Origin of the sequence: Collinsella aerofaciens (assembly GCF_902501475.1) — a bacterium.
Lineage (GTDB): Bacteria > Actinomycetota > Coriobacteriia > Coriobacteriales > Coriobacteriaceae > Collinsella > Collinsella aerofaciens_AL.
In genome coordinates this window covers 1-57,671 of record NZ_CABWIF010000043.1, presented here as the reverse complement: position 1 = coordinate 57,671, position 57,671 = coordinate 1, and the positions used below count along the sequence as shown (strand labels likewise).

The following is a 57,671-nucleotide window of genomic DNA, read 5'->3' as shown; positions in this document are numbered from 1 at the left end:
TTGCGCCGGGATTGCTGGCGTCGCGTGAAGCGGCTTACGGCGGCGACCTGGATGGTTGCGCGGGCGCGCCGCGGTGTTTGGGCGCCCATTGTCTCAAATATTCGTGGAGCTTACGTGCGCATATGGTTTCTAAACGGCGTTCGTCCTGAAAAACGCGCCGCTGGCAGAGAGTCTTGTCGCTTTAGTTTGGTGGTGTGCTACACTGCTACGGGCAAAAGCCACAGGCGTTGCCCTATTGCATAGAACGGGCGAACGATGCCCGATGTCAGTATCAACTTCGATGCCTCTTGGCGGGTTTGGCGGTGATCGATGAATATCGAGAACATGTTTGACAAGCCTGATGTCAAGCAGCTGGTCCACGCATTTAGCCTTTTGGACGACGAGAAGGATATCCAAGCGTTTTTGACCGATATCTGCACGCCGCGCGAGATTTGCGACCTTTCTCAGCGTTTGCAGGTTGCGCGCTATTTGGACGAGGGCGAGCCTTATGTTGAGGTTCAGGCCCGTACCGGCGCTTCGTCCACCACGGTGAGCCGCGTTTCAAAGGCGCTGAACGGCGAGTACGGTGGCTACCGCAAGATCCTCATTAAGTTGGAGGATGGCGAGTAGGCCAGCGACAACATTGAATTACGAAGAACCGTCCCTCCGGGGGCGGTTTTTATATGCCTGCAATCGGCTGGTGCGTTGGGTTCAGGTTGCTTTGTACCAAAAGATGGAACTGCGGTGGCAATGTGTCCGCTTGGGCGGGTAGGATGGATGCATTGATTATTGCGAACGGTTTGAGCGGAGGACCATGCCTGTTCGAATCTATACCACCAATGCCGGCACGGATTTGAGCGATGCCGAGTCGGCGCTGCTTGCCGACCTTATTGCCCGCCACGGGCGTGCCGTGTTGCTGGCGCCAACGTTTGCCGAGCTCGACCTGTGCCGTCATGATGCGGCGGAAGCCGGCGTTTCGCCGGGTATCGACTACAAGACGCCTACATCGTGGCTTCGCTCGCTTTGGGAGCTTTTGGGCGACGGGCGCGGTTTCGTCGACAACCTGCAGCGCCAGATGCTGCTCTCGGACATGGTCACGCGTCTCGACGATGCCGACCTGCAGCCGCTTTCGCGCAGCCAGGGCACGGTGCGCATGCTTGCGCGCATGGCCCGCGATGTGCTGCCGGGTGTGGCAGGGACGGGTGCCGAGCGATGCGGTGGCAACAATTGCCAGCCTGAGCCAAAAAGCGATGCTGAGGCTCGCGTGTTCGAGCTTTTGCGCGCCTACGCGAGCGGCTTGGACCGTCGAGACATGGTCGAGCCCTGCGAGGCGGCTGACCTTATGGCCGAGGTGCTGGCCGACAACCTTCCGGCGTGCGCCCGCGCGGTATGCGTGCGCGGTATCACGTCGTTTACGCACGGCCTACTCGAGCTGCTGTCTGCCGTGGCGAACAATGGGGGAGAGGTCGTCGTGCTGCTTGCCCGCGAGCAGGCGGCGATGCGCGAGGAGCTTGCCACGGCATTTGATGCCCGCGGTGTGCTGTTTGAGATCGCGCCGCTGGGGGACGACGCCGTCGCGTCTGATGTCGCTTGCGGGGCCGCCGCTCAGCCTGCCTTTATTGAGGTCGCCGGCCCCCATGCCCGTGCTCATGTCTATGCGGACGCCATCGATAAGTTGGTGAAAGCGCACAAGGAGTCCAAGGCCGATAAAACTACGGCAACGCCCGCCGACCCCGTGCGCGTGCTCGTTGTTTCTGCCCGGGCATCCCAGTTGTTCGGTGAGCTCTCCTCTCGTCTGGCGGCTCGTCATATCGCTGCCGAGACAGTTGAGTTCACGGCGTTTTCCCAATCCATTGCGGGCAGGCAGTTTGCGGCGCTCGCCGGCCTGATCGAGCGCATGAAGGCCGCCGATGAAGGCACGGTGTCAAAGACCGAGTGGTGGCCCGCGCCGGAGCTTACCGACTGGATCTACAGTCCGCTTTCGGGCGCTGATGCCGTCAATGCCCGTACCTTCGATAAGAATATGCGCCTTTCGCGCAGCAAGACTACCGCGGGCGTTAAGAGCCTGCTGCAGAGCGTTCAGGGCCAGGTGAGGGGCGCGCGCAAGGCGGCGAGCGACGATAACTGGTTTAAGAACGTACCGTGTGTGGTCTCGGACGTGTTCCAGGCGCTGTGGCGTGACAAGCCCGTGACGGCGCTTAAGGCCATGCTTGCCGTTGCCGAGGCGTTGCCCGATCGCTCGCTGGGCAGCTTGGATGGCCAAGCCCGTCGCCAAGCGGAGGTGGCCCTGCTGCGCCACGTCATCGACATCCTTATGAATGGCGCCCGCGCGCTCGACGTGTCGCAGGTCGCGACCGTGCCCGTGCTCGATGGCGTTCGCACCAGGGTGGACAAGCGTAGCACCGCCTACGATTACGAGACCCACGAGGTTGACCGTGCGCCACGTGCCCAGGTTCGTTTTGCTTCGCTTGCCGACGCGGCGGCTCTGCGCCCCGGCAGCTACGATGCCGTGCTGTTTGCCGATGTCGATCTGGACAGCTATCCGCTCTCGCACGAGGAGGGACCGCTGGCTACGCTGACGGCGAGCCTTGGTCGCGAGGGCGTGACGCTTGAGCCCGCGGCCCTGCTGCGCGTGCGCTTTGGTCGCGCGATGCAAGCGTCGCGTGGTCCGGTTACGCTCGCCCGTGTGACCCATGATCGTCAGGCGCGCGAGTGCTATCCGGCGGCCGTGTGGACCGAGTTGCGTGCGCACGCCAAGGCCGCTGACGATGCTAAGGCCGCTGACGACGCTAAGGCCGCTGACACCGACAAGGCCGCTGACGACGCTAAGACCACTGGCAACGCTAAGGTCGCTGGCGCCGACAAGGCGACGTGCGTGGGTGAGGGCGATATCGTAAGGGACTTCGATCCCGCGGCAGGCGAAGGTCTCAAGCGCGAGCGCGTGACCTGTGAAGCCCCTCAGCATCTGAGTGCCGAGGCCGTGCCGTATTTGGTCCTGCGCCGTCGCGATGGCGAGGGCGAGGACGCGCCGCTCGTGCCGCGCCTGACGTCCGCCTCGCAGATCGAGGCCTATTCTACCTGCCCGCTGTGCTGGTTCGTATCGTATCGCGTCAAGCCCCAGTCCATCGATGCGGGCTTTGGCAACATGGAGAAGGGCAACTTTGTCCATGACGTGCTGGAGCACTTACATGCCCGTCTGCCCCAAGAGGGCATGGAGCGCGTGACGCCCGAGAACCTGCCGCGTGCACAGGAGCTGCTACACGAGGTCTTTGACGAGACGTTGGCCGAGCACGCCGGCAAGCGCGGTACTGAGGGTCCGCTCGTGCCGCTTTCCCCGGTGGAGGAACGTCAGGTGGCCGAGATTCTGCCGCAGCTGGAAGGTGTGCTCGCCTACGAGTCCGAGGCGCTCGCGCCCTTCGCGCCGCGCTATCTGGAGTTCGCGTTCAACGAGCTCCAGGTCGAGTATGCCGGTTGGCCGCTCGGTGGGCGCATCGACCGCGTGGACGTGGATGCCGAGAACCGTGCCGTGGTGATCGACTACAAACATCGCTCGGGCGTCGAGGAGTATAAGCTTGCCGACCCCACGGTGTTCGACGAGAAGACGGGTGCGGTGCCCGCTGACGACCCGCGCTGGCTGCCGCCGCATACTCAGACACTCATCTACGCGCAGGCCATGTGTCGGGCGCTGGGCCTAGATACCCGCGCTGCGCTCTACTTTTCGACCAAGGGCGGCAAGCCCGCGCTGCGTGGTGCCGCAAGTGCCGAGTTGCTCGAGGAAGAGCGCGGCGACGGTCGCATTCCGGGCCTTAAGAAGGGCTTCCCGGGCGAGGGCGGCAACATGGACTTCGATGTGCTGCTCGATCGCGTGGAGACCGGCATTGCCGAGCGGCTGCGCGAACTCGAGGCGGGCGTCGTGACGGCGGTCGATCCGACATCGGCGCAAGCCGCGCATGCGCGCTGCTCGTATAACCACGAAGGAACGTTTGTAAGGAGGGACGTGTAGACCATGGATCTTTCGACTTTGATGCCGCAACAGCTGCAAGTCGTCAAAACGCTCGACCGCCCGCTATTTGTCTCGGCGGGTGCCGGCTCGGGCAAGACCTTTACCCTTACGCGCCGCATCGTCTACGCGCTCTCGCCCGAATCCGGTCCGTTTGTCGAGCATCTGGATCAGGTGCTCGCCATTACCTTTACCAAAGACGCCGCGGCTGAGATTCGCGACCGTGTGCGCCGTGCGCTTATCGAAGAGGGTATGGACGAAGAGGCTCTGACGGTCGACGACGCTTGGATCTCGACCATCCACGGCATGTGCTCGCGTATCCTGCGCGCGCATGCGTTGGAGCTGGGCATCGATCCCGAGTTCACGGTGCTTACCGATACCGATGAGCTTATGGATCAGGCTGTCGAGCATGTGCTGGGCCGCGCGACAGCGCCCGATGCCGCTCCCGAGCTCGCGGCTTCGCTCAAAGCACTCTATGCCTGGTATCCCATGGCGGGTGAGGGCGGTCCCTTTGGCAGCGGCACCACCATCAAAGGTCTGGTGCGCAACCTATTGGAGCTATCGAGCCAGCTGCCGGGCGGCATGGACGACGTGTGCGTGGTTCGTGGCTGTGCCGATACCTCGGCCCTGGCAGACGCCTATCGCGCGGCGCTCGGCGCGAGCAAGGCGGCGACCGAAAAGGCGCAGGTGGCGCTCGAGGCCATCGACGCGTTCGAGGCGAGCGGCAAGACCATGGCGGATGTGGCGCGGCTTATGATGGCGTGCAGTATGCCGCGCGCGAGTAAGATGTTCCCAAAGGAGAATGTCGAGCTGCTTAAGGCAGAGGCTGCCGACACGTTCGTCAATATTGTGCTGGCTTGCGGTGACCCGGCACTTGATGCGCTGACGGGGCTTGCCCGTGCCGTAGAGGCGGAATACCGTGCGCTCAAGGCTGACCAGTCCGCACTCGACAATAACGATCTGTTGCGCATGGCATACGAGGCGCTGCGCGATTATCCCGCCATCCGAGCCGCCTACGAGGGCCGCTTTAAGATGGTCATGATCGACGAGTTCCAAGATACCGACCAGATGCAGGTCGATTTGATTCGCTATCTGACGGGCGCGGGGGAGCGCGCGCTGTGCACCGTGGGCGATGCGCAGCAGTCGATTTACCGCTTCCGTGGCGCCGAGGTCGAGGTATTCCGTCGCCAGGAGCGCAAAGTGGGCTCCTCTGCTGCGCCCGAGACGACTGCCGTCTCCGATGCCCCCGCCGGCGAGCTCGTCAAACTCGTGCGCAACTTCCGCAGCCACGACGAGGTGCTGCGCTATGTGGCGCGCGTCTTTGACGGCGATACTGGTGGTTTGATGCAGGGGTTCTTGGATCTTGAGCCGAGTGACGATCGCGAGGACAAGCTCAAGGCAAAGGCTTCGCGCCGCCAGGCGCTTTTCGTTGTCGGTGGCAGCACGCAGGAGCGAACGCAGGCGAAAGCTCGTGCGATTGCGGAGCGGTTCCAAGCGCTCGTCAAAGCGGGGCAGCCCCAAGGCAGCATGGTCCTGCTGCTGGGCCGCATGACCAACGCCGATGTCTATGCGCAGGCCTTCCGCGACCAAGGGCTCGACTGCGTGATCGCAGGCGGCTCGGTCTTTGCCCAGGCAGCCGAGGTGCAGACGGTGCGTGCCCTGGTGTGCGCACTTGCCAATCCGGCCGATACAGCGCAGGGTCTTATGCCGCTGTTGGCCTCGCCGATGTTTGCACTCGGCGCCCAGGAGTTCCTGGCGCTGGCGACCAAGCTCGACGAGCAGACGGGCGAGACGTCGCGCCGCAACATCGATGCGGGCATCATGAGCGATTCCGATGTGCCGGGCTTGCAGGGCTTGCCGCTCGTAACGCGCGCCCGCGAGGTGCTGCGCTACGCACTGCGTCGCGTGGGGCGTGATTCGTTCGCTGCCATTGCGCGTGACGTGGTCAATGCCTCCGGCTGGTTCGTGCGTCTGGCGCAACGCGGCCCCGAGGGCAAGGCCATTGCCGCCAACGTGCTGAAGGCGCTCGATGCCGTGGCCGAGGCAGAGGCCGAGTTCGGCAACTCGCCGCGTTCCATCGCGCTGGCCTTCGACCGCTTCTTGGCGGGCAAGGAGGCCCCGGGTGCCCTCAACGAGGAGGGTGACGGCGCGGTACGCATCATGACCGTGCATGCGTCCAAGGGCCTGGAATATCCGGTCGTGGCGGTTGCGGAGTGCTTTGGCGTGCGTAAGTCCTCGGGTGCGGCACAGATGGGTCGCGTCGAGGGCGGAGCGCAGGTCGTGGCACTGCCGGCACGCTTCGACGGCGTTAAGCTTGCCGACGGTACCTTTGTGAAGGGCGACGACGTCAAAAAGCAGTTTGAGCATGCGTTTAAGGGCAAGGGCACGTCGCTGTGGCTGCCGCCGGAGCTCATGGAGGACGTCTGTGCGACGGGTTCTCCCGCCGAGGCATTTGCTCGCCTGCGCAACGATGACCTGCAGCTTTCGCTCGAGGAGCGGGCCCGCTTGCTCTACGTTGCCATGACGCGTGCGCGCGAGCTGGTGATCTTGGCGATGGACGCCGGCGTGAGCCGCGGCAAGGTGACGGCGCCGACCTTCGATGTCGAGACCGATCTGACCTACGACGTGCTGCGCCGTATTTTGCCGACCGACGCTCTGGACATGCCGCAGCTCGATGCCGACCGCCTGGTGTTCGACAACTCCCAGCCGGGCGACTACGAGCTCATTTCGCTCGCGGACTTTACCTTTGGCGAGCAGGCGTTTGAGGCCAACGCTTCGCTGGATGCCGAGGGCAGGCTTGTTCGCGGCGATGTCGATACAGATACTGCCGACGATTCGGCCAGTACAATCGTCCCCGGTCCTGCCGACCCCGATCCCGATGCCTTTGAGCTCGTGTATCCCCAGGCGGCGGGCGTGCGCATGGGCACCTGCCCGTATCCGGAGCGCGATTCGTACAGCTACTCGTCAATTGCCGCGGCGCTGCATGCCGAGTCCGAGGACCGTGCCGCCGAGGCGCGCGTGCCCATGGACGAGGCCGGCGATGATGCGGAGTCGGATGGTTCCGAGATGACGGATGCAGACGTGGCCGCCGTTGAGCTCGCCGGCAACCCCATGGCGCTGGGCTCGGCCTTCCACGCCGCCTGCCAGTGGCTCATCGAGATGGGTGCCGATGCGCTGCCCGCTGAGCGTGCCGATGCGCTGGCGCGCCTGTGGTGCCTGACGCCGGAGCAGCGCGAACGCTTCGATGTTGCCCTGGACCGCTGGCTCAAGTCGGCTGTTCGTGCCGACCTGCTCGCGTGGCCGTGCGTTCGCGCCGAGGTGCCGTTCTTTTCGCTGGGCTGCGAGGACGAGGACATCGCTCGCTACGGTGCATATGCCGAAGGCGCCATCGATGCACTGGCCACCGACCCGGCCGATCCGTCGCGCGCACTGGTCATCGACTACAAGACGGGTGGCACGCCGGACGAGACGCCGGACCAGCTGCTCGAGAAGCACGCCCTGCAGGCGCGCGTCTACGCCGATGTTCTGCACAAGGCGGGCTTTGAGGCGGTGACCGTCAAGTTCGTCCGCGTGGAGCAGCCGGATCCAACCATCTTCGTCGAACCCGCCGAACCCCAAGTAGTCACCTACAACCTCTAGCCCTCAGATAACTTGCGGTGGAATAGTTCCTGTATTGCGGCCCAGATGGCCCAAGCGGGAACTATTTCACCGCAACTGCAAGAGGAGCCGTGTGGGTTTGGGCTAGGTTCGGGTGTCGTCCGCGCCGTGCGGTAGAATCGTAACCCTAAGATCACGAACCCGCATCGGAGCTCATTACATGGCATTTGTCCATCTGCACAATCACACTGTTTTCTCCATGCTCGACGGCGCAACCCGTATCCAGGATATGGTCAACCGCGCCGTAGAGCTGGGCATGCCCGCCGTGGCCATTACCGACCACGGCTACATGTACGGCGTGCCCGACCTGGCGCTGGCCTGCGACGCCGTCAACCACAATACGCCCGAGTACAAGACGTGGAGCCACGACAAGGCCTTCTTGGAAAAGGACCGCCGCGACGAGCTGGTGGAGCCCGATCCCGAGGAAAACCCGCGCGAGCATGCCCAGTATGTGAAGGACATGGCCATGTGGGACGAGAAGGGCAACATCGACGAGCTCAAGCCGCCCCTGGTCATCAAACCCATCTTTGGCTGCGAGGTCTACTTTACGCCGGACGAGACGCTCGCCCGCGACCACAAGCCCGAGCTCTACCACATGATCCTCCTGGCCAAGGACCAGGAGGGCTACGTCAACCTGATGCAGACGGTTTCCGAGGCCGCCGTGCAGGGCTTTTACTACAAGCCGCGTGTGACGCTCGACAACCTGCGCCGCCATGCCAAGGGCATGATCTGCACCAGCGCCTGCATCGCGGGCATCATCCCCAAGTACATCGACCGCGGTGACATGGAAGGCGCCATCAAGTGGGCCGAGACCTTCCGTGACACCTTCGAGCCCGGCGACTTCTACATCGAGATCCAGGAACACGGCATCACCACCGATAACGGTCTGACCGACGAGCAGATGGACCGCACGCTCATCGACATTGCCAAACAGGTGGGCGTCAAGGTCATCGCTACCAACGACTTCCACTACCTGCGCCGCGAGGACGCGCCCGTGCAGGACGTCATCATGTGCATCGGCATGAACGCCAAGGTTGACGACCCCAACCGCATGCGCATGACCGGCTCGGAGTTTTACATGAAGACCGAGGAGGAGATGCGGGCGATGTTCCCGTATTGCCCCGAGGCCTGCGATAACACGCTCGAGATCGCCGATAAGTGCTACGTCGAGCTGGACTGGGACTCCATCATCCTGCCGCGCTTCCCGTTGCTCGATCCCGGCGAGACGCACGAGAGCCAGTTCCGCCGCGAGTGCGAGAAAGGCCTGCGCCAGCACTACGGTGACGATTGGGCCACGCGCGAGATTGGTGGCGTCAACATCAAAGAGCGCTTTGAGTACGAATACAAGGTCATCTGCGACAAGGGATTTGCCGCCTACTTCTTGATCGTTGCCGAGTACGTGCAATGGGCCAAGGACAACGGCATCGGCGTCGGCCCCGGCCGTGGTTCGGCCGCCGGCGCTATCGTCGCCTACGCCATGAACATCACCGCGTTCGACCCGCTCGAGAACGGCCTGATGTTCGAGAGGTTCCTGTCCCCGCAGCGTACCGAGATGCCCGATATCGATATGGACTTCGACGATGAGCGGCGCCTCGAGGTCGTGGAGCACGTTCGCCAGCTCTACGGCCCCGAGAAGGTCACCCACGTCATCACCTACTCGACCATTAAGGCCAAGCAGGCCATCAACGACGCCGCGCGCGTGCTGGACTATCCGGTCTACATGGGCCAGCGCCTGTCCAAGATGGTCTCGAGCGACCCCAAGGTCAAGCTCAAGCAGGTGCTCGACAAACAACCCGGCAAAGAGGATCTGTTTAACCCCGATTTTGCCGAGGCCTATAAAAAGGACGACGACGCCCGCCGCATCATCGACACGGCGCTTTCGATCGAGGGCCTCACCCGTGGCGAGGGCGTGCACGCGTGCGCCGTTCTGATCTGCCGTGACCCCGTCAACGAGCACGTGCCCACCAAGCTCGACACCAAGGGCGGCGTCGAGATTACCCAGTACGAGGGCCATACCGTTGCCGACATGGGCCTGCTCAAGATGGACTTCTTGGGCCTGCGCACGCTGACGGTTATCTCCAAGGCCAAGGCAAACATCAAAAAGAACTTTGACATCGACATCAAAGAGGAAGAGATTCCCTTTGACGACCCCGAGATCTTTAAGCTCATGGGCTCCGGTCACACCGCCGGCGTCTTCCAGGTCGAGTCCGCCGGCATGACGGCCACGATCAAGAACATGAAGCCCACCGAGTACAAGCACGTCGTGGCATTGATCGCCCTGTACCGCCCGGGCCCGCTGGGCGCCGGCATGGTTTCGTCCTACATCAACCGTATGAACGGCAAGGAGCCGGCCGTCTCCTACGACGACCGTCTGGACGACATCCTGGGCGAAACCTACGGCACCATGGTCTACCAGGAACAGGTTATGCTCATCTCCGTCGAGATGTGCGGCTTCTCCAAGGGCGAATCGGACTCGCGTATCCGTAAGCCCGTGGCTAAGAAAAAGATTAAGCTGCTCACGTCGACGGTGCTCCACTGGGAGGATGGCTCGGACGAGACCACCTACGACCACTGGATGAACGGCGCTATCAAGAACAACTACACGCGCGAGGTCGCCCAGAAGATTTGGGACGATGTTCTCGAGTTCGCATCCTACGCCTTCAACAAGTCGCACTCCGCCGGCTACGCCATTCTGGTTATGCAGACGGCGTGGCTCAAGGCGCACTATCCGCACGAGTACATGGCGGCCGTTCTGACGTCCTATACGGGCAAGACCGACAAGATCGTGCACTACGTCTCGGCGTGCCGTCACGACGGCATTCCCGTGCTTTCGCCAGATGTCAACGAGTCCGGCACCGAGTTCACGGCTACCAAGGAAGGCGTGCGCTTTGGTCTGGCCGGCATCCGCGGCGTGGGTACCGGCGTGGCGCAGGCGATTATCGCAGAGCGCGAGGCGGGCGGTCCGTTTAAGACGCTGCACGACTTTGTCGAGCGCGTGGACTCGAGCCAGGCCAACCGTCGCGTGATCGAATCGCTGATCAAGGCAGGCGCCTTCGACTCCACGGGGTATCCGCGTCGCCAGATGATGCACTTTGTGGACAAGAACAACCCCGAGAACATCATCGATGCCGCGGTAAAGCGCCAGAAGGACCGCGCGAGCGGCCAGACGTCGTTCTTCGATATGTTTGGCGACGTTGAGGGCTCGGGCTTCGAGGTGAGCGTGCCCGATCCGGATGGCCAGGAATGGGACCGCCACCTTAAGTTGAGCCAGGAGAAGGAGGTTCTGGGCATCTATGTCTCGGACCACCCGCTGCGCCCGTTTGAGTATGCACTTAGCAAAGCGCGCGACTTCTCGTTCTCGCAGATCGACACCGGCTACGAGGTGCAAAACCCCACGGGCGGCACCATCAACCAGGAGATTCCCGAGGGCAAGGCGCTGTGGTGGGCCGGCATGGTCTCGAGCGTGTCCAAGCGCGTGACCAAAAACGGCGACCCCATGGGCATCGTGCAGCTCGAAGACATGGAAGGCGAGGCCACGGTTGTGGTGTTCCCCAAGACCTACAAGGAGGCCGAGGGGTATCTGTACGGCGAGGTCGATCCCGAGACCGGCGCGCAGCTGTCCGACGCGTTTGTGCGCATTAAGGGCAAGCTCGAGCGCTCGGACCGCGGCGACCAGATCATCGCGCAGGAGATTGTGCCGCTGGAGCTTAGCGAGGAGAAAAACAAGCCCAAGGTCTTTGAGGTCATGGTGCCCAACAGCCGCTTTAGCCAGGGCAATATGGCGCGCCTGGCCACGGTGCTCACCACCAACCCGGGCGGCGACCGCGTGGAGATCTTTATTGAGCAAGTCGACGGGCGCGTGCTGCGCGCTGAGGTGCCGGCCAAGGTCAATGCACGCTCGATTCCGCTGCTGGCAGAGGCAAAGGCCATCGTCGGCAACCAAGGCCGCGTGACGGTTATCTAAGCTACCCCGGGTGAGATTGGAGGAAGTGATGGCGCAGGGGACGTTTGTGCAGGCGCTTCGCAAAGAGGCGGCGTTAAGCGGCACCTTTATGAAGGGGCGTTCGCTCATGCTCAACGGCGCCGTGCTGTCGATCGAGGACAGCGGCTCGCGCTTCTCCAAAAACGTGACGGTTGAGGGCTCGGTGCGCGGTTCGCGCGGCGACCTGTACAAGACGCACGTGGCGCTCGACATGGACGAGCACGAGGTGATCGACTACGACTGCGATTGCCCCGCCGCCTATCGTTACCCCGGTATGTGCAAGCACGCTATTGCCACGGCTCTGGCGTATTTGGATGCCGGCGGCATTGAGCCTGTTGAGGGGCTGCGCACACCGGTTCGCACGTTTACGGCGCAGCCGAACCAGCCCGCGCGCACCGCGCCCAAAGCGCCGGCCGTCAACCCCAACTTTCCCTTTCCGGCGCCCGTCCCCACGAGCCCCAGCCTCATGACGGCGCTCTCCGATCTTTCGGACGCGCGCATGGATGAGTTGGCGAGCATGCGCCACAAGCTTGCCGGCAGTGTGGATCCCGATGCCCCCAAGGCGGTGTTGGAGCCCTCGCTGGTGCCGTATTACAATCCACTGTTTGCCGACCGCTTTAGCTGGGCGCTCGAGCTTCGCATTCGCTGTGGATCGGTGTCCTACGTGGTCAAGGACATCGACGGCATGGCCGATGCCTACGTGCGCGGCGGCACCTTCTCGTACGGCAAGAAGCTCACGTTTGTCCATACGCCCGAAGCCTTCGAAGACGTGTCGACAAAGCTGCTCAACCTTGTCGTGACGACAGTTGCCTATCTCGATGACATCACAAGCTCGCGTTCGGCGTCGTACGACTTTGCCCGCAGTGGTTTTGTCGCCGAGCGTCAGTTGCCGCTGTCCGAGCATAGCATCGTATATGTGCTGGACCTGTTGCGCGGCCAGACCATCTCCTTTGAGCCCGCCTGGTCGCGGGGGACGACGACGCATCGCACCTATGACGTGGCGGTTGAGATGCCTCCGGAAGGGGAGGACGAGGCTCTGTCTAAGCGCCCACCGCTCCTTGCTGCCAAAATCGCGCCGGCGGCTGGCGGCAGCTACGATCTACGCCTGCCGGCCGATGCATACTGCTTTGCTTCGGGCGACGTTGCCTATCTGGTCGACACCCGCCGTGCGCGCCGCGCCGATGTAGCGTTTGCCCAGCATGCGGCGCCGTTCCTATCGCGCTTACTGCCCTGTCGCACGCCGATCCATATCGCTGTCGACCAGGTGGGGGAGTTCTGTCGTATGGCGCTGCCCATTTTGCGCGACTACACCGACCTTACCGCGCCCGCCGTGCTCGACACCGTGGCGCCCGAGCCGAGCTTTGCCATGGCAATCGGTGTCGACGACGGGCTCGTGACCTGCAAGATTACGGTTTCCTACGGCGACTGGTCGGCAGATCTCTTTAGCCTGGGTGCTCCGGGAAGCCCCTTCGAAGAACAGCGCCCGGGCGTGCCGCCGCGCGACGAGATAGCAGAGTTTCGCGTTATGGACACGGCGGCCCTGTATTTCGACTTTTACGAGGGCGGCCTGGCGTTTGAGGAGCGCGACGACGAGGGCCTGTTCTGCTTGCTGACCGAGGGCCTGTCTGCCCTGTCCGAGCTGGGCGAGGTCATGCTCAGCGACCGCCTACGCCAGATCTCGGTGCGCCCTGCGCCCAAGCTTTCGGTGCGTGCCACCGTCAAGAGCAACCTGCTCGATGTTGAACTGGGCGCGAGCGGTCTTTCGGCGGCAGATCTTGCCATCTACCTCGACTCCTACAAGCGCCATCAAACGTTTGCGCGCCTTACGTCCGGCGACATCATTCGCCTGGACGAGGGCGCTCGAGCCGCGTTTGGCCTCGCCGAGGACCTGGGCGTCGATGCCGTCGACCTGCTCGACGGCGTGTCGCTTTCCGCATCGAGCACCCTGTTCGTCGATAGCATGCTCGCGCGCACGCCCGCGCTCGAGGCCGATCGCGACGCTGCGTTCCGCCGTACCGTCGAGCGTCTGGACACGCTCGGCAAGATGGACTTTACGGTGCCGGTCTCGCTCAAGGCAACGATGCGCGGCTACCAGGTCGACGGCTACCAGTGGCTTGGCTCGCTCGAACACCTGGGCCTTGGCGGCATCTTGGCCGACGATATGGGCCTGGGCAAAACGCTCCAGATGATCGCGCATATCCTGGCGCGCGTGGAGGCGGGGGACACTAAACCCACGCTTGTGGTGTGTCCCGCGTCGCTTGTGTACAACTGGACCGCCGAGCTGGAGCGCTTCGCCCCGTCGCTCGATGTGTGCGCCATTGTGGGCGCCAAGGCGCAGCGCCGCGTGCAGATCGCCGGCGTGGCCGAGCATAACGTGGTCGTGACGTCGTATGACCTTATGCGGCGCGATATCGACGAGTACGTCGAGCAGGACTTTGCCCGCGTGGTGCTCGATGAGGCCCAGTACATTAAAAACCCGCTCACCCAGGTGGCGCGCGCCGCAAAGCGCCTGCCTGCCGGCGTGCGCTTTGCCCTGACGGGCACGCCCATCGAAAACCGCCTATCCGAGCTCTGGAGCATCTTCGACTTTTTGATGCCGGGCTTACTTGGCACGCGCGAGTCGTTTGCCAAGCGCTTCGAAAGCCCAGTCGAGCACGCCGAGGGCGACAGCGCCGCCCGCCTGCAGGCGCTCGTGTCGCCGTTTGTGCTGCGCCGCGTCAAGGAAGACGTGGTGGCAGACCTGCCCGAGAAGATCGAGGACACTGTCATGGCGCAGCTTGCCGGCGAGCAGCGCAAGCTCTACCTGGCAAACCAGGACCGCATCGCCCAGCAGGTGCAGCACCGCGAGGCATCCGAGTTTAAGAAAGACAAGCTCAAGGTGCTTGCCGAGCTCACCAAGTTGCGCCAGATCTGCTGCGACCCGCGTCTGCACTACGAGGATTACAAGGCGGGGAGCGCCAAACTCGATACGTGCATGGAGCTCGTGCACGGCGCACTCGACGGCGGACATCGCATCCTGTTGTTCAGCCAGTTTACGGGTATGCTCGATATTATCGGTAAGCGCCTGGCCAAGGAGGACATCGCCTTCCTTAAGCTCACGGGCGCTTCGTCTAAGGAGAGCCGCGCCAAGATGGTCGCGCAGTTCCAAGCGGGCGAGGTTCCGGTCTTTTTGATTTCGCTCAAGGCGGGCGGCGTGGGCCTTAACCTGACGGCTGCCGACGTGGTCATCCACTACGACCCGTGGTGGAACGTGGCGGCGCAGGACCAAGCAACTGATCGTGCACACCGTATTGGTCAGCAACATACCGTGACCGTGTACAAGCTCATCGCCAAGGACACGATCGAGGAACGCATTATGCAGATGCAGGAGTCCAAACGCGACCTGGTCAACAGCGTGCTCGGCGGCGACGGCATCTCGTCGGCGCTGTTTACCCGCGAAGATGTTCTGGCGCTGCTGGGCGGCGACGGTCGCTAGCCGCGCGCGGGGTGGGACTGCCGGAGTGGGCAGGACGGTCGACGCATTTTGGCCCGACCGCTTGCCTGGTCCGTTATGTGTTCATTTGCAATGCCGTGGATGGTTTGTCTGCCTTTGGGCATAAGAACCATCAAGAACATTGGCACATCAGCAAAGGAGAACATCATGGCGAAATTCTTTAAGGACCCCGACGGCAAGCTCATCGCTGCCCTTGGCGACGACGTTGCGACCCCTGCCGGTTGCACGGAACTGACTGCAAACACTGAGGACGCGGCGCACGAGAAGCACGTGCCTGTTGTCGAGACCGAGCGTGACGGTCACGTGATTCGCGCACGCGTTGGCTCGGTCGAGCACCCCAGCCTGCCCGAGCACTACATTGAGTGGATCGCCCTTGAGGCCGAGGGCCGCTTAGAGGTCCATTACCTTGAGCCCGGCATGAAACCCGCGACGTTTTTCGCGGGCGGCTCCAAGACCGGTACCGTCTATGCCTACTGCAACCTGCACGGGCTGTGGTCCGCGACATTCTAGGAGCGCGCCCCCGCTCGGGGTATCATAGCTAGCATATGCACATGCAAGCGCCGACTGCATTATGCGGCCGGCGCTTTTACTACGATTTCGATGGTTTACGACGGAAAGGGCTGGGCCATGAAGCTCGCGCTTGCACAGATCGATATGCGCCTGGGTGATATTGAGGGCATTTGCGGCCGCATCGAGGACCAGGCTCGTCTGGCCCACGAGCGCGGGGCGCGCGTGCTGTGCGTTCCGGCTCCGCTCTTTATGGGCGCCATGCCCGGTGGCCTGGTGGGCGCTGCCGACTTTGAGCACGACATGCTTGCCGGCTTGACCGGTGTCGCCGAGCGTATCCAAGAGCTTGACATGATCTGCATCGTGCCCGCGGCGGTTTCGTTTGAGGGCCAGCCGCTGCTCGACTACATGATGCTCAAGGACGGTCATGTGGTGCCGGCGCGTTCGAGCATTGCCCTGCAGCGTGGCGAGAACAACGACACGCGTTGGGCGCCGCCGGTGTTCGACGTGGACGGCGTGCGCATCGCCGTGATTTTTGACTTGGACCGCGAACTCGAGATGTTGCCGACCGGTGTTGACCTCATTGCGTATTTCCAATTCAACGCGTTTGACATGACCGACCGCGAGACTGCCGCCATTGCCGCCGTTCGCAGCGGCGCCTACCGCAAGATCGCATCCAAGCGCAGCGTGTGGTTTGCCTGCATGGCGCCGGTCGGTGCCTTTGACGAGTCGGTGTATACCGGCGGTTCGTTTGTGCTCGACGACTGCGGTCGCGTGGTGGCCCAGGCACCGTGTTTTGAGGAGAGCCTGCTGGTTCAGGAGATTCAGCGCGGCGTGATGCTCGATGCCCTGGAAGATCACGAACTGCCCGAGTTCCGTTCCGAGGAGTGGCTGTGGCAGGCGCTGGTGCTCGCCGTGCGCGACAACGCCCGGGCCCACGGTGCGTCGCGTGCTGTGGTGGCACTCGAGGGTGACTTGCCATCGTCCCTGCTGGCGGCGCTGGCCGTCGACGCCCTGGGCCCGCGTAATGTGATTGGCCTGGTGCTGGGGCGCAACCGTATCTTTACGCCGGCGCAGGAAGAGGCCGAGGCTGCCCGCTGTGCCGCCGTCCGCGCCATCGCCGAGCGTCTGCACATTCGCACCGCCGAGCGCGATGCACCGGATGCGGCGCGTGTGCTCGATTGCGACGTGTCGGCGGGCGATGCCGAGCGTCTGCGCTCGCGCACGTTGGGCCTCATGCTGGAGGACACGGCGCTCGAGCTGGGTGCGATGGCGCTGAGCCCGCTGTCCAAAACCGAGTACGCGCTGGCGGCGCCGGCGCTTTGCGGCGGCTACCAGGGCGATTACGCGCCCTTTGGCGATGTGTACCTGTCGACGCTTGAGTTTGTGGCGCGTGTGCGCAACCGCACGTCTGCCGTGGTGCCCCAAGAGCTCGTGACGCTCAACGCGGTGGAAGATTGTATGGAGCGCGTGCTGGCGCAAGCGCTCTCGACGCTCGACGGTCCGGTCGATATGCTCGACCGCGCGGCACAGCTGCTCGGCGGGCTTGAGCCGGGTGAGGTCGATGGCGCGCTCGAGGCGCACGTGGACCGCAATCGATCTTTCGACGACATCCCGATGGCCGCTGGCAAGCCTGAGGCTTGCTCGCTGCTGCTGATGCTCGTTCGACAGGGTGAGGCTGCCCGCCGCATGTTGCCGATGGCGCCGATCGTCTCGGCCCGTTCGTTTGCCGAGCGTGCCTGGCCGTATATGCTCGCGTGGTCCGACCTGGGGCTTAACGGCAAGGAGCGTATGACGGTCGATTCGCTGGCGCGCGCCGAGGTGCGCCGTTTTGCTGACGAGGATACGAGCGAGCGCGTGCGAAACGAGATGATGGGCGTGCTGGGCGAGCTACTGGGTATTTCGCCCGAGCAGATGGAGGAGCTGCGCTCTGAGGATGGCCAGCGTCGTTTGCATGAGGGTATGAAAAAGTTCGAGGGCGAGGTTCAGGACGCCATCGATAAGATGATGGGCGGTCAGGGCGGTCCGCAGGGTGGGCCCCAGGGTGGTCCGATGCCGCATCCGCCGGTGGATCCGAGGCAGTTCCCCTTTTTCTCGCAGAACTAACTATGGGATAGGATTCGCTCCCAGCCCCGATACTTCAACTAAGCATCTCGGCCCCGTTGTGTTATTCTAGAACAGACGTTCGTGAATGATGCGCGGGGCCTTGCCTTGTGCTGTGCTGGTGACGAGGGAAGGTCGGCTTGGTTATCTTGGGCATTGACCCCGGTTTGGCTCATACGGGTTGGGGGATTATCGAGGAGCGGCGTGGCGAGGTTCGCTGCCGTGCCTATGGCTGCATCGAGACCAGTGCCGGAAGTCCGCTCGCGGTGCGCCTGTCGCATATCGCCCGCGACCTCAAGGGTGTCGTGGAGCGTTATCGACCCGATACCGCTGCTATCGAGAGCATTTACTTTGGTGCTAACGTTCGCTCGGCAATTCCTACGGCGCATGCCCGCGGTGCTGCACTCGTCGCGCTTTCGGAATGCGCGCTCGAGATTGGCGAGTACACGCCCATGCAGATCAAACAGGCTGTGGTGGGCACCGGCGCCGCGGACAAGCGGCAGGTTGCCTACATGGTACGCACGCTCACACAGCTCGATCACGACCCGCATCCCGACCATGCCGCCGATGCCCTGGCCTGCGCCATCTGCCATGTAAACCTCAGCCGCACCCGCGCCCTCACCGGTGGCGAGTTCTATCAACAGAGAGGAACCGGATACTGATGATTTCCCAGCTCCACGGAACGCTTGTCGAGGCCACGATGAGCTCTGCTGTCGTCGATGTGTCGGGCGTTGGCTTTGAGCTCGGCATCTCGGGCAGCACTGCGGCCACGTTGCCGACGCCCAGCGGCGAGGTCCGCCTCTACACGCGTATGCAGGTGCGCGAGGACGCCATGACACTTTTCGGTTTTTCCTCTAAGGATGAGCGCACGATGTTCGATCGGCTCGTGTCCGTCTCGGGCGTTGGCCCGCGCTTGGCGCTCGCCGTGCTTTCCACCTATACCGTGGGGCAATTGTATTCGCTGGTGATGGCCGAGGACGACAAGGGCATGGCCAAGGTGCCCGGTGTGGGCAAAAAGACAGCTCAGCGTCTGATCCTGGAGCTCAAGAGCACCTTTGCCAAGGACAAGGGCTTTGTGCCGGTCGATGTGATTCCCGGCCAGGTTGCGATGCCCGTGCCCGCTGCCGCTCCCTCGGCGATCGATGATGCCCGTGCGGCACTCCTTTCCATGGGCTTTAGCCCGCAGGAGACCGATGTTGCCCTGAGCGGGTATGATGGGCAGAATATGCGTGTCGAGGACCTGCTCGGCGCGGCGCTTAAGCGACTCGGAATGGATGCGTGATGTGGGAAGCCGATGACTCTCAGGACCTGTGGGCGACGCCCGGCAACTCGCCGGCGGCATCCATGGCGCACGGCGAGCGCATGGTGGGCTCGGAGCTAACGCCCGAAGACCTCGATGTCGACCGTACCCTGCGCCCTCAGCGCCTGGACGACTACTGCGGTCAGGAACATATCAAGCAGAGCCTTCGAGTGCTGATCGAAGCGGCGCAGAGCCGTGGCGAGACGCTCGACCACGTGATTTTCTCGGGTCCTCCGGGCCTGGGCAAGACCACGCTGGCCACCGTTATCGCCAACGAGCTGGGCGCTCAGATCAAGACCACGAGTGGCCCTGCCATCGCGCGCACGGGCGACCTGGCGGCCATCCTTACTAACTTGCAGCCGGGTGATGTGCTGTTTATCGACGAGATCCACCGCCTCAACCGTTCGGTCGAGGAGGTCCTGTACCCCGCGATGGAGGACTTTGCCCTCGATATCGTGATTGGCAAGGGTCCGGCGGCGCGCTCGATTCGCCTGGATATTCCCAAGTTTACGCTGGTAGCGGCAACGACCCGCTCAGGCATGTTGACCGGCCCGTTGCGCGACCGCTTTGGCATTTCGTATCGCCTGGATTACTACACGGTCGAGGAGCTCGCGCAGATTGTGACGCGCTCGGCGACTATCCTGGGCGTGACGATCGACCATCCCAGTGCACTCGAGATCGGCTCGCGTTCGCGCGGCACGCCACGTCTTGCCAACCGCCTTCTCAAGCGCGTGCGCGATTACGCACAGGTGCGTGGCAGCGGCCCTATCGAGCTCGATATCTGCCGCCAGGCGCTCGAGTTCTTCGAGATCGACGAGCTCGGTCTGGACTGGATGGATATTCGTATCTTGGAGACGCTTGCCAAGACGTTCTCCGGCCGTGCTGTAGGCCTGACGACCCTTGCCAGTGCGGTGGGCGAGGACCCGGGCACGCTCGAGGATGTCTATGAGCCCTATTTGCTGCAGTGCGGGTTGATGATTCGTACGCCGCAGGGCCGTCAGGCAACCCTTCGCACCTTTGAGCACCTGGGGATTGAACCTACCGTTTAGGGCGCTTTGTTTTGGCGGGCTGTTGGACTATCGCTGGGCATCGGGTAAACATATCGCCGTTCATCGGTTATGGGCGTTTTACTATTGCGCGCCCGTGCTATGCTGAATTGGTCTTTTTCTCATTCGGTAACGAAAGGACCGCCCATGCCTACTGACATCGAAATCGCACGTTCTGTCACGCCACTGCCTATTACCGAGGTGGCCAAGAACGCCGGCGTCGACGTTAAGCACCTTATTCCGTACGGCTTCGACAAGGCTAAGGTCGACTATTCACTGCTCAACGAGCCGACTGATCACCAGGCCAAGCTCGTCCTCGTGACCGCTATCAACCCAACGCCCGCGGGCGAGGGCAAGACCACCACGACCATCGGTCTGGCCGATGGCCTGCGTCGTCGCGGTATCAAGAGCGCCGTGGCCCTGCGTGAGCCTTCGCTCGGTCCCGTCTTTGGCGTCAAGGGCGGTGCCGCTGGCGGCGGTTGGGCCCAGGTCATTCCCATGGAGGACATCAACCTGCACTTTACCGGCGACTTCCATGCCATCGGTGCTGCCAACAACCTGCTGGCCGCCATGCTCGATAACCACATCCAGCAGGGCAATCAGCTCGGTATTGACGTTAAGCGCATCACCTGGAAGCGCGTCGTCGACATGAACGACCGTCAGCTGCGCCATGTTATCGATGGCATTGGCGGTAAGGCCCAAGGTGTGCCGCGCGAGGACGGCTTCGACATCACCGTTGCCTCCGAGGTCATGGCAATCCTGTGCCTGTCTACGAGCATCAACGACCTCAAGGAACGCTTGGGTGAGATTGTCGTCGGCTATAGCTTTGCCGGCGAGCCCGTCCGTGCCCGCGACCTCAAGGCCCAGGGTGCCATGGCCGCGTTGCTTAAGGACGCGCTTAAGCCCAACCTGGTGCAAACGCTCGAGGGCACGCCCGCGTTTGTCCACGGCGGTCCCTTCGCCAACATTGCCCACGGCTGCAACTCTATTATGGCTACGCGTATGGCGATGCGCTTTGGCGATGTTGCCATTACCGAGGCCGGCTTCGGTGCCGATCTGGGTGCCGAGAAGTTCCTCGACATCAAGTGCCGCATGACGGGCGTTCGCCCCAGCGCCGTCGTGGTCGTCGCGACCGCTCGTGCGCTTAAGTACAACGGTGGCGTCGCCAAGGCCGACCTCAACGAGGAGAACCTCGAGGCACTCAAGGCTGGCATGCCCAACTTGCTGCGTCATGTCGACAACATCCAGAACGTTTATGGTCTGCCCTGCGTGGTCGCCATCAACCGCTTCCCGACGGACACCGAGGCTGAGCTTGCACTCATCGAGTCCGAGTGCCAGAAGCTCGGCGTCAACGTTAAGCTTTCCGAGGTCTGGGCCAAGGGCGGCGAGGGCGCGCTCGAGCTGGCCGATGAGGTCATGCGTCTGATTGAGCAGCCGAGCGAGCTCAAGTTTGCCTATGAGGACGGCGCTGATGTCGCTGATGCCCTCGAGGCCGTTGCCACCAAGGTCTACCGCGCCGACGGCGTTGACTTTACGCCGGCCGCCAAGCGCCAGCTCGCCGAGCTGCGCGAGAACGGCTTTGGCAACCTGCCGGTGTGCGTCGCCAAGACGCAGTACAGCTTTAGCGACAACGCCAAGGCCCTGGGCGCTCCCGAGAACTTCCGCATCACCGTGCGTGAGCTCAAGGTTTCCGCCGGTGCCCACTTTGTGGTCGCGCTGACCGGCAGCGTTCTAACCATGCCGGGTCTGCCCAAGGTGCCCGCGGCCGAGAACATCGACGTCGACAACGACGGCAACATCACCGGCCTGTTCTAAGTCTGCTGTCCATAGCTGCTTGTCCGCCCCGCCGTGCCCACAAGGCCCGGCGGGGCTTTTTGATCCTTAGGCCCGCGCATGTCTTGTAGATACCGACGGACTCTGCCCATCATAGGCTTTTGCGCGGGTAGAATGCATGGATAACTTGAGGCTCACGCGCGACGGAAAGGAATCGTTGCATGGATCAGGACAAGACAACCGTGATGGGCGGCTACGGTTCCGCGCAGGCTGGCGATAGCGCCGATGCGACCCGCGTTGTTCCCAACCCCGGTTATGCCGACCCCGCCGCGACGCAGCCTTCTGCCGAGCCCACCCGGGTTATGGGCTATGGCGATACGGCGCAGGATTCTTACGCTGCATCTTCGCAAGGCCCCTATGGCAACGCAGCTCCGGATCCGTTTGATTACACGCCGCAGGATTCTTATGCTGCCTCGACGCCGAATCCCTATGACAACCTGCCGCAGAATCCCATTCCGCAGCCTCAGCAGACGACGTATATGCCTCGCACGGCGCAGCCTCGCTACGAGTCGCGCGACCCGTATCGCGAGTACCCCAAGTCGATTCCGCAATATAGCGAAGACGAGGAGAAGAGGCCGTCGCGTTCGTCGAGCGTGATCAAGAAGATCCTCATCGTGCTGGCGATTTTCTTTGCGCTGTCGGTTGTGTTTGCCATCGTGTCGGGCATGCTCAACAAGCGGGGGAGCTCAACGGCCGATACCGCTGCCGAGCAAACCGAGTCCGCCTCGTCTAGCACCGTCGATCTGAGCGATATCCCGGGGCAGTATTGGTCCAACGCCAAGAAGCTTCTCAAGTCGCGCGGCGCCGATCTTTCGAATGCCGTGGTCCTGACTGATGATGGCTCAACGCCCGTCGTCGATGCCAACTGGGTCGTTACTTCTGCCTACTATAACGACAGCGGCAACCTCGAAATTCAGCTCACGCACAAGGACGGCTCGTCGGGCAACGCGTCCGGCGACCAGGGCGGCGCGGACAGCTCGAGTTCCAATACGCTGGAGGACTTGAGCAACAAGGCGCAGGAGTTGGGAGACAAGGCGCAAGAGCTGGGCGACACGGCACAAAACCTGGGCGATACCGCGCAGAACTTGGGCGGCTTGGCGACGGATGCCTGGAACGCCCTGCAAAACGGCATCTCGGGCGCGCAGGGAAACTAGCTGTTAAGCAGGCTACAACTGCTCGGCCGGACGCTCGGGCGAGCTAAAGCCCGAATCAAACGTGACGACGCATGAGGCATCGGGTCGGCGCTCGTGCACGATGCGCGTGACGAGCTCCAGCAGCTCCTCGTCGGATATGTCAAAGCCGTCGGGACGCACCAGGTCAAACGAAACGAACCCGTCGTGCTCGTGCAGGTCGTGGATGGAGAGCGCGGGATCGATCTGCATGACGCCGCGCTTGACCCAGCTGCGCAGGTCGTCGCTGGTGGTGGCGATGGGGTCGCAGTGCAGCGTGATATCGATGCCCATTTGGCGCTTGATGTCGTGCTCGATGGTGTCCAAAATCTCGTGGTGCTCAAATGCGTCGCCCTCGCCGGGCATCTCCACGTGGGCGCTGGCAAACTGACGACCGGGGCCGTAGTCGTGCACCATCAGGTCGTGTGTGCCCAAGACCTGCGGATAGGACATGATCTTATCGCGGATTGCCTGGACGAGCTTGGGGTCGGGCGCTTGCCCCAGCAATGGGCTGATGGCGTCGCGCACTAGGCCCATGCCGCTGATGCAGATGAAGATGCCCACACCCAGGCCTGCCCAGCCATCGAGGTCAAAGCCGGTCGTCTGCGAAATAAGCGCCGCCACCAAGACCGAGCCCGAGGTGATGACGTCGTTTTTGGAGTCCTGCGCCGTGGCGATGAGCGTTTCGGAATCGACGCGGTTACCCAGCGTGCGGTTGAACGCGGCCATCCAGAGCTTTACGAGCATGGACGTAGCCAGTGCCGCAAGGGAAATGAACGTGTAAGCGGTGGGGGAAGGCTTGATGATCTTGGTGACCGACTCGAGGATCAGGTTGATGCCGACGGCGCAAACCAGGACGGCGACGAACAGGCCGGCTAGGTACTCATAGCGGCCGTGACCATAGGGGTGGCCTTCGTCTGCCGGGCGGCTGGCAAGGCGGAACCCGAGCAGGCTCACGATGTTGCTCGAGGCATCGGAGAGGTTGTTGAAAGCGTCGGCGATGAGGGAGACGGAGCCGGCGAGCAGGCCCGCGATGCCCTTGGCCAGGCACAGGGTGATGTTGAGTCCAATGCAGATGAGGCTTGCGGTAAAACCCGCGTTGGTGCGGCAAGATGCATCGACCGGCTCGTCCTCGCTGCCGGGAACAAGCGTATGTACCAGCCGATTTACAAATAGCATAGCGGTCGTCCTCACAATCATGTTTAAGGGGATAGTGTAGCTCGCGCGGGGGCGCCGTGCACCGATGCTCAGAAAATGCAGCAATAGTCTGCCGGTGCTAACGAGCGAGCCTTCTCGTCTGCCTGGGTGGTCCATTTTGGGCCACATGGGTATGGGCATGTGCCTGTTTGATCGACATACTTAATGCCGACAGCCCCTGTGCAAAGGAGGACGTTTCCATGGACGAGATGTTTGCCATTAAATGTCAAAACTGCGGCGGCCCTATGTACACACACCAAGCTAAGCGCAGCTTTGAGTGCGCTTATTGCGGTGCGGTCATTCCGTGGCAGGCGGACGCCGGAGAGCCCAAGAGCGCTTTGGGCATTCGCCATACGCCGTTGACGGTGGTGGATGGACTGCTCAAGCTCACGCATGTGTCGCAACTCGAGCGCCCGGAGGACCCGGACTGGTATTTCTTCAATTCGCACTGGCGCAATCAGTCGGTCCTGGAACATCTGCTGTGGGAGGATCGCGGCACGGCGCAAGAGTTCCAAGAGGCTACGCATGTGAGCATTCCTTGCCCCTTCTGCGGAGCGTCCTTTGAGGGCGAGTCAACGCAGCGTGTGTTTGAGTGCCCGTCCTGCGGCAACAAGATCGGCATTGCCGACCTGCTCAAGCCCGGTACCTTCAGCAAGCGTCTGACCATGGGCGTGGGTGCAGAGTATGTGCCGGAGCAGGGCATTCCCTGCGAAATCTCGCCGCAGCAGGCACGTGCCAACGCACTGCAGCTGGTGCGCCAGCATGCGGAAGCCTTTGCCGGGCACGACGTGGAAGATGCGATCCAAAACGACATGATGCTCTTCTATTTCCCCATGGCGCTGGCGGACCTGCGCATGATGGCGTCCTTCCCGGTCAAGGGCCTGAGCAAGGAGACCCTGGTGTACTACGAGGTGCTCGACTGGGCGTATCCCAGGGCAAACTACCTGGACGTTCGCCTCCTGGGCATTTTGGAGCCGTGGGACTTTGCCAAGGTCGGTCCGTTCGATCCCGCCATGCAGGAAGGCGACTTTCGCGTCGTCTCCGTCGATGCGTCTACCAAGGACCAGGTGGTCATTGATAAGCTGGCGCTCGACGTTGCGGGCAACGACGCCGAGGCTGTACTGGGGCTCAATAAAAAGAGCATCCGCACCTGGGCGCGCAAGGCCCGCAAGCACAAGGACGGCCTAGTTATGGTGCCGGTGTACTTTATCGACCGTCCGGCAACGGATAGCCGCGACGGCGAGCAGGTGCGCATCGCCGTAAACGGCCAGACGGGCCGCGCGGCCGCGGTGGTGTTTAGCGACAAGCGCGAGACGCATATTGTGGCGCCGCTCAGCCCGAGTCTGCATCTGTCCGGTGAGAGCACCGTGCACGCCACGCCCGTCGAGGTCAAATACGTTAAATCGCCGTTCCTGTACCAGATCGTGCGCCGTGGAGGCGGCGAGCAACCGCGCCAGGTTGCAGCGGTTGCCGAGGGTTCATACCGAGAAGAAAAGCCCAAACGCCGCGGTCTGCTGGGTGCGCTATTTGGGAAGTAGGGGAGTAGTGCCGGTTGTTGCCGTAAGGTGATGGCCGGGGGTGCGGGGCAGCTCTCAGGAGTGCGGGCTGCCGTCTGATTGTTTGAGGGTGCCAGATGTAAATAAACAGTGGGGCGGCTGCAAAAGAGCCGCCCCACCGGATAAAATCAAGGTGTGCCGCGGAACCCGCTCCTCAGTCGGTCAACTTTGGAAGCGCGGACAACGCAGGTGCTATCGTCTAAAGGGCCGGCTGCAACCGGCCCTTTTCTGTGGCAACCAATGGATCCACATCAGACGAAGGCCGCGTCTTTGCCTGTCAGGTCACGCTCGCCAGCCACGGTTGGAATGTCGTTGCCGGCGTCCATGACCGGTATTGTTTCGTAGCGTGCGTCGCAACCGCGAGTGCGCCTGCGACGGCTGCGGTGGTTTCGGTCGCAATGTGCTGCTACCCTTGCGTTTCGCCATTAGTCGCTTCGTTGATGGCGCGGTACTCGGCACTCAGCTCGCGCGCCAGCTCTTCCTTGCTTGGAAGATATGGCAGGTATTTGGCGGCAAACACTTGGTCGTTGTCTTCGGGCAGCGTGTACTCGACGATCGAATCGCTTTTGTCCGCGCAGAGCACGATGCCTATGGGCGGATTGTCGCCTTCGTTCATGAGCTCACGCGTGTAGTAGTTCACATACATTTGCATCTGGCCCAGGTCCTGATGCGTAAGGTCATCGGTCTTAAGGTCGATGAGCACGAAGCAGCGCATCAGATAATTGTAAAAAACAAGGTCAATATAGAAATGGCGCCCATCAAAGGTGATGCGCTTTTGGCGCGCCTCGAAAGCGAAGCCACGGCCAAGCTCCAGCAGGAACTTCTGAAGATGCGTGATGAGCGCCTGCTCTAGATCGCTCTCGCGAAACGCAGTATCGTCCGAGAAACCCAAAAACTCCAGTACATATGGGTCGCGGATGATATCCTCGGGGCGACGAGCCGGGGCGCTCTTTTGGATTTCCTGGGTGACGGCCTCTTTGTCCTTGCTGGCAAGTAGGCGCTCGCGGAACATGGTGTTGATCTGGCGCTCGAGCTGACGCGTGCTCCAACGAGAATCGGCGCATTCGTTCATGTACCAGGCGCGAGCATCAGGGTCGGGAATGCGCATCAACCTGCGGTAATGAGTCCAGCTCAATTCGCTACGCAGTGCGTCGCGAATTGGAAACGCAAGAAAGAACTGACGCATATTGCGAAGGTTAGCGATGCCAAAGCCTCTTCCGAAATCCGCGGTAAGCCTTCTGGAGAGGCCTGCAATCAATGCCTCCCCATATGCTGCGCGCTCCTCTCCGCCCTGCTCATCAACAATGCTCTTGCCGATCTCCCAATACGCCTCAACCATCGCAAAGTTAACGGCGGTATAGGCCTTGTCGCGAGCGGCGTTGAGAATCGAGGAGACCTGCTTGTAAAAACCTTCGGGCACGATTGCCGATTCTCCACGGTTTACCAGTTCGCCCATCACTGTCGCCCCACTTTCCTCTTGTGGAATGCATCTTTATCGCATTTAGTTTAAAGCCTCGCGCGGACACGAATTGCTTTGCTGTCTGGCACCTTCGCATGGGAGCCTTGCGGTGACTAAAATGTGGCCATAGAGGCAGTTTTAGCGAACCCCGCGGGAGTGACACGCATGGATAACAACACCTTGCTGTTTCAGGACAAGGGTTCGGGTAGGTTTAAAGACGTTAAGATCTACCCCAACCGTATTGAGGTGCTCAAGAAGGGCACTTTCGGCGGCAAGCACACCGAGATTGTCTATCTTAAGGACATTACGGGCGTCAATAGAATCAAAGGCCGCGATGTTTTTCTGCGCAATCGTCTGTTGACTGCTTGCGTCTTTAGCCTGAGTAGCCGTGCGAAGGCCCAGGAATTTGTGAACGCGCTGAACATGGTGATGTAGCCGATAGCGGCGTTCGGGCCAAGGTAAAAATCGGGGGCACAGAACGGTGTTCTGCGCCCCCGATTGAGTCGATGTGTCTAAAAGGCCGGCTTGCCTATTCGCTGGCGCCTTCGCTGCCTTCGCGGTCACTGGCAAGCATTGCTGCACCGGCGACCGTTGTCGCCATGGCGGCAGCGGCGAGCCCGGCGGCAATGCCGGAGCCGTCGCCCGTGTCGGCGAGTTTTCCGCCCGAGCCCTTGCCCTTGTTGCCCTTACCATTCTTATCAGCGCTGCCTGCGTTGGAGCCCGTGCCGCTGCCGGTGCCGGCGCCGCCTGCACTGTCCGAGGCCGCTACGGTAAAGCTTGCGGCTCCGTCGCTGGCGAGCGTGTAGTTCTGCGCCGCGTCGCCCAAGAGACCGTTCACGCGCACCCAGTACGTTCCTGCGGCAAATGTTTCGCCCTCGGCCATTGCTGTGCCCGGAGCGCCGTTCGCGTCGTGCACAAACTCGAGCTGGGCCGTGCAGGCATCGGTTTCGAGCTTGCCCTCGAGTGATGCCGCAATCTTGGCGCGCACGTCTTCGCCGGCCTTAAGGCCTTCGAGTCCCTCAAAATGGGGCGTCAGCACGCGCGGATCGATATCGATGGGCACGGATCCCCGCAACTCCGTAGCGGTTTCGTTACCTAGGGCGTCGACATCAACGTATTCGATGGCAAATTCACGCCCCGAAGCTGTCGCGTTGAGCGCGTTGCTGCTGTCGGCAAGGCGGAAATGACCCTCGCCAACGGTCTTGCCATCCTGGAATGAGGCATCGCTCAGCGAGTCGCCGTACGTCATGCGCATGCGGGTCGGGAGATAGTACGGGAGATAGTACGAAGCCGCCTGCTTGTGCTCCGTATCGTAATTGCGCTGATAGATGCTCCGGGCCAGCGCCGCATCAACAAAGTCGGATGCGATGATGCCAATGTGCTTGAGGTAATCTGACTTTGTTTTCTCGTTGCCGCTGGGGGTTGATGTACGGGCTCTTATACAGATGCTCATTGACTACTCGTGCCGAGGTAAAAGGATTGCCTCCATGCGACAAGCCCGTGCAGCTGGTGTAGTTGATAGACCAGCAACGCTCCTGGACTTGCACCGTGGCCCCGGCATCGTCCACGACGTCCACCTTGTTGCGCGTGCGCCCGGTCGTTTCCTTCAGCGCATTATCGACCCAACTGAGCTTGTCGGTTCCCGTGAGTTTGTACTTGTCCTGGGCATATACCTTGGTGCAATAGGGCTCTTCATTGCCCGTTTCCCCTATGGCTTCAAATCCCCGCGCGTCTTGGACGAGACACATCGACTGCCCGGAATGCGCCTTGATTTTGTCATCCCATTGGGTGAGGTCGAGGCCCCACGTGTGGCCGCTTACGCTGTTGCCGGCGAGCCCAAATCGACGCAGCAGGACGATCTTTCCGCGCACCTCGCCCAGCGTGGGGACGTGGCTCGACGTGTAGAACAGGTTGGGGTTATCGGCCATAACCTTGGCGAAGGCCGTCGTTATGCTTTCGTCGGTAGCCTCATCGTTGCCGCGCGATGCGAGCATGATGAGCGCTTCTGACGGGTTTTCGTTCAAAAACGTTTTGAAGTACCCGATGACATCGGAGAGATGCAGATAGTTCCCGTCTTTTTTGAGTAGGTAGAAAATCCCGTGGTCGATGCCGGGGTCATCGCCCTTTCCGAGCCGGATATCAAAATAGCGAATGCCTTCGAGCAACTGCGCTGGAATGTAATCCTGCTGGCATTTTACTTGCGAGGATTGGGGCTCAGTGTCGTTGTCCACGCTGCAGGTGCCCGAATCGTGCGTACCCGGGATGCTCAGCTCGTCGAGGAACTTGTTGTCGTCGACGTATTTCATCCAACATGGTCCGTCGACGTAGCTGCTGTACGTGATCCAGTCGAGGCTGCTAACCGTGGCATCGTTCTTTTTCATGTCGTAACCGATAAGTTCGAGCTCCCACGGAATGCTCTTACTCTTATGGCAGATCTTATTGTTGTCCTGGTCTTCGCCGTTCGATTCTATTGCCAGGTACTTAATGTCTTTTTTCTCGGTTTCTTTCTCGACCGTGCGGTCTCGGATGATATAGGTTCCGTTTGATTGACGCTCGAACGCAAAAGCGCGGCTGGGCTTGTTGTCATACTCGCCGCCCCATACGTGGATGACCTTTCCATCTTTGTCAGAGTCGTCGTCGACCGACCAAATGCTGTAGCCCGTCTTTTTATGCTCTTCGAAATTGAGCAAGGTGCGGATAGCATACCAGTTTGTATCGTCATTCTTGGTCGTTACGTTCTCAAGGATGAGCTTGCTGGACGTGCCGTCGTTAAACAGGTGGCAGACGTTGCCGCGAACGTTGCCGTCTTGGTTGACGCTCGCGGTGCGAAAATAGCCCGCGGGGCGAAGGCGAATGACGAAATTGTCGAGGCTGACCGACGCTGTGGCAGCGTCGTCTGCAAATGCCGCTCGTGGGCCAATGCCCAATGCCGCGGTTTCGGGCAGGCTTGCAAGTGGCGACAACGCCGCGAGTCCAAGGCCCAACGTAAATGCTCGGCGGCTGATGGCGTGGTGTTCGGTCATAACTTCTCCATTCGTAGAGTGCGGTTATGCGATAGTTTTGGTCACTATACTGCTCAGATGTTTATAGATGCTGGTTTAATTGCCTGCGCGGCACAATAAATCGGCGGGCGGACGTGTTGGGGCGTTTGTCGTTTTCGTACTGTTGCCACATTTGGGGCGGTTCCGACGTCCGGCATCCTCGCGTTCGTCGGCTACCGGCATAAGAAAGGGAGGGTCGGTTTACCGGCCCTCCCTGGGTACGAAGCGCTGGGGTACCGTCGCTTGTTTGCACTGCGACCGTGTTTTCCGTTGCGCTCGCCAGTCGCTTAGCGCTTGATCTCGATATCGTCGAGCTTGACGTCCATGGCCTCGGTCTTGGCCTCGGCGATGTCGCCGGCAAATTCCAGAGACTTCATCATGGTCTCGACGGCGTCCTTGTGCTCCTCGACGTTGTCGATACGCACATACACACTGCCCCCGTCAACGTCGGTGAAGTATTCGGTCGTCACGCCGCCCGAGTGCGTGAAGTAGGCACTGCGCCAGGTCTTGCCGTTGTACTTAACGGGATCGCTCTCGGTCCATCCAGAGTTGGCCTTCCATTTGGCCTCGTAGTCGAACAGTTCATCGGCGTTCTTGTCAGAGTCGAAGACGGGGATGAAGCGATCGCTGGCGTGCTCGCTCTCGGTGAACTTAAACTGGGCCCTGTCGGCGGTGTCGCCTGCGACGTCGGTGATCTCGACGCCCTCGGGGACCTCGACCTTAAACCAAATGAAGTCGGTCCTCATATCCACGGCTGGCTTTTCTGCTCCACCGCCACTTCCGGTAGCGCCGCCGCTGCCATCGCAGCCCACCAGGGCAAATGCGGCAAAGAGGCTTATGCAGAGGGTGAGAATCGCAAAGGCCTTCTTTTTCATGGTTGTGTCCTCCTCGATCTGTAACCGCCCATGGATTACCTGCCTTTACTGTACGCGTGGACGGCTCGCTCGGGTGGGCCATGTGTCCCATTCTGAGGGCCGGATTTGCGCCGTTAAGTGGCAATATGCACGGGTCCAAAAGAGGGGAGGGCCGGTGCTGTCGGCTCTCCCCGGGGTGAGGTGTCCGTTGTTTTAAAGGGGCGCGTGTACGCGGGCGTTGCCCCAACAGGTTCCTTGTTTATAGATATGCCCCAGTTTGTGACGTCCGGAAGTCCCGAAAGGCGGGCCATGTTTCCCATGTTTGCGGTGCCGACGCCTATCGTTCGTCATAGAAATCCGCGATGACCAGGTGCGCTGACGCTTATGTACTTATGGGCTAGACTATGCACCATTATGTGATCGATGCGGTCGGTCGGTGGTTGCCGCCCGACCGATGTATATGACTTGAAGGTGCATGCGTATGAGCCAAGAGATGATGGACAAGACCTGCCGCGGGTTTGCCGAGGCGCTGGCCGCGCGCGAGCCGGTTCCCGGTGGTGGCAGCGCGAGCGCTTTTGTGGGCGCGCTGGGCGCCTCGCTGTGCGGAATGGTTGCCCGCTACGGTGCGACCAATCCCGCGCTTGCTGATCGTGCGGATGACCTGACGCGTGCGTTTGCCCAGGCTGATGAGCTGTCCCAGGAGCTTGTCGAGTTGGTTGCCGAGGACGTTCGTGCCTACGGGCAGGTGTCCACGGCGTACGGTATTCCGCGTGACGATCCGGCTCGAGCAACCGCGATTCAGGATGCGCTGCATGTGGCCGCTCTGCCGCCGTATCGCATTATGGATGCCTGCGGGCGTGCGCTGGCGCTGCTCGAGGACATGGCCGACAAGGGTTCGCGTCAGCTGCTGTCCGATGTGGCGTGCGGCGCCGTGTTCTGCCGTGCCGCTATGCAGGGCGCGAGCTTGACGCTCTTTGCGAACACCACGTCTATGAAAGATCGCGCTCGTGCTGAGGAGCTCGAGACGGCGTGTGATGAGTTGCTCGACACATGGTTGCCGCGCGCCGATGCGCTGGCGCGCCGCGCCTCCGACGCTGCGAGGAAGAGAGGATAGCCATGGCTGAACTGCTGAAGGGTGCTCCCGTTGCTCGCGCTTTGACCGAGGAGCTCGTTGCTCGCTGCGTTGCTTTGCGCGAACGCGGCGTTGTGCCGACGCTGGCCATTGTTCGTGTGGGCGAGCGCGAGGACGACCTGTCCTATGAGCGTGGCGCTCTTAAACGCTGCGAAAAGGTTGGCATCGAGGCTCGTCGCGTTTTGCTTCCTGCCGACGTCTCGCAGGACGAGCTGCTGGCGGCTATCGAGGGCATTAATGCCGACTTGGCTGTTCATGGCTGTCTGATGTTCCGCCCGCTGCCCGCCGGCCTTGACGAGAACGCCGTCGCCGCAGCGCTCGATCCCGCCAAGGACGTTGACTCCATGACGCCGGCTTCGCTGCTCACCACGCTTTCGGGACGCGGCGAGGGTTTTGCCCCCTGCACAGCCGAAGCCGTGCTTGCTTTGCTGGATCATTACGGTGTTGAGCTGGACGGCGCCAAAGTTGCCGTGGTCGGACGCTCACTGGTAATTGGCCGCCCCGTTGCCGCCATGCTTACGGCGCGCAACGCAACCGTGACGACGTGCCATACGCATACGCGCGATCTTGCCGCCGAGTGCTGTGCTGCCGACATTGTGGTTGCCGCCGTTGGACGCGCGCGCACGATTGGCGCAGATGCGGTCCGCGAGGACCAGGCGATTATCGATGTTGGCATTAATTGGGACGAAGCCGCTGGCAAGCTGGTCGGCGACGTCGATTTTGATGCCGCGGAGCCGGTTGTTGGCGCAATCACCCCCGTGCCGGGTGGCGTGGGTGCCGTGACGACAGCAATTCTCGCCAAGCACGTGATCGAGGCGGCTGAGCGCGCGGTAAAATAGGCGTTTGGAGGCTGTTTAGGGGGTTGGTTAGATACCCCGTGGTCAAAAAATGCCAAATATGAGTACTGTTGCCAAGTTAGTCACATATGTTTGAGATCATTTTGGCTCTTTAGCGATAAGTAATATCGTTAAAGAGCCAATTTTATTGGACGTATGGGGAATTACTAGACTCAGTTTTTGGACAGGTGAGGATTCCCGGCGCCCGGAACAGTGCAATTTGCTGCCACTAAATTTGTGACAGTACTCATATTTGGCATTTTTTGACCACGGGGGCTGCCGAGGCCGTGGTTTCGCCCTTTTTGCGTCGAAGCGATACACTGTTGCCGTTTGATTTCTTCGCTCAAGGAGGATGCGCATGCCGTGCACAACGATTCTGGTCGGTAAAAACGCAAGCTACGACGGGTCGACCCTGGTCGCGCGTAACGAGGACTCGTCCAACGGGGTATTTGAGCCCAAGCGCATGCGCGTAGTGCATCCCGACGAGCAGCCGCGTGTCTACACGAGCGTCCTGAGCCACCTGACCGTTGAACTGCCCGATAACCCCATGCGCTACACGAGCGTCCCCGATGTTGTTCCGGGCCACGGCATCTGGGCCGAGGCCGGTTTCAACGAGCTCAATGTGGGCATGTCCGCAACCGAGACGCTCACCACCAACGAGCGCGTCCGCGGTGCCGACCCGCTTGTGGACTACGTGCCTGCCAAGGGCAACGAGGGTGAGGACGGCTATGTGCCGGCGCAGCCTGGTGGCCTGGGCGAGGAGGATATGGTGACCCTGGTCCTGCCGTACGCCAAGTCCGCTCGCGACGGCGTTCGTATCCTGGGCGACCTGCTCGAGCGCTACGGCACCTACGAGAACAACGGCATCGCCTTTAGTGATGTGGACGAGATCTGGTGGCTCGAGACCATCGGCGGCCACCACTGGATTGCCAAGCGTGTGCCCGATGACGCCTATGTGACCATGCCCAACCAACTGGGTATCGACAGCTTTGACCTGGATGACGCCGAGGGCGCCCAGGCCGACCACATGTGTTCCGCCGACCTGCGCTCCTGGATGGCCGAGTGGCATCTGGACCTGACGCTGGGTGTTAAGGGCGACGGTCCCGCCGCGGTCTTTAACCCGCGCGAGGCCTTTGGCTCGCACAGCGACAGCGACCACGTCTACAACACGCCGCGCGCCTGGTACATGCAGCGCTGCCTCAACCCCAGTGACGTGTGGGATGGCCCCGACGCCGACTACACGCCCGAGAGCGACGATATCCCCTGGAGCCGCGTGCCCGAGCGTAAGGTGACCATCGAGGACATCAAGTACGTACTCTCGAGCCACTACCAGGGTACGGAGTACGACTGCTACGGCAGCAAGGGCGCGCCCGCCACGCGCGGCGCCTATCGCCCCATCGGCATCAACCGCAACAGCCAGCTCGCCGTGCTGCAGCTGCGCCCCTATGCGCAGCCGGCCTATCGCGCCGTGCAGTGGATGGCGTTTGGCTCCAACTCGTTTAACGCGCTGGTTCCGCTGTACGCCAACGTCGAGACCATGCCCGAGTACTATGCCGACACGCAGGCTCGCGTAACGTCCGAAAACTTCTACTGGGCCAACCGCCTGATCGGCGCCCTGGCCGACGTCCGTTTCCATGAGTGCGGCCGCGCTGTGGAGGACTATCAGGAGAAGGTCGGTGGCATGGGTCACAAGCAGATCCATGACGTCGACGCTGCCGTAGCCGCTCTGCCCGAGGCCGAGGTGCCTTCCGAGCTTGCACGCGCCAACGAGGCCTTTGCCGAGCGTGTTCGCGTGGAGACCGATGCCCTGCTGGGCAAGGTGCTCTTCACCACGAGCTGCGCCATGAAGAACTCTTTCGCGATGAACGACAACGTGAGGTAGGGATTTCTCGTCGATCGAATAGTGCTAAAACGCTTTGTCGCTTTCGCTCAATCTTGGGTACAAGAACGCCAATGCAGTTGTTTGTGATTGGAGACAACCATGGTTATGAAACTCGATCAGCTTGTTAACGGCGCCATTAACGTGGGCTTTGGCGCTGCCGCCGTTGCTGTCGAAGGCGGCAAGAAGGTCCTCGACGACCTTAATACCAAGGGCGAGCAGGTTCGCAAGGACGCCGGCACCCCCGATATCGCCCGTAGCGTGTCCGACATGTTCGAGCAGGCCGGCGGCACCATCTCCGACCTGACCGAGCGTCTGGGCATGCAGGGCGAGACCGCGGCCCAACGCGTGCTCGACGAGCTCATTCTGGCTCGCGTCCGCGTTATGACCGCGCCCGAGCGCACGGCCTTCCTGGCTCATGTGCGCGACATCGTCGATTCGGTCGAGGACAACGTGACCTCGGTGCCCGTCGAGTCTGTTGAGGCCGACGATGCGAAGGATACCGAAGAGGCCGAGTAGCAGCGCAGATGGCAGATTCCACCACCGATTACAACAATCTAGATCCTCTGGGTAACGAGGCGGCGGTTGTCGATGAGGTCGACGCTGCCGTCTCGGGCGCTCGCAAGAAGCCACGCGCTGTCGATATGGTGCCCGAGGAGCCCGACGCGATGGCACCGGACGAGGAATACCAGCTCACGCCGGCGGGTCGTCGCGAACGCATTGGGCAGATTGTTCGCCTGGTCAAAAAGTACCGCGTGTGGGATAACCTCACGCCGGTTCGTTTGCGCCGCCTGCTCGAGGAACTCGGCCCCATGTTCGTCAAGATGGGGCAGATTCTGGCCAACCGGTCCGAGATTCTGCCGCAACGCTTTTGCGACGAGCTGCGTCGTCTGCGCTCCGACGTGGAGCCGGTGCCGTACGAGGTAGTGCTTCGCTGTCTGGAGGAAGAATACGGCCTGCGCCTGGGGGAGATGTTCGATGCGATCGATCCCAATCCGCTTGGTAGCGCATCGCTCGCGCAGGTGCACCGCGCTCGTCTGGTGACGGGCGAGGATGTGGCCGTCAAGGTGCAGCGCCCCGGTGCGCAGCAGGTTATGGCGCAGGACATCGATATCATCCGCTCGGTGGTGCGTATCGTTTCCAAGTTCGTCAACACCGATCAATTCGTTGACCTGCACGGCGTGGTCGAGGAGCTGTGGACCTCGTTTCGCGAGGAGACCAACTTTTTGGCCGAGGCCAAAAACCTCAACGACTTCTACGAGTTCCATAAGAGCGTTCATGGCGTGACGTGCCCTAAATCCTATCTGGACCTGTGCACCGAACACGTGGTGGTTATGGACTACGTCGACGGCATTTCGATCGCCGATCCTGAACGCTTGGTGGCCGAGGGCTATGACTTGGAAAAGATCGGTGCCGCGATTGTCGAGGACTACTCGTCGCAGGTGCTTGATGACGGCTTTTTCCATGCCGACCCGCATGCGGGAAACATCATTCTCAAGGACGGCATCGTTTACTTTATCGACTTGGGCATGGTCGGGCGTATGTCGAGTCACGATCGCGGTATCGTCAAGGATATGATTTTCGCCGTGGCCGAGGGTGACGTGCCCAAGCTCAAGGATTCGCTCATGCGCTTCGCCGTAACGCGTGGCGACTCGGCCGAGCTTGACCATTCGGCCTTTTTGTCCGATTTGGACTTTATCGTCGCCGACTTTGCGGGCCTTGACCTGAAGGATCTTGATATCGGCGAGTTTTTGACCTCGTTGTTAAACCTCGCGCGTAAGAATGATGTTGAGCTGCCGAGCGTGGTAACGATGTTCGCGCGCGGCATGGTGACGCTCGAGGGTCTGCTGACCGAGTATATGCCCAACGTCAACATGATCCAGATTATCCAGACGCACATCAAAAACGAGAAGAGCGCCTATGCGCGCGCGCGTGATATGGGACGCGATCTTGCCGCGAGCAGCTATCGCGCGGCAAAAGGCTCGCTTGAGGCAGCCGAGTATCTGGGCTTGGCTTCGCGCATGCTCACGCGCGGCCAGCTTAAGGTGAACACGCAGATCATGAGCAGCGATAAGGCGCTGCGACAGCTAGGTGGGATTATCGACCGCATGTCGATGGCTATCGTTATCGCCGGTCTGTTTATCGGTTCGTCGGTGGTGTACTACGCGCGCATCGAGCCGGTTGTGTTTGGTATCCCAGTCATTGGCTTTATGGGCTACGTGAGCGCGCTGGTGCTGGCGCTTATGCTGGGCCGCAATATCTGGCTCAACAGTCACGGCGGCAAGCACTAGAGGCTGCGACCGTCACCGCATTTTCCTATCGCAAACAATAGCTTTTACCTTGGGCTTCGCCTGCGTGCGAGGCCCTTTTGCGTGATACCATTTTGACGGTAATAATCGATGGCCTAGATGGTGGTGCGGAGACGCACGAATGCGCGGTTATCCTGCGCATTTGGGAGAATCGGGGTGCAAGTCCCCAGCTGTACCAGTAACCGTAATTCCTCTTGGCTCGGGATGCTCGCGTCGCAGATCGGACGACGTGCCCGAGTCGTTAAGGTTAAGTCGGATCGCCTCCCGTCTTGCATGCGGCTGCGGCTTTTGCCGCCGGTGTGCATAGGGCTCTGGAGGGAAGGGGGACCCCGATGGGGGAACTCGAGCGCAACATGCGCGATGACGTGGGGCAGTCTCAAGGCAACGCTCCAAGTGCAGACAGTAGGAGACAAATGGATATGTTTGAGGACGAGCGCCAGCGCGTCTCGCATCGCCGTGGCGCAATTGCGCGCGGCGTAGCCAAGCGCGGCCTGGTGGCATTCCTGGCCTTCGCGATGGCCTTTGGCACCACACCGGCTCAGCTGTGGGCCGAGGGCGCCGAGGGCATTGCCGAGGCTGTGGCTCAGACTGCGACGCCGGGCGAGGACGCAGCGCTTGCGGGCGGTACCGCTGAGCAGAGCGGCGCCGAGGTTTCGGATTCCGAGGGCGCGCCTGCAGCTAGTGCAGCCACAACAGAGGCAGCAACTGGCGACGAAGGCTCGGCGACGGGGGAGAGCCCTGCCACGAGCGAGCAGTCTTCGACGGCATCCGCTGGCCAAGTGGGATCTGCCGCCGCGGCTGCCGTTCAGACAGAGAGCCCGACAGAAACCGGCGATGTTGCCAAGAAGCAGGTCGAGGTCTCGTTCTCGATTATCGGCACCGATGCTGACGGCAAGGCTCAGACCTGGGTGGCACCTACGCAGCTCAAGCTCGACGAGGGCGCGACGGCTGCGGATGCCTTCATTAAGCTGCAGGAGAAGACGGGCTTCAAGGCGAAGTACGATCCGAACACGGCATACGGTTTCTACCTCGAAAGCATCACATCCCCGAGCGATGGCCGCACGCTTGCCTACGATCCGACGACCTATGCCTACTGGCAGCTGTTCGTCGACGGCGCGTCTTCCTCGGTTGGCGCGAGCAGCGTCAAGCTCACCCAGGGGCAGAAGATTGAGTTTGCCTATACGGCTGGTAGCTCGTCCCCTGTCGTTAAGGACCAGGTTGCCGCAAATGTGACCGTCATTGGTCGCGATGCCCAGGGCAAGACTCAGACCTGGGTCGATAACGCGCAGTATGTGGTGACGTCCGGCTCGAGCGCACTTGACCTTACGAAGGTCGCGCTTGAGGCGAATGGCATCGACGCCGTTGCTGCGGGCTCCTTCATTCTGAGCCTTAAGTACAACGGTGTTGAACTGGGTACGCCCCAAGATTATTCGACCTATTGGCAGCTGTTCATCAACGGCAAGTCGAGTGACTATACGGCGGACAATGTCACCATCCATGTTGGCGATACCGTCACGTGGTTCTACGGTGGCTGGGGCGACCAGCTGCCCTCTGATTCCGTTCATGCTTCCGTTCAGGTGCTTGGTAAGGACAAGGACGGCAAGCAGCAGATTTGGGCTTCGACGGGCCAGACGAGTCTCAAGGCAGGCTCTACTGCCAAGGATCTCCTTGAGCAGACCGGCCTTACTCTCGATGCTGGCGAATCGTCTTGGGGCTGGTTCCTCAACGGCATTACTTCGCCGTTTGATGGTAAGTCCTATGGCTGGGATGCTGCGACCAAGAGCTATTGGCGCTTCTACGTAAATGGCAAGTTCGCCGACGTTGGCGCCGGTGCCTACAAGCTCCGGGAGGGTGACGCCGTCACCTTTATGTATGGTGCTGACGCCGATGCCCTCCCCGGTCAGGTGCTTGGATCCGCCGATGTTATCGGTCCCGATGTCAACGGGAACAATACGCGTTGGGGCACGGCAAGCAATGTTTCTCTGCCCGAAGGCTCCACGGCCCAGAACCTTATTGAGGCAGTTCTGAAGGCCAAGGGCGTTGCGTACAACGGCTCCCAGAGTGGTGAGTACTGGTTCCTGAATTCCATTACTTCGCCGTTCGATCACAAGCCGTATGGTTGGGATGCTGCGACCAATAAATATTGGCATCTGTATATCAACGGAGAGCCCTCCTTACTCTGCGCCAATCAGATTACGCTCAAGAGCGGCGATAAGGTCACGCTTGCCTATACCACCGATAATTCGCCCATGCCCGATCCCGACAAGATTGTCGTGGATCCGAGCGCGACGACTCCTGATTGGGATGCCGAGTGGGCCGGCTACGGCAACAGTGGCAACGGTTCGACCGTAACGGATGCCAAGACGCCTGCGCAGGCTTCCGGTCTTAAGTGGGCCTTCGATTGGAAGGCCGAGTCTGGTCAGCAGTATGCCAACTGCAGCGAACCTGTCATCGCCAACGGCTTTGTGTACATCGCGACCGAGAACGAGCTCATTAAGATCGATTCGTCCACGGGCAAAAAGGTTGCCTCTGCGCCGCTTGCCTCCAAGGTGAGCTATACCTCCCGTCCGATCTATACCAACGGCCTTATCATCGTTCCGCTCAACGGCGGTGCGGTCCAGGCGATTACTGCAGACAAGCTGATCTGCAAGTGGCTGACGCCTGGTTTGACGGACTTGACGCAGAGCTCCTGCACCGTCGTTTCGGACGGCGAGTACGTCTATGTAGGTACGGCTGATGGGAAGAAATACGTCAACGGTTCCTTTACGCGCATCAAGATCACCACAGGCGAAGTCTCTTGGCAGAACATCGACGCAGCTGAGGGCTATTATTGGACTGGCGCTGCCCTGACGGATAAGTACGCCATCGTCCCCACGAGCGCAGGTACGCTTAAGTGCATTGATAAGGCAACGGGCGATGTCGTTTCGACCATGAAGCTCGGCACCCTTGCGAACGCTGACTGCGTCGCCGATCCGTCCAATGGCTCGACCTTCTATCAGATGACGCACGACGGAAAGCTCCATGTGATTTCGCTTTCGGCGAAGGGCGTGCTGAGCGAGCAGAAGACGGTCGACCTGGGTCTTACGAATAACATGAGCGCCCCGGCGATGTCTGGCGACAACTTGATTGTCGGTGGGCAGACGGCTACTGGATCTGCTCTGGTTCTCTATAATCTGAAGACTGGTAAGACCACGATGGTCACCGCTGCTGACGGTAAAGAGCTACCGGCCGGATTTAACGGTATTGCTGCTACTCCGCTGGTGAGTGTTCAGGGCGGCAAGACCTATGTGTACTTCACCGTTAATAGCGCGGATAGCAAGGACTACGTCAGCTACTCTGCTGGTGGTGGGGTGTATCGCTATACGCTCGGCGATGCAGAGGCGACGCAGATTTATGATGCGGCTGGCCATTACCAGTACTGTGACTCTCCGGTCATTGCCGATGCATCTGGCAACCTGTACTACATCAATGACTCGGGCTCGCTGTTCAAGCTTGGGGCCGTTGAGTCTTGGACGGTTGCCTTTAATTCCAACGGCGGGTCTGCTTGCGACACTAAGTTTGTTGCCACGGCCGATGGCAAGCTGGTCAAGCCGGCCGATCCGACGCGCGATGGCTACACTTTCGGCGGTTGGTATACCGATGAAGCCTGCACGCGGGCGTATGACTTCGCCACGCCGGTGACGGCCGATCTGACGCTGTATGCCAAGTGGACCAAGAATGCCGTTAACCCTGGCGGTAATGGCGGCGCAGGTTCGAATGGCGGCGGCGGTTCTGGTACCGGTACTGGTTCCGGCACTGGCGCTGGCACTGGCACGGGTTCCGGCTCCGGCTCGAAGGGCGGCGCTGTCGCCCCGGGTCATAAGCCGACGACCAAGACGACGGTGTCGACCAAGGCCGAGACCAAGGAAAACAAGTCCGACAAGAAGGATGAGAAGAAGTCTGACAAGAAGGACAACAAGTCCGACAAGAAGTCCGATACGGGTGCTGCTTCCACGACCACTGCTAAGAAGTCCTCTAGTGCTTCCGAGCAGGAGACTGGCACCAACCCGCTCGCCATTGTTGGCGTTGCCGCCGGCGTCATCGGTCTCGCCATCGTCGGCGTGTTCGTGTTCACCAAACGTCGGTAGGTGAGGGCTGTGTCCAATAAATCCAAGGACGCTGACCCCAAGCAACCGGATTCCTCGTTCATTCAGTTCGACGATGCAAAGCAACAGGGCGCCGCTTCGGCGGCGTCCGCCTCTCGTCGCAAGGCGCTCCTTGGCGTTCTTGCTGCCGCGTGCACCATTCTGATCGTCGTCTCGCTGGGTTTCGTCCATCCTTCCACAAGCGGTGCCTGGTCCATCGACTGGATCATTCAGACCGTGACGGGGGAGAGCGTCGTCGCCAAGGACACCAAGGCGTCTGGCTCGTCTACCGCTTCGGGCGAGGCCAGTTCCAAGGATTCCAAATCTTCGGATGCTGCAAAAGATGAGTCCAAGGGCTCGAACGACGCCAAGGATGATTCCGAGTCTTCGCACAAGGAATCGGACAAAAGCTCGGATAGCAAGAAGTCCGATGGCCAGGACAGCAAGAGGTCTGGCGATAAATCCGCTGCCCAAAATACGGGAGCCGGTGATACTTCCAATGCGTCTGGCGGTGCTTCTTCGGGCGGTGGCCAGTCGTCTGATGGAGCCTCATCCCCTAATGGTGGAAACGCCTCCTCGGGCAGCCAAAGCGGCTCACAGGAGTCCAACTACGTTACGGTGACGGTTTCGGTCACATCGAGCGCTGTGGGCAATCCCGTGTCCTCTGGCGGCACCTTTACCTTTAACGAAGGCGCCACCGTTTACGATGCCCTGTGCGCGCTGGGCCTTTCTGTCAACGCACACGGCTCATCGTACGGCACGTATGTTTCTGCGATTGGTGGTTTGGCCGAGAAACAGTACGGCGGCACGAGCGGCTGGATGTACTCCGTCAACGGCACAACGCCCATGACGGCCTGCAGTAACTACGTTCTCTCCAATGGTGACAACGTCGTTTGGTATTACGTAACGGGCTAGAGGCCTCGACATAGCGCGCCAGACGGGCGGTTCGGACCAACATCCGGACCGCCCGTTTTTCATGCGAATGGGACTGGGTCGCCGGGTCTCTCGGCAAACAAAAAACCGGTTGGAACGGGAATTCCAACCGGTTATACATTCAAGCAAATAGTGAATCGACTACGACCGTGCGCCCTCGAGGAAGAAGCGGCGGCTGAAGTAGTTGTACCAGGTGACGAGGAACGTGGCGATGGCCTTCATGGCCTGGTAGCCGATGCTCAAAAACGTGACGCCCACAAACATGTACAGGTCGTTGAGGCCCAGGCCGATCACCGACAGGATGGTGAAGATCGTGAACTCGCGCTTGCGGCTCATGCCTTCGCGGTGGTCGAACACGTACTTCATGCTGAGCCAGTAGTTGACCACGACGGACGTGATAAACGAAACCGTGGTGCTCATCAAAAAGTCGAGGTGGAACAGCTCGACGAGCGCAATGAGCATGCCCCAGTCGATGCCAAAGGAGATAAGACCCACGACAGCAAACTTGAGGAACTGCTTGGTATGAGGTTGTGCCAGCGCCTTGCGCACGTAATCACATCCAATGCGTTGATGAATCGAGCAGAGGATACTTTAGAGCTTTTACAAGGGAAACGTAAGGTCTTTGCCAAGAACTATATGAACTCGCCAAATTTTCAAGAGCTAATCCGCAAACGTTGAAAATTTGCCCGTAAACGAGCGACACCCACGGACGATACTGCGCTGAGTGCGCGTCGTCCGTGGGCGCCGTAATGCTGCAGGGGTTTCGAGCTATTTTGTCTCGTCGCCCTCCAGGAAGATTTTTCGGGTCACAAAGTTGTAGACCATGACAAGCGCGGTGGCGCAGATCTTGGCGATATTGGCCTCGAGTCCCAGGCCGGCGTTGAGCGCCAGCACGATGCCGTCGTTGAGCACCAAACCGATCACGGACAGCACGACAAAGATGATGAACTCGCGGCGGCGGCTCATGCCTTCCTTGTGCGCAAACACGTACTTCATGCTTGCGAGGTAGTTAAAGATGAGTGAGATGATAAAGCCGCTGGTGTTGGCGATTAGGATGTTGAGGCCCAGACCGTAGTGGAGCAGATTCATAATGCCAAAGTCGATAACCGTGGCAATGACACCGACGACGCCAAATTTCATGATCTGCGCAAGGAGCTTTTGCATGGTACCTGCCTTAGGGTGGCGCGGGGACGCCATGGGGATGACAAACTCAGCAAGTTTAGCCAATCCCCGCGGGTGGGGCTAGACGCGCTCTTCGATAGCACCGTTTCTATATGCATCGAGCAGCTGGCGCAGGTCCTGGATCTGGCTGCGAATTTTGGCGCCAGTATCGGTGTCGCTCACCATGCGGCGACGGTCCGCTTGGTCAAAACGGTTGGTCTCGCTCTCGATGTCCACGTTGCGCGTGAGTGCCTCGGCAACCGTCGTAAAGGCCCGGTGCGACTTGAGGCGGCAGCCGCGCGAGCTCGAGATGAGCGTATAGCCGGCGATACCCGTCTTGGGATGGTAAGCGCGGCAGAAGCCGCCATCGATGACCAGCAGCTTGCCGTTGGCGCGGATGGGCTGCTCGCCCTTGGTGGTTTTAACGGGCGTGTGGCCGTTGATGATGTGGCCGGTCGGCGAACATGCCATGGGCGCGACGCCAAACTCGCGCATGATGTCGTCGCAGACCGAGGGCGACTTGGTAAGCGTAAAGTACGGGTCCATCGGCTCGACCCAGGTGCTCTTATCGGCGATATAGGCGCGCTCAAAGGTACGCACCAGGCGTCCGCTGGCGGGTGAATTGAAGCCAATCCACAGGTACCACATCCAGTCGAGGGCATCGCGGTCGCCCACGCGCCACGCGCGGCGGGCGATGTGGTCGCAAAAATCGAGATAATCGCGGCCGGCGTGCCAGGTGCCCAGGCAGTTCATGCTGCTAAAGGTGCCGTCTTCGTTGAGCGGAACGCAGCCGTGGAAGAGCAGGTTGCCGTTGGCGACCTTGTACATCGAGCCGTGGGAATAGAGGAAATCGATATGGCGATGCAGGTGGTCGGCGGTAACAAACTCGGACACGAGCTTGTCGATGATGTGTTGCTCCTGGGGCGTGAGCGTGTAGGGGTCCGCCGGATCGACGGTGGGGAAGTCGTTGGTCGTGAGCGGCCACACACTGCCGTCGGCGAGCGTGACCGTGCCGGTGTCGTGGTCGATCTTGTCGAGCAGCAGGCGGTCGGTCATGTCGAACTCGGGGTGGCGCTGGATAATCTGGCCCTCGAGCTTAAAGAGCAGCACGTTGATGGCCTTGATCAGCGGGGTGATGGACTCACCGGCGGTGTAGGTGGCATCGGCAAAGGCGACGAGCTCGCGCAGTGAGATACCGTAGTCGTTCTCGAGGATCTCGTAGTTGTCGTAGCGCAGGTTGTTGCGCAGCACCGTGGCGATGCAGGCGGGCTCGCCGGCAGCGGCGCCCATCCACAGCAGGTCGTGGTTGCCCCACTGGATGTCGAGCGAATGATAGGTGAGCAGGCGGTCCATAATTTTGGCCGCGCCGCCGCCACGGTCGAAGATATCGCCCACCAGGTGCAGGTGGTCGACGGCCAGGCGCTTGATGAGCGAGGCGAGCGACTCGATAAAGTCGTCGGCGCTTGCGGTCTCTAGGATGGACTCCACGATGCGCTCGTGATAGCGCACACGATAGTTGTTCTCGTCCGGATGCGTGTGCAGCAACTCGTCGATGATGTAGGCGTAATCGCGCGGGATGGCCTTACGCACCTTGGAGCGCGTATAGCGGCTCGAAAGCGAGCGGGCAACCATGATGAGCTGGTCGAGCATGGTTTTGTACCAGGTGGGCGAGTCCTCGCGCCGGCTGCGGACCAGCTCGATCTTCTCGCGTGGATAGTAGATGAGCGTGCACAGCTCGCCCTTTTCGTCAAAGGAGAGCGTGTCGCCAAAAATCTCGTCGACATGCTCGCGCACGACGCCCGAGCAGTTGTTGAGGATGTGCATAAAGGCTTCGTACTCGCCATGCACGTCGCTCATAAAATGCTCGGTGCCTTTGGGCAGGTTGAGGATGGCCGAGAGATTGATGATCTCGGTAAACGCGGATTGTTCGGTGGGGAACTGTCTCGAAAGCAGGCGCAGATACTTGAAGTCTTGCGGGTTGCGATCGAATGCGACCATGAAACACCTTCCGATGGGGCTGGTAAAACTGATAAACAGCGTCAAACGTTTACCAGTATGCGCCGCTTTTGTTTCGATTTTGCGCCAGCGGCTGAATTGTCGGATGAACGGTTTGGTAAATCGATTTAGTTGAGGTAGATATGGCGGTTGAGTGGAGACGACAGAGGGTGTTTTCTCAGATATTTTTGCGTGGGGCCGGTGGAGACGATGGTGGTAAAGATGTTCACTATTTTTGGTTCGATTTGGTAAATAGTGGACATATGTACCGCATGTAGGCTCACTGTGCGATAATTTGCGCAGCAATGAGTAAGGAGCCTCATATGAGTGATTTTGTCCTGACCTGTGAATCCGCCGCCGACCGAACCCGTGAGTTCTTTGAATCGCGCAATATTCCCGTCGCGTATTTTCATTACGAGATCGACGATGTTGTCTATACGGACGATCTGTATCAGTCGATTACGCCGGACGAGTTTTTTGCCCAGATTGCCGCGGGCGCCATGCCCAAGACGTCTCAGGTGGGCGTGGGCGAGTACGAGGAGTTTTGGGAGCCGTTTGTTGCCGAGGGTAAAGACGTGCTGCACCTGACGTTGTCGTCGGGTATTTCGGGCACGTATGGATCGGCCTGCGTCGCGGCGCAGATGCTTGCGGATCGCTATCCCCAGGGCGGCAAGGTACGCGTCATCGATTCGCTGGGGGCGTCTTCGGGCTTTGGTCTGTTGCTGGAATATGCCGCCGACGTGCGCGATAGCGGGGCTTCACTCGACGAGACGGCCGCTTGGATCGAGGAGCATAAACTCAACCTGCACCACTGGTTCTTCTCGACCGATCTGTCGAGCTACCTGCGCGGCGGTCGCATTTCGGCCGCGAGCGCGATCATCGGCACGGCGCTCAAGATTTGCCCGCTTATGACGGTCGATTGCGAAGGTAAGCTGTCGCCACGTGAGAAGATTCGCACTAAGAAGCGAGCGATTTCCGAGATGGCTAAGACCATGATGGCACACGTACAGGACGGTGCAGATTATTCGGGTAAGTGCATCATGTCGCAGTCGGCGTGCCGCGAGGATGCCGAGGCGGTCGCGGCGCTGATTGAGGAACAGGTTCCGCAGCTTAAAGGCAAGATTGAGATCAATGACATCGGTACTCTGATTGGCTCGCATACCGGACCTGGTACGGTGGCGCTCTTCTTTATGGGCGACAAGCGCGTGGATTAATTTGCCCCATCACGTCGCTGCATGATTGCTCAAACGAAAACGGCCCGCCTCACGTTTGTGGGGCGGGCCAAGATGTTTTGCTAGCGTTTCTTTCCGCGGAAGAAAAAGCCGTGCAGTGACGGCTTGAGGCCGCGGTTGGCGCGATGCTCCTCGACGCGCTCGTGGATCGAAGCGACGCGCTCGATGACTTCGTCGGGAATCGGCACATCGGGATTCATGTTCTCGACTTGGCTGACCTCGGCGGCGGCGACCTGGTCGATAATGGGCACGTCGTCGCGCGAGATGACAGGTGTGGCGTCTTCCTTCATCTTGCGATAACGCTGCATCATGTCGGTCTGTAGCTGCTGGGCCGAAGGCGGTGTCCAGATGATGGCGTTGGCGCCGGCGGCGATGGTCTCGCGAATGCTCTCGGGCGTCTTGCCGCCCGGCGCGATAAGCGGCAGGTTGGGATAGTGCTCGCGCAGCTCGCGTAGGACCTGGGGCGTGTTCTTGCCGGCGGCGATGTTGAGAATCTTGGCTCCAGCGCGCACCTTGGCGTGGGCATCGTCGTCGCAGCGAACGACCGTGGCGATGACGGGGATGTCGGCGATGTTGGTGATGTGCTCGACCATCTCGGCAGTAGCGGGGGAGTTGACCACGCAGCCCGCCGCGCCCTGCATCTCGGAGACGGCTGCCATCTGCACGGAGCGCTTACCGGTCGTAGTTCCGCCACCCACGCCTACAAAGACCGGGCACTCGGCGACGGTCAACAGTGCCTGCGTAATGGCCGGCTGCGGCGTGAAGGGGTAAACGGCAAAGACGGCGTCGGCGTTGGAGTTGCGGATAACCGCGACATCGGTGGTGTAAATGAGCGACTTGATGCGTCGGCCAAAGAGCGTGAAGCCGCTGGCCTCCTCGATCTCGTCGGGCATGCGAAGGGCAGCCTTGCGCAGGCGTCCGTCGATGGGCAGGGGCTCCATAGGGAGCAGGCCGTTGGGCGTGACGGCTACTTGGGGCTCGGTGAACTCGTCTGCAAGCTCGACCTCGGAAAAATCGACCGAGGCGACGATGTCCTTGTGCACCTCGGCGGGCACATCGATGGGAGCTTGGTCGTTTGCCGCCGCAGGCGTGTCGAAGGAGCTGGTGCCGACGAAGGCGTCGACGCGCTCATTTAGATCGTTGAGGGTATCCATGGAGGCTCGATTCTATGTGATAACGGCCGGCGCTATGCAGCCGGAATTGCGAATGCTAAATCGTTTGACGAGTTGATTTTTCCCCGCCGCGCCATCCGTTAGACCGAAGGGCCGGTGAACGTGAAGGAGCTGTGGTGGCGGGGATCGAGGTGCTATCTTGAAAGTCCCGTTTACAAGAGAGGTGACGCGGTATGGAATTTTCGGCAATGTTGGGCTCGATTGGCCTGTGTGTGGGCGCAATCGTTGCCGCCGCGGTCATCTACTTTGTGGTCACGGCCATTAAGGGCAAAAGGGCCGAACGCAAGGAGCGCACGATGCTTAAACAGCATCGCGACCAGCAGGGCAAACGCGCACGGAGATAACTTGTTGAGTTTTGGATCCGTGCGCTAGCTGCGTTTTCGGATCAGGGCAATGTAGAAGCCCTCAAAGTCGCGGCTAGGCGGAATGGTGAGCGTGCCGGGCAGGCCGTTGGCGATGGCCGATACCTGACCGGCGGCAATGGCTTCGGTCAGAGCGTTGGACTCGATGCGCGGCTCCTCACCAGCTTCCTGGGTGCGTCGTGCTTCGCTTTCGCTCGGCGTGCCGTCGAGGGGGATAAGCTCGCAGTCCATGTGCTTGTCGAGGGCCTCTTGCAGGGCGTCCTCGTTTTCCTGCGGCAAAATCGAACAGGTCGAATAGACGAGCGTGCCGCCCGGTTTGAGGGCACCCATGGCGCGGTCCAGAAGTGCTCGCTGCGAGCGGGCGCACTTGCTCAGCAACTGCTCGGTGAGGCCGCGCAGGCTTTTCTCGTTGCCACTGATGACGGTGCCCGTGCCGGTGCAGGGAGCGTCGAGCAGGATGCGGTCAAAGCGGAAGAACTCGTCGAGCTCGCGTGCGTCGATGCGCATGACGGGCACGTTTTTGGCACCTTGGCGGTGGAGGTTGGACTCAAGCTTTTCGGCGCGGGGAATGCTCATCTCACAGGCGGTGAGGTGCGCCTGTCCCTGGGTGAGGGCGGCGATCTGTGTTGTCTTGCCGCCGGGGGCTGCGCACATGTCCAGGATGTCCTCGCCTGCCTGGGCGCCCAGGACCAACGGCGGCATCATGGATGACAGGCTCTGCAGGTAGATCTTGCCGTCGCGGTAGATGTCGAGATCCCACAGATCGGAAACCTGGGCCTCGGGCAGGATAAAGGCGTCTGGGTACCAGGCGACGGGGTTGTGGGCGATGCCGGCGGCACCGAGCGCCGCAGCGATGTCCTCGGCGGTCGCCTTGAGCGTGTTGGCGCGCAGCGTGACCGGGCGTGTGGCCGCGGCGCCGAAGCCCTCGATCATGAGCTTGGCATCGGCGGGCGCATAGGCGCCGGCGACCGTGTCGACCATAAAGCGCGGCAGGTCGGCGGCGGAGTGTTGGGCGGCAAGCTGGTCAGAAAGCTCGGTAGCAGCAAACTGCCTGAGCTTGAGCTCGGCCTTGACCTGCTTTTTCTGCTTACGACGACGCGGCTTGGACATCCGTCTTTCCTTCCCATTCCATTACATGTCGAGTGTTGTTTTAGTACTGGCTCTCGTGCTTGCTGAAGAAGTCGAAGCGCGGGGGCAGCGGCTTCACGCGGTGCTCGCCGGGCTTCTCGCCCAGGCTTTCCACGAACTCGTCCGTGGAGGCAAATATGTTGTCCCAGCTAAAGAAGGCGACGGGGTCGACGTCGAAGTACTCGCAAATGAGCTCGCAGCCGGCCGGCACGATGCCGTGCATGAGCACGGTCGCCACGCGCAGCTCGGTGAAGGCGTCGACGAGGGCCTGCGTCATCGCGGTATTGGCTTGCTCGCCCTCAAGCTTGTTGGCAGCCTTGGAGGCGTCGCTCCAGCGCTTGTTGGCGGCGCGCAGGTAGTCGTCGCACACAGCGAGCGCGCGGTGCGTCTCGAACTTGTACATGGCCTGCTCAAACGCGAGGGCGGCCTGCTCGGCGGCCTCCACCACGGTGGCCGAGGCGGCGCCGGCGGGGATGCAACCGTTGCGATAGGGGCTCTCGTCGCCCTCCTTGACGGCGACGCCGTAGAAGCAGCTGCGGGCCAGGCGGTTGAAGACGCCGGTCAAAAGGGCGCTTTCCTTAAGGGCCGGATCGATGACGCGCTTGTCGTCGCAGGCGTGCACCTCGTTGCCGTCCTTGTCCTTGCCGGTCACGCGGGTGTCGTATGCCTTGGGGCTAAAGCTCACCGGCTTCTCGGACAGGCCGAGCGACAGCCAGTGCGCGCGCATCTGCTCGCAGGTGTAGTGGTTGAGCAGGTCGTCTGCCGGCGGGGGAGGCGTCTGCGAGGACGAGCTTGCCTTTTTGCCCATGTAGAGCAGGTGGTAGCAGGCGCTGACGGTGCTCTGCGTGAGGTTCCAACCCAGGGCCTCCCACATGGCGGTCTGCGCGATGCAATAGAAGTAGATGTTGTCCTGGCCAATGAACTGGTAGATTTGTGCGTCATCCGAGCACCACCAGTCGCGCCAGTCGAGCGAGCTGTGCTGGTAGGTGGGCGCGGGGACCTGCGTGGAATCGGCGGCGGGCTCGCCCATGAGGGCGGCATCCTGGGCGGCGACGCCCTCGGTCACGCCGGCGGCCTTGGCATCGCGTGCGAGCACGGTGCGCGTATAGCTGATGGGAGCCCACAGGCTCTCGGGCCAGCACCAGCAGGTGACGTCGGAGACGCCATCGACCTCGGGCACCGGAACGCCCCAGTCGATGTTGCCGGTGATGCGGAAGGGTACGAGCGCCTTGCCGCTGCGGAAGCGCACGCCGCCGTTGGCGAGCACCGCGTGGGCATCGTCGCGCTCCTTCCAGCTGGGGAAGGTGACGGTAAAGCTGCTCTTGTTGCCCTCGGGCTCCAGCACGGTGTGCTCGGGAAGCTGATCCTCGACGGCATCGAAGGCCTCGCGGAACTTGTTCTGGATGTAGAGCTGGGCCGGCAGCAGCCACTCCTCCATGGTCTTGGAGACCACGGAGCGAACCTGCGGGTTCTGGGCGAGCTTGGCGGTGTAGGTCTTCATAAAGTCGAGGTAGGCCGGCAGGTCGAAGTAGAGGTTGTCGACCGGGCGCAGCTCGGGCACCTCGCCGGTGAGCTGGCTCTTGGGCGCGATGAGCTCCTCGGGCTCAAACTGGTGGCCCAGATCGCACTCGTCGGCATAGGCCTTCTCGGACTTGCAGCCCTGGATGGGGCAGCGGCCGATCACCTGGCGGCCGTTGAGGAACGTGCCGGCCTTGGCATCGTAGAACTGCAGCGTGGAGCGCTTGGAGATGGTGCCCTGCTCGTGCAGGCGCTTGATAATCTCGGCGGTCACCTCGTTGTGAATCTGCGCAGCCGGCTCAAGGCCCGAGCCGCCGTAGATGTCGCAGCTGATGTTGTAGTTGTTGAGGGTCGCGGCCTGGCGGGAGTGATTGGACTCGACATACTCGCTAATGGACTTGTCGTAGCTCTCGTTCTCCTTGAGCTTGCGGTAGCTCTCCATGATGGGCGAGCCATAGCAGTCGGTGCCCGAGGTGAAGATGACGTTCTCGCGGCCCAGGCGGTCGCGCAGGAAGCGGGCGAAAAAGTCGGCAGGGACAAAGACGCCGCCAACGTGGCCAAAGTGAAGGCCCTTGTTGCCGTAGGGCTCGCCGGCGGTAACGATGGCGCGGCGAGGCCAGCTGGGACGGTCGTTCATGGAGTATTTGGATGCCATGGGACTCCTTCGCATATGTTGAGGGCGCGGCCGGGCGCGGGGCTCGGCGGCGCGGTGGTCAATTCGTGCATATCGTTCGACATTATCGCACATGCGGGCGGGTACGTGGCAGGGGCGCTATCCTAAGATGCTATGAATGAGATTTCCAACATACATGCGTTTGAGGACGAGGATTTTCTGCACGCTTGCTTCGTGTGGGGGATGGTCGTAGTCGGCGTGTTTGCCGTGTGCCTGGTGCCGGTGTTTATGCTGCTGGGCGGGCCTGCAGACTTGGATGCGGCTGACGCGGGCGGCTGGATGGCTGTCGTGGGCTGGATAGTCGGCTTGGCTGCAATCTCAATGGCGTCGTTCGCCGTGCACGAGCTGGTGCACGGTGTGTTTTTTAAGCTGCTGGCGCCTGCGGGCGCGAAGGTGACCTTTGGGGCGAATCGCGAGACGGCGATGATCTATGCCTGCGCCGAGGGGATTGTGTATTCGCGCCGGCGGTATATGGCGATTTGCCTGGCGCCGACGGTTGTTGTGACGACAGCGTTTGCCCTGGGGTTTGCGTTTTCGGGCTATCCGCTGCTGTGCTATCTGGCGGCCGGCTTGCATTTGTCGGGCTGTGTAGGCGACTGGTATTACGTGTGGACCATTTTGCGCGACCGCCGCATTGTCGCCTGCGAGGATACGTCCTTTGGCGTGTGCTTTTTTGGGTGAGGAGATGTCGATGAAGCCGTTGTTGCTGCATGCGTGCTGTGCACCATGCTCGCTTGAGCCGGTTCGCCTGCTGCGCGAGGAGGGGTTTGAGCCCACGATTTGCTGGACCAACCCCAATATTCAACCGCGCGATGAATGGCAGCGCCGCTTGGACGAGCTGCGCCGGTGGTGTGCCGATGGCGACATCGAGCTCATCGAGGCAGGGGAGGACCGCGATCGCTGGGAGACCGGCGTGGCACCGCTGGGTGCCGATCGGCTTCGTCGCTGTCGCGCGTGCTATGCCCTGCGCTTGGCCGAGGCGTGCCGCGTGGCCCAGGAGCGCGGGTTTGAGTTTGTGGGCACGACGCTCGCCGTCTCGCCGTACCAGCTGTTCGATACCTGCAATGACGTGCTTGAGCGCTTGGCGGCGGCACATGGGCTCACCCCGGTGATTCGCGATTTTCGCCCGTATTACCCCGAGGCGACACGCCGTTCGCGCGAGCTTGGCATGTATCGGCAGAACTACTGTGGTTGCCGCTTCTCGGCTGTCGAGGCGGCCATGGACCGCGCCCGCATCCGCGACGAGCGCAAAGCCGCCAAAAAGTAGTTCACTTGGGACGTCAGCCTGCTAGGATGTAGAGCGGACTTTAGCTATATAAGGAGAATCCGACGTGTCTATGCGTACCGATGATTTTGACTATAACCTGCCCGAAGAGCTCATCGCCCAGGCGCCTGCCGAGCCGCGCGACTCATGCCGCCTGCTGGTGGTTGATCGCAAAGGCTCCGAGACAGGAACGCCGCTAGAGCATGGCGGCACCGTCGAGCACCGCATCTTCCGTGACATCATCGACTATATCGAGCCGGGCGACGTGCTCGTTATCAACCAGACGCGCGTGATGCCGGCCCGCCTGATCGGCCGCAAGGCCGGCTCGGGCGGTGTGGTCGAGACGCTGCTGCTCAAGCGCCGCGAGGACGTGGATCCGCTCGGCCATGTTTGGGAGTGCCTGGTCAAGCCGGGCAAGCGTCTGAAGCCCGGTGCTCAGATTGAGTATCGCGCCGGCGGCGCCCATGCGCCCGAGGGGGCTCCCGTGGTGCTGACGGCCGAGGTCGTCGACTTTGTCACCGATAGCCGCGGTGGCCGTCTGGTGCGCTTTGAGCCGGCCGGTTGCAATGCCGCCGGCGACCCGCGCACGCTCGACGAGGCCATCCATGCTGCCGGCCACGTGCCGCTGCCGCCTTACATTACCGATTACGAGGGCGATCCCGAGAAGTACCAGACCGTCTACGCCATGAAGGAGGAGCACTCGGCTGCCGCTCCTACGGCGGGTCTGCATTTTACTCCTGAGCTCATGGCCGCTATCGAGGCCAAGGGTGCGAAATTTGCCGCTGTCGAGCTCGAGGTGGGTATCGATACCTTCCGTCTGGTGGAGGAGGACGACCCCACGCAGCACGTCATGCACACCGAGCGCTATCACGTGTCGCAGGAGGTTGTCGACGCCGTGCATAAGGCCAAGGCCGAGGGTCATCGTGTGATCGCCGTCGGCACCACCGCGGTGCGCTCGCTCGAAAGCGCCTTTGACACGGACGCGCCGGTGTCCGATCCGGCCGTGACGGCGCGCTATTTTGAAGGCCGCGAGGACGGGGCCGATACGCTTGGCCGCGGTGACATCGTGGTGCGCGAGAACGCCACGACGCAGCTCTACCTCATGCCCGGCTCGACCTATCACGTGGTCGATGCGCTGATCACGAACTTCCACGTGCCACGCTCCACGCTCATGATGCTCGTGAGCGCGCTTGCCACCCGCGACCAGATCATGGATGCCTACGCCGCCGCCATCGAGGAGCGCTACCGCTTCTTCAGCTTTGGCGACGCGATGCTCATTCTGTAGGTTACGGCGTTTTACAAACGCCGTAACCGGTCGACGCTGCAAACCCGCCAGAGCGGCAATCTGCCTTTCAACTTCGGCGGCATGACCAAAAGGTCAATGCCGCCTCGTTTCAAGGCACCTTGCTCGCTCTGGCGGGTTTTCGCTGACTTTGCCAAAACATCGGCGCCGCCGTTGTTGGCACTTGGGGACGTTCCTTTTGTGCCGGCACCTGGGGACACTCCTTATGTCAAGAGATTGGTGCAAGAGGGATAGATTGCCTTGCATCAATCTAATAAGTTGCGGTGAGATAGTTCTTAAATTGGCTTTTTGAGGGCTAAACAGGAACTATCTCACCGCAACTGCGTTGAGCGTTTTTTGGCAGCTGGTTTACTTGCTCGCGAACAGCCAGACTAGGATGATCACCAGGATTGCGGCGACGATGCAGACGATGGCGCCGGTGAATTTGATGCGTGAGTCGCGGGTACGCTCGCGCACCGCGTTCTCGGTGGCCTCGAGCTGGGCGACTTCTCGTTCGGTCTCGGCGTGTTCGGCTTTGTCTCGGGCCAAGGATCCTGCAAGCGACTCAGTGATCTCTGGGTGGTCGTGTACTTCGGTCGCCTGCTCGATGATCGACTGTGCATGTGCGGCATCTGCTTGGGCGTTGGCGATGCTTTGCTCTTGGTCGCGGCGTGCCTTGTCCTCGGCGGCGATCTTCTCGCGCAGTTCGCGCTGGCGCGTCGCGGCGGCAGTCTTCGCCGTCTGCAGCTCGTCGCGCGCGGCATCGGCCTCGGTCGTCACGGCTTGGTGCGCGCGTTTTGCGTCGGCGATAGGGGCTTGAGCCTGCTCGACGGCCTGCTCGGCTGCGGCAAGCGAGTGCTCAAGGTCGGCGGTGATGCGTGGGACATCTTCTTCGGCTTTACGCAGGGCATCTGCCGTGTCGGAGATCTGCATCGAGAGCTCGCTGGTGCGCACCGTATAGTTGGCGGGATTTGCCGAGGGATTGCGTTGCAGCTCGGCATACTCATGACGCAGCGTCTCGAGCTGGGCGCGCGTGGCGTCGACGGTTTGTTGTGCGGCCGCAATGCCGGCGTCTCGCTCGGCCTTCACCTTGTCGCGGATGCGCTTGGAATCCTCAAGACGTCGAACGAGGCGGTTGCCGGTCTCGCGAGAGCTCGCCTCGCGGGCCTCCACAGCGTCGAGCGCGGCCTTCAGGCGGAGCTCAGTCGCGTCATCCTCTGTCTTCATTTGTTCGAACTGACCCTTGAGCTCTGTCGCTTTGGCGGCGTGGGTATCACGGTCAATCTCGGCGGCCGCTGCAGTCTTTTGGGCCGTGGCAATCGCCTGGCGCTGGTCGGCGACGATCTGGTCGTAGCGGCCTGCGATATCCTGGCGCGTCTCGAGTTCCTCGCCTTGATCGGCGATGCGCTGCTCAAGTTCGGCCAGGTGAGCGCGGGCGTCCGCGAGTGCCTTCTTTGCGGCATTCATCTCGCGCATGGCCGAGGCACCCTGGGCGATAAAGGTGCCCACGGCGTTCGCAGTGTTCGAGACAGCGGTCCCCAGATCGCGGCTCGCGGCGGGGGAGTGCAGGGCGGTCGGGCGAGCGGTGTCGGCAGCGTCCGCATCGGCAGCCTGCGGCACGGCGATATTGCCGGTACCGCCCTCAATCACAGAAAAGCCTGCTGCGTGCGGATCGACCGCATCGGCGCCAATCGTGGGATGCTCGAGCTGCAGAAACGAGGGCATGGTGCTGCCCTGGTCGGCAACCGGAGTCTCGCCGGGCACAAAGGTCGAGGCCGCCTCGGCGGCCTCCTCTTCCTCGGCATCAATATCGGCATCGGCGACGGCGTCTTTCATCGCTTTGACGGCATCCATCATGGAGTCCATGACGGCATCGAGCTCTTCTTCCGAAGACACCTCGATAGGGCCTGCTGCCTGTGGGGCGGCATCCTGTGCAGGGGCGTCGTCCCGAGCGGGCGTATCGTCGTTTTGCTCGATGGCGTTTTCTGCGGCAGAGGTTTCCGCCGTAGCGCTTTCGTCCAAGATGGAGTCGTCGACGTCGATATCTTCGCAGGTAACAGCGTCAGCATCTGCGATGACGTCTGCGGAATCATCAATATGCTGTTGAGTCTGGGGGTCCAGCTCGTCTGTCATAGGCATGTGCTCCTCATCGTTGTTCGTCACCCTATGATAAAGTCTCGCGCCGACATCCCGCGCCCCGCAGCAAAGTTTCAAAACGTGTTCGATGACTCGTTTGGCTGACAAAATTCGGCCTCTTTATCCAGTTCGTGCTTGACATTCCCTTCGCCGAATGACGTTGTGCCGTTCGCCTGCTGCGGTCTTTATTTTTCACTTGAACCCGCTAAAGTTGCATTTCAGCTTTTGGCGCGTGAAGTTGGATACGCGCAGTCGGCGGGCGTGCCCGTCGCGATTTGAAAGGACTTTGTATGGGACTTTTCACTGGTAAGACCGTGATCGTCACCGGCGGCGGCAAGGCAACGCTTAAGGACGGTTCCGCTGGCTCCATCGGCTACGGCATCGATATCGCATTTGCCAAGGAGGGCGCGAACCTCGTCATCACCGGCCGCAACGTCGCCAAGCTCGAGGCCGCCAAGGAGTCTCTCGAGGCCGAGTACGGTGTCAAGGTTCTGCCTGTTCAGGCCGATGTCTCGGCTGGTCAGGACAACGAGGCCGTCGTCCAGAACGTCATCGACAAGGCCATTGAGGAGTTCGGCCGCATCGACGCCGTCGTCAACAATGCTCAGGCTAGCGCCTCGGGCGTGACCATCGCCGATCACACCATGGATCAGTTTAACCTGGCCATTTACTCCGGTCTGTATGCTACCTATCTGTACATGCAGAAGGCCTATCCGCACCTGAAGGAGACCAAGGGTTCCGTGGTCAACTTTGCCTCGGGCGCCGGCCTGTTTGGCAACTATGGCCAGTGCAGCTATGCTGCCGCCAAGGAGGGCATCCGCGGCCTGACCCGCGTTGCCGCCAACGAGTGGGGCAAGGACGGCATCAACGTCAACATCGTGTGCCCGCTTGCTTGGACCGCTGCGCTCGAGAACTTCCAGGATGCCTATCCCGAGGCGTTCAAGGCCAACGTCCACATGCCGCCGGCTGGTCACTACGGCGACGTCGAGAAGGAAATCGGCCGCGTGGTCGTTCAGCTCTGCGGTCCCGACTTTAAGTACATGAACGGCGAGACCGTCACCCTCGAGGGTGGCATGGGCCAGCGGCCCTAACAGTTACGCGGTTCTACGAACCGCGTAACCAGTTGACGCTGCAAACCCGCCAGAGCGGCAATCTGCCTTTCAACTTCGGCGGCATGACCAGAAGGTCAATGCCGCCTCGTTTCAAGGCACCTTGCTCGCTCTGGCGGGTTTTCGCTCATATGACCCAATCCGCTGTCAAGAGCCACAATGGCCCCGCCGACCGCTTGCAATCGGTCGGCGGGGCCTGCCGTTAACCCGTCCCGGTCCGCCCCCGGCATGTCATCGACGCCTTCGGCTC

39 protein-coding genes are annotated in these 57,671 nt (G+C 61.2%); 27 read left to right on the top strand and 12 right to left on the bottom strand.

What is annotated here, in order from left to right:
- Positions 1-309: 309 nt before the first annotated feature.
- From GDJ93_RS07405 to GDJ93_RS07350, 12 genes are all read left to right on the top strand, one after another.
- The gene (locus GDJ93_RS07405) at positions 310-609 is read left to right on the top strand and encodes a YerC/YecD family TrpR-related protein (protein ID WP_022094855.1); all 300 of its coding nucleotides are present in this window, start codon (positions 310-312) and stop codon (positions 607-609) included.
- Positions 610-793: 184 nt separating this feature from the next.
- On the top strand, positions 794-3,982 hold the full coding sequence (locus GDJ93_RS07400; protein WP_152068306.1) for a PD-(D/E)XK nuclease family protein: 3,189 nt from the start codon (positions 794-796) through the stop codon (positions 3,980-3,982).
- Between the two features lie 3 nt (positions 3,983-3,985).
- Positions 3,986-7,618, top strand: a complete 3,633-nt coding sequence (locus GDJ93_RS07395; RefSeq protein ID WP_152068305.1) for a UvrD-helicase domain-containing protein — start codon at positions 3,986-3,988, stop codon at positions 7,616-7,618.
- Positions 7,619-7,796: 178 nt separating this feature from the next.
- Entirely contained in the window at positions 7,797-11,600 is a 3,804-nt protein-coding gene (gene dnaE / locus GDJ93_RS07390; protein ID WP_152068304.1) for a DNA polymerase III subunit alpha, read from the top strand.
- Between the two features lie 28 nt (positions 11,601-11,628).
- Positions 11,629-15,093, top strand: coding sequence for a DEAD/DEAH box helicase (locus tag GDJ93_RS07385; RefSeq protein WP_152068303.1), 3,465 nt, complete (start codon positions 11,629-11,631; stop codon positions 15,091-15,093).
- A 165-nt stretch (positions 15,094-15,258) separates the two neighbouring features.
- Positions 15,259-15,621 carry a desulfoferrodoxin family protein gene (locus GDJ93_RS07380; protein ID WP_055285739.1) on the top strand — a complete coding sequence of 121 codons (363 nt, stop codon included), beginning with the start codon at positions 15,259-15,261 and terminating at the stop codon, positions 15,619-15,621.
- A gap of 90 nt (positions 15,622-15,711) precedes the next feature.
- Positions 15,712-17,724: an NAD(+) synthetase gene (locus tag GDJ93_RS07375; protein WP_152068302.1), complete on the top strand. Its 2,013-nt coding sequence runs from the start codon at positions 15,712-15,714 to the stop codon at positions 17,722-17,724.
- Positions 17,725-17,861: 137 nt separating this feature from the next.
- Complete coding sequence (ruvC, locus tag GDJ93_RS07370) at positions 17,862-18,383, top strand: crossover junction endodeoxyribonuclease RuvC (RefSeq protein ID WP_035137351.1); 522 nt, start codon at positions 17,862-17,864, stop codon at positions 18,381-18,383.
- Entirely contained in the window at positions 18,383-19,003 is a 621-nt protein-coding gene (gene ruvA / locus GDJ93_RS07365; protein WP_152068301.1) for a Holliday junction branch migration protein RuvA, read from the top strand. The genes ruvC and ruvA overlap by 1 nt, the downstream gene beginning before the upstream one ends.
- Complete coding sequence (gene ruvB / locus GDJ93_RS07360) at positions 19,003-20,070, top strand: Holliday junction branch migration DNA helicase RuvB (protein ID WP_118273173.1); 1,068 nt, start codon at positions 19,003-19,005, stop codon at positions 20,068-20,070. The genes ruvA and ruvB overlap by 1 nt, the downstream gene beginning before the upstream one ends.
- Before the next feature lie 144 nt (positions 20,071-20,214).
- Positions 20,215-21,882, top strand: a complete 1,668-nt coding sequence (locus tag GDJ93_RS07355) for a formate--tetrahydrofolate ligase (RefSeq protein ID WP_152068300.1) — start codon at positions 20,215-20,217, stop codon at positions 21,880-21,882.
- A gap of 179 nt (positions 21,883-22,061) precedes the next feature.
- Complete coding sequence (locus GDJ93_RS07350) at positions 22,062-23,054, top strand: hypothetical protein (protein ID WP_152068299.1); 993 nt, start codon at positions 22,062-22,064, stop codon at positions 23,052-23,054.
- Positions 23,055-23,066: 12 nt separating this feature from the next.
- On the opposite strand, the gene GDJ93_RS07345 is transcribed toward GDJ93_RS07350, so the two are convergent.
- The gene (locus tag GDJ93_RS07345) at positions 23,067-24,248 is read right to left on the bottom strand and encodes a cation diffusion facilitator family transporter (RefSeq protein ID WP_152068298.1); all 1,182 of its coding nucleotides are present in this window, start codon (positions 24,246-24,248) and stop codon (positions 23,067-23,069) included.
- 218 nt (positions 24,249-24,466) lie between these two features.
- Here GDJ93_RS07345 and GDJ93_RS07340 point away from each other — a divergent pair, with 218 nt between their 5' ends.
- Positions 24,467-25,804: a TFIIB-type zinc ribbon-containing protein gene (locus GDJ93_RS07340; protein ID WP_152068297.1), complete on the top strand. Its 1,338-nt coding sequence runs from the start codon at positions 24,467-24,469 to the stop codon at positions 25,802-25,804.
- Positions 25,805-26,228: 424 nt separating this feature from the next.
- On the opposite strand, the gene GDJ93_RS07335 is transcribed toward GDJ93_RS07340, so the two are convergent.
- A complete protein-coding gene (locus tag GDJ93_RS07335; RefSeq protein ID WP_226812534.1) occupies positions 26,229-27,278 on the bottom strand; it encodes a PDDEXK nuclease domain-containing protein in 1,050 nt (349 codons plus the stop codon).
- Positions 27,279-27,446: 168 nt separating this feature from the next.
- On the opposite strand from GDJ93_RS07335, the gene GDJ93_RS07330 reads away from it, so the two are divergent.
- A complete protein-coding gene (locus tag GDJ93_RS07330; protein ID WP_022095134.1) occupies positions 27,447-27,716 on the top strand; it encodes a hypothetical protein in 270 nt (89 codons plus the stop codon).
- Positions 27,717-27,810: 94 nt separating this feature from the next.
- Here GDJ93_RS07330 and GDJ93_RS07325 read toward each other — a convergent pair whose 3' ends face one another.
- The 3 genes from GDJ93_RS07325 to GDJ93_RS07315 all read right to left on the bottom strand — a co-directional run bounded on the left by GDJ93_RS07325 (position 27,811) and on the right by GDJ93_RS07315 (position 31,197).
- Complete coding sequence (locus GDJ93_RS07325) at positions 27,811-28,734, bottom strand: hypothetical protein (RefSeq protein ID WP_152068296.1); 924 nt, start codon at positions 28,732-28,734, stop codon at positions 27,811-27,813.
- On the bottom strand, positions 28,631-30,304 hold the full coding sequence (locus GDJ93_RS07320; protein WP_152068295.1) for a phosphatidylinositol-specific phospholipase C domain-containing protein: 1,674 nt from the start codon (positions 30,302-30,304) through the stop codon (positions 28,631-28,633). The genes GDJ93_RS07325 and GDJ93_RS07320 overlap by 104 nt, the downstream gene beginning before the upstream one ends.
- 305 nt (positions 30,305-30,609) lie before the next feature.
- The gene (locus GDJ93_RS07315) at positions 30,610-31,197 is read right to left on the bottom strand and encodes a hypothetical protein (protein WP_152068294.1); all 588 of its coding nucleotides are present in this window, start codon (positions 31,195-31,197) and stop codon (positions 30,610-30,612) included.
- A 460-nt stretch (positions 31,198-31,657) separates the two neighbouring features.
- On the opposite strand from GDJ93_RS07315, the gene GDJ93_RS07310 reads away from it, so the two are divergent.
- The 7 genes from GDJ93_RS07310 to GDJ93_RS07280 all read left to right on the top strand — a co-directional run bounded on the left by GDJ93_RS07310 (position 31,658) and on the right by GDJ93_RS07280 (position 42,371).
- Positions 31,658-32,290 carry a cyclodeaminase/cyclohydrolase family protein gene (locus GDJ93_RS07310; protein ID WP_193221488.1) on the top strand — a complete coding sequence of 211 codons (633 nt, stop codon included), beginning with the start codon at positions 31,658-31,660 and terminating at the stop codon, positions 32,288-32,290.
- A 2-nt stretch (positions 32,291-32,292) separates the two neighbouring features.
- A complete protein-coding gene (locus GDJ93_RS07305) occupies positions 32,293-33,147 on the top strand; it encodes a bifunctional 5,10-methylenetetrahydrofolate dehydrogenase/5,10-methenyltetrahydrofolate cyclohydrolase (RefSeq protein WP_152068292.1) in 855 nt (284 codons plus the stop codon).
- A gap of 355 nt (positions 33,148-33,502) precedes the next feature.
- Positions 33,503-35,026, top strand: coding sequence for a C69 family dipeptidase (locus GDJ93_RS07300; protein ID WP_152068291.1), 1,524 nt, complete (start codon positions 33,503-33,505; stop codon positions 35,024-35,026).
- A 99-nt stretch (positions 35,027-35,125) separates the two neighbouring features.
- Positions 35,126-35,542, top strand: coding sequence for a hypothetical protein (locus tag GDJ93_RS07295; protein ID WP_006235392.1), 417 nt, complete (start codon positions 35,126-35,128; stop codon positions 35,540-35,542).
- A gap of 8 nt (positions 35,543-35,550) precedes the next feature.
- Entirely contained in the window at positions 35,551-37,314 is a 1,764-nt protein-coding gene (locus GDJ93_RS07290; protein ID WP_152068290.1) for an ABC1 kinase family protein, read from the top strand.
- Between the two features lie 431 nt (positions 37,315-37,745).
- Entirely contained in the window at positions 37,746-41,459 is a 3,714-nt protein-coding gene (locus GDJ93_RS07285; RefSeq protein ID WP_193221487.1) for a DUF4430 domain-containing protein, read from the top strand.
- A 9-nt stretch (positions 41,460-41,468) separates the two neighbouring features.
- Entirely contained in the window at positions 41,469-42,371 is a 903-nt protein-coding gene (locus tag GDJ93_RS07280; protein WP_226812533.1) for a DUF4430 domain-containing protein, read from the top strand.
- A 159-nt stretch (positions 42,372-42,530) separates the two neighbouring features.
- Here the strand turns inward: GDJ93_RS07280 and GDJ93_RS07275 are convergent, their stop codons facing one another.
- The 3 genes from GDJ93_RS07275 to GDJ93_RS07265 form a co-directional block, all read right to left on the bottom strand.
- Positions 42,531-42,938, bottom strand: coding sequence for a GtrA family protein (locus GDJ93_RS07275; RefSeq protein ID WP_022095123.1), 408 nt, complete (start codon positions 42,936-42,938; stop codon positions 42,531-42,533).
- 219 nt (positions 42,939-43,157) lie between these two features.
- Positions 43,158-43,553 (bottom strand): GtrA family protein, encoded by a 396-nt coding sequence (locus GDJ93_RS07270; protein ID WP_022095122.1) that lies wholly within the window; start codon positions 43,551-43,553, stop codon positions 43,158-43,160.
- A gap of 78 nt (positions 43,554-43,631) precedes the next feature.
- Entirely contained in the window at positions 43,632-45,548 is a 1,917-nt protein-coding gene (locus GDJ93_RS07265; RefSeq protein WP_152068288.1) for a fructose-1,6-bisphosphatase, read from the bottom strand.
- Positions 45,549-45,868: 320 nt separating this feature from the next.
- Here GDJ93_RS07265 and GDJ93_RS07260 point away from each other — a divergent pair, with 320 nt between their 5' ends.
- Positions 45,869-46,759 carry a DegV family protein gene (locus GDJ93_RS07260; protein ID WP_152068287.1) on the top strand — a complete coding sequence of 297 codons (891 nt, stop codon included), beginning with the start codon at positions 45,869-45,871 and terminating at the stop codon, positions 46,757-46,759.
- 80 nt (positions 46,760-46,839) lie between these two features.
- Here GDJ93_RS07260 and GDJ93_RS07255 read toward each other — a convergent pair whose 3' ends face one another.
- The gene (locus GDJ93_RS07255; RefSeq protein WP_152068286.1) at positions 46,840-47,931 is read right to left on the bottom strand and encodes a beta/alpha barrel domain-containing protein; all 1,092 of its coding nucleotides are present in this window, start codon (positions 47,929-47,931) and stop codon (positions 46,840-46,842) included.
- A 191-nt stretch (positions 47,932-48,122) separates the two neighbouring features.
- On the opposite strand from GDJ93_RS07255, the gene GDJ93_RS10010 reads away from it, so the two are divergent.
- The gene (locus GDJ93_RS10010) at positions 48,123-48,293 is read left to right on the top strand and encodes a hypothetical protein (protein WP_156333777.1); all 171 of its coding nucleotides are present in this window, start codon (positions 48,123-48,125) and stop codon (positions 48,291-48,293) included.
- Positions 48,294-48,317: 24 nt separating this feature from the next.
- On the opposite strand, the gene GDJ93_RS07250 is transcribed toward GDJ93_RS10010, so the two are convergent.
- Both GDJ93_RS07250 and GDJ93_RS07245 read right to left on the bottom strand, forming a co-directional pair.
- Positions 48,318-49,421, bottom strand: coding sequence for an RsmB/NOP family class I SAM-dependent RNA methyltransferase (locus GDJ93_RS07250; protein ID WP_152068285.1), 1,104 nt, complete (start codon positions 49,419-49,421; stop codon positions 48,318-48,320).
- A 40-nt stretch (positions 49,422-49,461) separates the two neighbouring features.
- Positions 49,462-51,612 (bottom strand): methionine--tRNA ligase, encoded by a 2,151-nt coding sequence (locus tag GDJ93_RS07245; protein WP_152068284.1) that lies wholly within the window; start codon positions 51,610-51,612, stop codon positions 49,462-49,464.
- 132 nt (positions 51,613-51,744) lie between these two features.
- Between GDJ93_RS07245 and GDJ93_RS07240 the strand changes: the two genes are divergently transcribed.
- The 3 genes from GDJ93_RS07240 (at position 51,745) to queA (ending at position 54,179) form a co-directional block, all read left to right on the top strand.
- Positions 51,745-52,311 (top strand): DUF3267 domain-containing protein, encoded by a 567-nt coding sequence (locus GDJ93_RS07240; RefSeq protein WP_152068283.1) that lies wholly within the window; start codon positions 51,745-51,747, stop codon positions 52,309-52,311.
- A 10-nt stretch (positions 52,312-52,321) separates the two neighbouring features.
- Positions 52,322-52,897, top strand: coding sequence for an epoxyqueuosine reductase QueH (locus GDJ93_RS07235; RefSeq protein WP_152068282.1), 576 nt, complete (start codon positions 52,322-52,324; stop codon positions 52,895-52,897).
- 70 nt (positions 52,898-52,967) lie between these two features.
- Positions 52,968-54,179, top strand: coding sequence for a tRNA preQ1(34) S-adenosylmethionine ribosyltransferase-isomerase QueA (gene queA, locus GDJ93_RS07230; protein WP_152068349.1), 1,212 nt, complete (start codon positions 52,968-52,970; stop codon positions 54,177-54,179).
- 366 nt (positions 54,180-54,545) lie between these two features.
- Here the strand turns inward: queA and GDJ93_RS07225 are convergent, their stop codons facing one another.
- Positions 54,546-56,309: a coiled-coil domain-containing protein gene (locus GDJ93_RS07225; protein WP_152068281.1), complete on the bottom strand. Its 1,764-nt coding sequence runs from the start codon at positions 56,307-56,309 to the stop codon at positions 54,546-54,548.
- A 293-nt stretch (positions 56,310-56,602) separates the two neighbouring features.
- On the opposite strand from GDJ93_RS07225, the gene GDJ93_RS07220 reads away from it, so the two are divergent.
- On the top strand, positions 56,603-57,403 hold the full coding sequence (locus GDJ93_RS07220; RefSeq protein WP_006235414.1) for an SDR family NAD(P)-dependent oxidoreductase: 801 nt from the start codon (positions 56,603-56,605) through the stop codon (positions 57,401-57,403).
- The last annotated feature ends 268 nt before the right edge of the window (positions 57,404-57,671 follow it).

What these genes read in the sequence shown, in the direction of transcription:
- GDJ93_RS07405 (WP_022094855.1), top strand. Translation starts at nt 310, where the DNA reads ATGAATATCGAGAACATGTTTGACAAGCCTGATGTCAAGCAGCTGGTC.
- GDJ93_RS07400 (WP_152068306.1), top strand. Translation starts at nt 794, where the DNA reads ATGCCTGTTCGAATCTATACCACCAATGCCGGCACGGATTTGAGCGAT.
- GDJ93_RS07395 (WP_152068305.1), top strand. Translation starts at nt 3,986, where the DNA reads ATGGATCTTTCGACTTTGATGCCGCAACAGCTGCAAGTCGTCAAAACG.
- dnaE (WP_152068304.1), top strand. Translation starts at nt 7,797, where the DNA reads ATGGCATTTGTCCATCTGCACAATCACACTGTTTTCTCCATGCTCGAC.
- GDJ93_RS07385 (WP_152068303.1), top strand. Translation starts at nt 11,629, where the DNA reads ATGGCGCAGGGGACGTTTGTGCAGGCGCTTCGCAAAGAGGCGGCGTTA.
- GDJ93_RS07380 (WP_055285739.1), top strand. Translation starts at nt 15,259, where the DNA reads ATGGCGAAATTCTTTAAGGACCCCGACGGCAAGCTCATCGCTGCCCTT.
- GDJ93_RS07375 (WP_152068302.1), top strand. Translation starts at nt 15,712, where the DNA reads ATGGTTTACGACGGAAAGGGCTGGGCCATGAAGCTCGCGCTTGCACAG.
- ruvA (WP_152068301.1), top strand. Translation starts at nt 18,383, where the DNA reads ATGATTTCCCAGCTCCACGGAACGCTTGTCGAGGCCACGATGAGCTCT.
- ruvB (WP_118273173.1), top strand. Translation starts at nt 19,003, where the DNA reads ATGTGGGAAGCCGATGACTCTCAGGACCTGTGGGCGACGCCCGGCAAC.
- GDJ93_RS07355 (WP_152068300.1), top strand. Translation starts at nt 20,215, where the DNA reads ATGCCTACTGACATCGAAATCGCACGTTCTGTCACGCCACTGCCTATT.
- GDJ93_RS07350 (WP_152068299.1), top strand. Translation starts at nt 22,062, where the DNA reads ATGGATCAGGACAAGACAACCGTGATGGGCGGCTACGGTTCCGCGCAG.
- GDJ93_RS07345 (WP_152068298.1), bottom strand. Translation starts at nt 24,248, where the DNA reads ATGCTATTTGTAAATCGGCTGGTACATACGCTTGTTCCCGGCAGCGAG.
- GDJ93_RS07340 (WP_152068297.1), top strand. Translation starts at nt 24,467, where the DNA reads ATGGACGAGATGTTTGCCATTAAATGTCAAAACTGCGGCGGCCCTATG.
- GDJ93_RS07335 (WP_226812534.1), bottom strand. Translation starts at nt 27,278, where the DNA reads ATGGGCGAACTGGTAAACCGTGGAGAATCGGCAATCGTGCCCGAAGGT.
- GDJ93_RS07330 (WP_022095134.1), top strand. Translation starts at nt 27,447, where the DNA reads ATGGATAACAACACCTTGCTGTTTCAGGACAAGGGTTCGGGTAGGTTT.
- GDJ93_RS07325 (WP_152068296.1), bottom strand. Translation starts at nt 28,734, where the DNA reads ATGAGCATCTGTATAAGAGCCCGTACATCAACCCCCAGCGGCAACGAG.
- GDJ93_RS07320 (WP_152068295.1), bottom strand. Translation starts at nt 30,304, where the DNA reads ATGACCGAACACCACGCCATCAGCCGCCGAGCATTTACGTTGGGCCTT.
- GDJ93_RS07315 (WP_152068294.1), bottom strand. Translation starts at nt 31,197, where the DNA reads ATGAAAAAGAAGGCCTTTGCGATTCTCACCCTCTGCATAAGCCTCTTT.
- GDJ93_RS07310 (WP_193221488.1), top strand. Translation starts at nt 31,658, where the DNA reads ATGAGCCAAGAGATGATGGACAAGACCTGCCGCGGGTTTGCCGAGGCG.
- GDJ93_RS07305 (WP_152068292.1), top strand. Translation starts at nt 32,293, where the DNA reads ATGGCTGAACTGCTGAAGGGTGCTCCCGTTGCTCGCGCTTTGACCGAG.
- GDJ93_RS07300 (WP_152068291.1), top strand. Translation starts at nt 33,503, where the DNA reads ATGCCGTGCACAACGATTCTGGTCGGTAAAAACGCAAGCTACGACGGG.
- GDJ93_RS07295 (WP_006235392.1), top strand. Translation starts at nt 35,126, where the DNA reads ATGGTTATGAAACTCGATCAGCTTGTTAACGGCGCCATTAACGTGGGC.
- GDJ93_RS07290 (WP_152068290.1), top strand. Translation starts at nt 35,551, where the DNA reads ATGGCAGATTCCACCACCGATTACAACAATCTAGATCCTCTGGGTAAC.
- GDJ93_RS07285 (WP_193221487.1), top strand. Translation starts at nt 37,746, where the DNA reads ATGGATATGTTTGAGGACGAGCGCCAGCGCGTCTCGCATCGCCGTGGC.
- GDJ93_RS07270 (WP_022095122.1), bottom strand. Translation starts at nt 43,553, where the DNA reads ATGCAAAAGCTCCTTGCGCAGATCATGAAATTTGGCGTCGTCGGTGTC.
- GDJ93_RS07265 (WP_152068288.1), bottom strand. Translation starts at nt 45,548, where the DNA reads ATGGTCGCATTCGATCGCAACCCGCAAGACTTCAAGTATCTGCGCCTG.
- GDJ93_RS07260 (WP_152068287.1), top strand. Translation starts at nt 45,869, where the DNA reads ATGAGTGATTTTGTCCTGACCTGTGAATCCGCCGCCGACCGAACCCGT.
- GDJ93_RS07255 (WP_152068286.1), bottom strand. Translation starts at nt 47,931, where the DNA reads ATGGATACCCTCAACGATCTAAATGAGCGCGTCGACGCCTTCGTCGGC.
- GDJ93_RS10010 (WP_156333777.1), top strand. Translation starts at nt 48,123, where the DNA reads ATGGAATTTTCGGCAATGTTGGGCTCGATTGGCCTGTGTGTGGGCGCA.
- GDJ93_RS07250 (WP_152068285.1), bottom strand. Translation starts at nt 49,421, where the DNA reads ATGTCCAAGCCGCGTCGTCGTAAGCAGAAAAAGCAGGTCAAGGCCGAG.
- GDJ93_RS07245 (WP_152068284.1), bottom strand. Translation starts at nt 51,612, where the DNA reads ATGGCATCCAAATACTCCATGAACGACCGTCCCAGCTGGCCTCGCCGC.
- GDJ93_RS07240 (WP_152068283.1), top strand. Translation starts at nt 51,745, where the DNA reads ATGAATGAGATTTCCAACATACATGCGTTTGAGGACGAGGATTTTCTG.
- GDJ93_RS07235 (WP_152068282.1), top strand. Translation starts at nt 52,322, where the DNA reads ATGAAGCCGTTGTTGCTGCATGCGTGCTGTGCACCATGCTCGCTTGAG.
- queA (WP_152068349.1), top strand. Translation starts at nt 52,968, where the DNA reads ATGCGTACCGATGATTTTGACTATAACCTGCCCGAAGAGCTCATCGCC.
- GDJ93_RS07225 (WP_152068281.1), bottom strand. Translation starts at nt 56,309, where the DNA reads ATGACAGACGAGCTGGACCCCCAGACTCAACAGCATATTGATGATTCC.
- GDJ93_RS07220 (WP_006235414.1), top strand. Translation starts at nt 56,603, where the DNA reads ATGGGACTTTTCACTGGTAAGACCGTGATCGTCACCGGCGGCGGCAAG.